General features: G+C 52.2%; 57 protein-coding genes and 2 tRNA genes (2 of these 59 cut by a window edge). 29 read left to right on the top strand and 30 right to left on the bottom strand.

The window, feature by feature from the left end:
* The 5 genes from hemW to QET40_RS09160 form a co-directional block, all read left to right on the top strand.
* A protein-coding gene (hemW, locus tag QET40_RS09180) for a radical SAM family heme chaperone HemW (RefSeq protein ID WP_280126873.1) crosses the window boundary here: on the top strand, positions 1–449 show its 3' end. Its footprint begins 679 nt before the window's first position; only the last 449 of its 1128 coding nucleotides appear in the window; its start codon lies beyond the left edge, outside the window; its stop codon occupies positions 447–449.
* A gap of 89 nt (positions 450–538) precedes the next feature.
* Positions 539–2677 carry a hypothetical protein gene (locus tag QET40_RS09175; protein ID WP_280126872.1) on the top strand — a complete coding sequence of 713 codons (2139 nt, stop codon included), beginning with the start codon at positions 539–541 and terminating at the stop codon, positions 2675–2677.
* A 17-nt stretch (positions 2678–2694) separates the two neighbouring features.
* The gene (locus QET40_RS09170) at positions 2695–3255 is read left to right on the top strand and encodes a YqgE/AlgH family protein (protein WP_280126871.1); all 561 of its coding nucleotides are present in this window, start codon (positions 2695–2697) and stop codon (positions 3253–3255) included.
* Between the two features lie 12 nt (positions 3256–3267).
* A complete protein-coding gene (locus QET40_RS09165) occupies positions 3268–3957 on the top strand; it encodes a YggS family pyridoxal phosphate-dependent enzyme (RefSeq protein WP_280126870.1) in 690 nt (229 codons plus the stop codon).
* Positions 3958–4029: 72 nt separating this feature from the next.
* Positions 4030–4105: transfer RNA gene (locus tag QET40_RS09160), tRNA-Glu, on the top strand.
* 126 nt (positions 4106–4231) lie between these two features.
* Here QET40_RS09160 and QET40_RS09155 read toward each other — a convergent pair.
* The 3 genes from QET40_RS09155 to QET40_RS09145 all read right to left on the bottom strand — a co-directional run bounded on the left by QET40_RS09155 (position 4232) and on the right by QET40_RS09145 (position 6241).
* Complete coding sequence (locus tag QET40_RS09155) at positions 4232–5374, bottom strand: homoserine O-acetyltransferase (RefSeq protein ID WP_280126869.1); 1143 nt, start codon at positions 5372–5374, stop codon at positions 4232–4234.
* A 90-nt stretch (positions 5375–5464) separates the two neighbouring features.
* The gene (ykgO, locus tag QET40_RS09150) at positions 5465–5629 is read right to left on the bottom strand and encodes a type B 50S ribosomal protein L36 (RefSeq protein WP_065529996.1); all 165 of its coding nucleotides are present in this window, start codon (positions 5627–5629) and stop codon (positions 5465–5467) included.
* A 135-nt stretch (positions 5630–5764) separates the two neighbouring features.
* Positions 5765–6241 carry a hypothetical protein gene (locus QET40_RS09145; RefSeq protein WP_280126868.1) on the bottom strand — a complete coding sequence of 159 codons (477 nt, stop codon included), beginning with the start codon at positions 6239–6241 and terminating at the stop codon, positions 5765–5767.
* 209 nt (positions 6242–6450) lie between these two features.
* Between QET40_RS09145 and ileS the strand changes: the two genes are divergently transcribed.
* The 7 genes from ileS to QET40_RS09110 all read left to right on the top strand — a co-directional run bounded on the left by ileS (position 6451) and on the right by QET40_RS09110 (position 15743).
* Positions 6451–9177 carry an isoleucine--tRNA ligase gene (gene ileS, locus QET40_RS09140; RefSeq protein ID WP_280126867.1) on the top strand — a complete coding sequence of 909 codons (2727 nt, stop codon included), beginning with the start codon at positions 6451–6453 and terminating at the stop codon, positions 9175–9177.
* Positions 9178–9209: 32 nt separating this feature from the next.
* The gene (locus tag QET40_RS09135) at positions 9210–9848 is read left to right on the top strand and encodes a signal peptidase II (RefSeq protein WP_280126866.1); all 639 of its coding nucleotides are present in this window, start codon (positions 9210–9212) and stop codon (positions 9846–9848) included.
* Between the two features lie 27 nt (positions 9849–9875).
* Positions 9876–10550, top strand: coding sequence for a DUF1573 domain-containing protein (locus QET40_RS09130; RefSeq protein ID WP_280126865.1), 675 nt, complete (start codon positions 9876–9878; stop codon positions 10548–10550).
* Positions 10547–11032: a rhodanese-like domain-containing protein gene (locus tag QET40_RS09125; protein WP_280126864.1), complete on the top strand. Its 486-nt coding sequence runs from the start codon at positions 10547–10549 to the stop codon at positions 11030–11032. Before QET40_RS09130 ends, QET40_RS09125 begins: the two co-directional genes overlap by 4 nt.
* A 2-nt stretch (positions 11033–11034) precedes the next feature.
* Positions 11035–12261, top strand: coding sequence for a cysteine desulfurase (locus QET40_RS09120; RefSeq protein ID WP_280126863.1), 1227 nt, complete (start codon positions 11035–11037; stop codon positions 12259–12261).
* 39 nt (positions 12262–12300) lie between these two features.
* Complete coding sequence (locus QET40_RS09115; RefSeq protein ID WP_280126862.1) at positions 12301–14049, top strand: alpha/beta hydrolase; 1749 nt, start codon at positions 12301–12303, stop codon at positions 14047–14049.
* 74 nt (positions 14050–14123) lie between these two features.
* The gene (locus QET40_RS09110) at positions 14124–15743 is read left to right on the top strand and encodes a discoidin domain-containing protein (protein WP_280126861.1); all 1620 of its coding nucleotides are present in this window, start codon (positions 14124–14126) and stop codon (positions 15741–15743) included.
* Positions 15744–16268: 525 nt separating this feature from the next.
* Here the strand turns inward: QET40_RS09110 and QET40_RS09105 are convergent.
* From QET40_RS09105 to QET40_RS09090, 4 genes are read right to left on the bottom strand one after another with little or no spacing between them, the layout of a single operon-like run.
* Positions 16269–17507 carry a hypothetical protein gene (locus QET40_RS09105; RefSeq protein WP_280126860.1) on the bottom strand — a complete coding sequence of 413 codons (1239 nt, stop codon included), beginning with the start codon at positions 17505–17507 and terminating at the stop codon, positions 16269–16271.
* A 10-nt stretch (positions 17508–17517) separates the two neighbouring features.
* Positions 17518–18651 carry an FtsX-like permease family protein gene (locus QET40_RS09100; RefSeq protein ID WP_280126859.1) on the bottom strand — a complete coding sequence of 378 codons (1134 nt, stop codon included), beginning with the start codon at positions 18649–18651 and terminating at the stop codon, positions 17518–17520.
* Positions 18648–19649 carry a hypothetical protein gene (locus QET40_RS09095; protein ID WP_280126858.1) on the bottom strand — a complete coding sequence of 334 codons (1002 nt, stop codon included), beginning with the start codon at positions 19647–19649 and terminating at the stop codon, positions 18648–18650. The genes QET40_RS09100 and QET40_RS09095 overlap by 4 nt, the downstream gene beginning before the upstream one ends.
* Entirely contained in the window at positions 19642–20187 is a 546-nt protein-coding gene (locus tag QET40_RS09090; RefSeq protein ID WP_280126857.1) for a hypothetical protein, read from the bottom strand. Before QET40_RS09090 ends, QET40_RS09095 begins: the two co-directional genes overlap by 8 nt.
* Positions 20188–20505: 318 nt before the next feature.
* Here QET40_RS09090 and QET40_RS09085 point away from each other — a divergent pair, with 318 nt between their 5' ends.
* Positions 20506–21531 carry a tyrosine-type recombinase/integrase gene (locus QET40_RS09085; protein ID WP_280126856.1) on the top strand — a complete coding sequence of 342 codons (1026 nt, stop codon included), beginning with the start codon at positions 20506–20508 and terminating at the stop codon, positions 21529–21531.
* Positions 21532–22096: 565 nt separating this feature from the next.
* Here QET40_RS09085 and QET40_RS09080 read toward each other — a convergent pair.
* A tRNA-Gln gene (locus QET40_RS09080) sits at positions 22097–22171 on the bottom strand.
* A 150-nt stretch (positions 22172–22321) separates the two neighbouring features.
* On the opposite strand from QET40_RS09080, the gene prfA reads away from it, so the two are divergent.
* The 5 genes from prfA to QET40_RS09055 all read left to right on the top strand — a co-directional run bounded on the left by prfA (position 22322) and on the right by QET40_RS09055 (position 28257).
* The gene (gene prfA, locus QET40_RS09075; RefSeq protein ID WP_280126855.1) at positions 22322–23401 is read left to right on the top strand and encodes a peptide chain release factor 1; all 1080 of its coding nucleotides are present in this window, start codon (positions 22322–22324) and stop codon (positions 23399–23401) included.
* Positions 23402–23409: 8 nt separating this feature from the next.
* The gene (prmC, locus tag QET40_RS09070) at positions 23410–24363 is read left to right on the top strand and encodes a peptide chain release factor N(5)-glutamine methyltransferase (RefSeq protein ID WP_280126854.1); all 954 of its coding nucleotides are present in this window, start codon (positions 23410–23412) and stop codon (positions 24361–24363) included.
* On the top strand, positions 24360–26582 hold the full coding sequence (priA, locus tag QET40_RS09065) for a primosomal protein N' (protein WP_280126853.1): 2223 nt from the start codon (positions 24360–24362) through the stop codon (positions 26580–26582). Before prmC ends, priA begins: the two co-directional genes overlap by 4 nt.
* Positions 26583–26656: 74 nt before the next feature.
* Positions 26657–27478, top strand: a complete 822-nt coding sequence (gene dapF, locus QET40_RS09060; protein ID WP_280126852.1) for a diaminopimelate epimerase — start codon at positions 26657–26659, stop codon at positions 27476–27478.
* A gap of 56 nt (positions 27479–27534) precedes the next feature.
* Complete coding sequence (locus tag QET40_RS09055; protein ID WP_280126851.1) at positions 27535–28257, top strand: DNA mismatch repair protein MutT; 723 nt, start codon at positions 27535–27537, stop codon at positions 28255–28257.
* Positions 28258–28478: 221 nt separating this feature from the next.
* On the opposite strand, the gene rplN is transcribed toward QET40_RS09055, so the two are convergent.
* The 18 genes from rplN to QET40_RS08965 form a co-directional block, all read right to left on the bottom strand.
* Positions 28479–28844 carry a 50S ribosomal protein L14 gene (gene rplN / locus QET40_RS09050; protein WP_280126850.1) on the bottom strand — a complete coding sequence of 122 codons (366 nt, stop codon included), beginning with the start codon at positions 28842–28844 and terminating at the stop codon, positions 28479–28481.
* 46 nt (positions 28845–28890) lie between these two features.
* On the bottom strand, positions 28891–29163 hold the full coding sequence (gene rpsQ / locus QET40_RS09045; RefSeq protein WP_280126849.1) for a 30S ribosomal protein S17: 273 nt from the start codon (positions 29161–29163) through the stop codon (positions 28891–28893).
* A 40-nt stretch (positions 29164–29203) separates the two neighbouring features.
* Positions 29204–29407 (bottom strand): 50S ribosomal protein L29, encoded by a 204-nt coding sequence (gene rpmC / locus QET40_RS09040; protein WP_280126848.1) that lies wholly within the window; start codon positions 29405–29407, stop codon positions 29204–29206.
* A 27-nt stretch (positions 29408–29434) separates the two neighbouring features.
* On the bottom strand, positions 29435–29860 hold the full coding sequence (gene rplP / locus QET40_RS09035; RefSeq protein ID WP_280126847.1) for a 50S ribosomal protein L16: 426 nt from the start codon (positions 29858–29860) through the stop codon (positions 29435–29437).
* Between the two features lie 53 nt (positions 29861–29913).
* The gene (gene rpsC, locus QET40_RS09030) at positions 29914–30612 is read right to left on the bottom strand and encodes a 30S ribosomal protein S3 (protein ID WP_280126846.1); all 699 of its coding nucleotides are present in this window, start codon (positions 30610–30612) and stop codon (positions 29914–29916) included.
* Positions 30613–30655: 43 nt separating this feature from the next.
* A complete protein-coding gene (gene rplV, locus QET40_RS09025) occupies positions 30656–30994 on the bottom strand; it encodes a 50S ribosomal protein L22 (protein ID WP_280126845.1) in 339 nt (112 codons plus the stop codon).
* Between the two features lie 44 nt (positions 30995–31038).
* Positions 31039–31755 carry a hypothetical protein gene (locus QET40_RS09020; RefSeq protein WP_280126844.1) on the bottom strand — a complete coding sequence of 239 codons (717 nt, stop codon included), beginning with the start codon at positions 31753–31755 and terminating at the stop codon, positions 31039–31041.
* Positions 31756–31776: 21 nt separating this feature from the next.
* The gene (rpsS, locus tag QET40_RS09015; protein WP_280126843.1) at positions 31777–32046 is read right to left on the bottom strand and encodes a 30S ribosomal protein S19; all 270 of its coding nucleotides are present in this window, start codon (positions 32044–32046) and stop codon (positions 31777–31779) included.
* A gap of 28 nt (positions 32047–32074) precedes the next feature.
* Positions 32075–32911, bottom strand: coding sequence for a 50S ribosomal protein L2 (rplB, locus tag QET40_RS09010; protein ID WP_280126842.1), 837 nt, complete (start codon positions 32909–32911; stop codon positions 32075–32077).
* A 29-nt stretch (positions 32912–32940) separates the two neighbouring features.
* Positions 32941–33225: a 50S ribosomal protein L23 gene (gene rplW / locus QET40_RS09005; protein ID WP_280126841.1), complete on the bottom strand. Its 285-nt coding sequence runs from the start codon at positions 33223–33225 to the stop codon at positions 32941–32943.
* A gap of 4 nt (positions 33226–33229) precedes the next feature.
* Positions 33230–33838 carry a 50S ribosomal protein L4 gene (gene rplD, locus QET40_RS09000; protein WP_280126840.1) on the bottom strand — a complete coding sequence of 203 codons (609 nt, stop codon included), beginning with the start codon at positions 33836–33838 and terminating at the stop codon, positions 33230–33232.
* 25 nt (positions 33839–33863) lie between these two features.
* Positions 33864–34508, bottom strand: a complete 645-nt coding sequence (gene rplC, locus QET40_RS08995) for a 50S ribosomal protein L3 (protein ID WP_280126839.1) — start codon at positions 34506–34508, stop codon at positions 33864–33866.
* A gap of 53 nt (positions 34509–34561) precedes the next feature.
* Complete coding sequence (rpsJ, locus tag QET40_RS08990; protein WP_280126838.1) at positions 34562–34870, bottom strand: 30S ribosomal protein S10; 309 nt, start codon at positions 34868–34870, stop codon at positions 34562–34564.
* A gap of 38 nt (positions 34871–34908) precedes the next feature.
* Positions 34909–37056, bottom strand: coding sequence for an elongation factor G (fusA, locus tag QET40_RS08985; protein ID WP_280126837.1), 2148 nt, complete (start codon positions 37054–37056; stop codon positions 34909–34911).
* A gap of 54 nt (positions 37057–37110) precedes the next feature.
* A complete protein-coding gene (gene rpsG, locus QET40_RS08980) occupies positions 37111–37584 on the bottom strand; it encodes a 30S ribosomal protein S7 (protein ID WP_280126836.1) in 474 nt (157 codons plus the stop codon).
* 37 nt (positions 37585–37621) lie between these two features.
* Complete coding sequence (rpsL, locus tag QET40_RS08975; RefSeq protein WP_102721861.1) at positions 37622–38005, bottom strand: 30S ribosomal protein S12; 384 nt, start codon at positions 38003–38005, stop codon at positions 37622–37624.
* A 427-nt stretch (positions 38006–38432) separates the two neighbouring features.
* On the bottom strand, positions 38433–39971 hold the full coding sequence (gene gpmI, locus QET40_RS08970; protein ID WP_280126835.1) for a 2,3-bisphosphoglycerate-independent phosphoglycerate mutase: 1539 nt from the start codon (positions 39969–39971) through the stop codon (positions 38433–38435).
* Positions 39972–40595: 624 nt separating this feature from the next.
* Complete coding sequence (locus QET40_RS08965) at positions 40596–41006, bottom strand: thioesterase family protein (protein ID WP_280126834.1); 411 nt, start codon at positions 41004–41006, stop codon at positions 40596–40598.
* Positions 41007–41296: 290 nt separating this feature from the next.
* Here QET40_RS08965 and QET40_RS08960 point away from each other — a divergent pair, with 290 nt between their 5' ends.
* Genes QET40_RS08960 through recO form a run of 5 tightly spaced genes read left to right on the top strand, consistent with a single transcriptional unit; the run spans position 41297 to position 46629 of the window.
* Complete coding sequence (locus QET40_RS08960) at positions 41297–42436, top strand: ATP-binding protein (protein WP_280126833.1); 1140 nt, start codon at positions 41297–41299, stop codon at positions 42434–42436.
* Between the two features lie 28 nt (positions 42437–42464).
* Positions 42465–43904 (top strand): sigma-54 dependent transcriptional regulator, encoded by a 1440-nt coding sequence (locus QET40_RS08955; RefSeq protein WP_280126832.1) that lies wholly within the window; start codon positions 42465–42467, stop codon positions 43902–43904.
* A 23-nt stretch (positions 43905–43927) separates the two neighbouring features.
* Entirely contained in the window at positions 43928–44203 is a 276-nt protein-coding gene (gene xseB, locus QET40_RS08950) for an exodeoxyribonuclease VII small subunit (protein ID WP_280126831.1), read from the top strand.
* Complete coding sequence (gene dxs / locus QET40_RS08945) at positions 44175–46103, top strand: 1-deoxy-D-xylulose-5-phosphate synthase (RefSeq protein ID WP_280126830.1); 1929 nt, start codon at positions 44175–44177, stop codon at positions 46101–46103. Before xseB ends, dxs begins: the two co-directional genes overlap by 29 nt.
* Positions 46051–46629, top strand: a complete 579-nt coding sequence (recO, locus tag QET40_RS08940) for a DNA repair protein RecO (protein ID WP_280126829.1) — start codon at positions 46051–46053, stop codon at positions 46627–46629. Before dxs ends, recO begins: the two co-directional genes overlap by 53 nt.
* A gap of 65 nt (positions 46630–46694) precedes the next feature.
* Here recO and QET40_RS08935 read toward each other — a convergent pair whose 3' ends face one another.
* Positions 46695–47330: a thioredoxin family protein gene (locus QET40_RS08935; protein WP_280126828.1), complete on the bottom strand. Its 636-nt coding sequence runs from the start codon at positions 47328–47330 to the stop codon at positions 46695–46697.
* A gap of 158 nt (positions 47331–47488) precedes the next feature.
* Here QET40_RS08935 and QET40_RS08930 point away from each other — a divergent pair, with 158 nt between their 5' ends.
* The 4 genes from QET40_RS08930 to QET40_RS08915 all read left to right on the top strand — a co-directional run bounded on the left by QET40_RS08930 (position 47489) and on the right by QET40_RS08915 (position 52453).
* Positions 47489–48388: a DUF3472 domain-containing protein gene (locus QET40_RS08930; protein WP_280126827.1), complete on the top strand. Its 900-nt coding sequence runs from the start codon at positions 47489–47491 to the stop codon at positions 48386–48388.
* A 159-nt stretch (positions 48389–48547) separates the two neighbouring features.
* Positions 48548–50290, top strand: a complete 1743-nt coding sequence (locus QET40_RS08925) for a M60 family metallopeptidase (RefSeq protein WP_280126826.1) — start codon at positions 48548–48550, stop codon at positions 50288–50290.
* Between the two features lie 131 nt (positions 50291–50421).
* Entirely contained in the window at positions 50422–52200 is a 1779-nt protein-coding gene (locus QET40_RS08920; RefSeq protein WP_280126825.1) for a M60 family metallopeptidase, read from the top strand.
* A gap of 64 nt (positions 52201–52264) precedes the next feature.
* Complete coding sequence (locus QET40_RS08915; RefSeq protein WP_280126824.1) at positions 52265–52453, top strand: hypothetical protein; 189 nt, start codon at positions 52265–52267, stop codon at positions 52451–52453.
* Between the two features lie 35 nt (positions 52454–52488).
* Here the strand turns inward: QET40_RS08915 and QET40_RS08910 are convergent, their stop codons facing one another.
* Genes QET40_RS08910 through QET40_RS08900 form a run of 3 tightly spaced genes read right to left on the bottom strand, consistent with a single transcriptional unit; the run spans position 52489 to position 55531 of the window.
* The gene (locus QET40_RS08910) at positions 52489–54087 is read right to left on the bottom strand and encodes an FAD-dependent protein (RefSeq protein WP_280126823.1); all 1599 of its coding nucleotides are present in this window, start codon (positions 54085–54087) and stop codon (positions 52489–52491) included.
* Positions 54084–55133, bottom strand: a complete 1050-nt coding sequence (locus tag QET40_RS08905; protein WP_280126822.1) for an agmatine deiminase family protein — start codon at positions 55131–55133, stop codon at positions 54084–54086. The genes QET40_RS08910 and QET40_RS08905 overlap by 4 nt, the downstream gene beginning before the upstream one ends.
* Before the next feature lie 11 nt (positions 55134–55144).
* Positions 55145–55531 (bottom strand): Minf_1886 family protein, encoded by a 387-nt coding sequence (locus tag QET40_RS08900; RefSeq protein ID WP_280126821.1) that lies wholly within the window; start codon positions 55529–55531, stop codon positions 55145–55147.
* 197 nt (positions 55532–55728) lie between these two features.
* Between QET40_RS08900 and QET40_RS08895 the strand changes: the two genes are divergently transcribed.
* Together QET40_RS08895 and QET40_RS08890 are read left to right on the top strand one after the other, a co-directional pair.
* Positions 55729–56979, top strand: a complete 1251-nt coding sequence (locus QET40_RS08895; protein ID WP_280126820.1) for a PDZ domain-containing protein — start codon at positions 55729–55731, stop codon at positions 56977–56979.
* Positions 56945–57671, top strand: the 5' portion of a protein-coding gene (locus QET40_RS08890) for an AI-2E family transporter (protein WP_280126819.1). Its footprint extends 491 nt past the window's final position; only the first 727 of its 1218 coding nucleotides appear in the window; the start codon lies at positions 56945–56947; its stop codon lies beyond the right edge, outside the window. The genes QET40_RS08895 and QET40_RS08890 overlap by 35 nt, the downstream gene beginning before the upstream one ends.

The following is a 57671-nucleotide window of genomic DNA, read 5'->3' as shown; positions in this document are numbered from 1 at the left end:
TCACAGATGCCGGTTTCCGCCATTACGAAACTTCCAACTACGCCCGAAACAACCTCCTCTCCAAACACAACTTCGGCTATTGGCAGGGAGACGACTATATCGGCATTGGCCCCGGAGCCGTCAGTACCATCCGAGGCAGCCGCATCCAAAATACGATGGATACGAACGCCTACATCCGCTCCACACTGGAACATGGTGTGCCCGATTCCGAAACGGAAAGATTGAGAGAAGAGGACATTCTCCTGGAACGGGTAGCCCTGCTCCTCCGCACCGACACAGGGGTTCCCATGAAATGGGTCCCCCCTCGTACAGAAGCATTCATCACCAATCTGATAGATGAAAACATGGCCATCATTCTCCATTCAGCTTCAGAAGACAGCCTCGTTTTAAAAGGCAAAGGCCGACTCCTTGTCGACGAAATCGTCACAGACCTTTTTTCTATCAAATAACTTAATACCCTTCGATTTTTCGTGTGCAAAGTTGCATTCCATGACTAGTTCGTCTATAAAATACCAACAGTATTCAAAACTCCCTCATCATGAAATTAATCCCCGTTTCATTCTTTGCCATGATTTCTCTGGCGACCTTGGCAATGCCGCTCCACGCCTTAGTCCAATTCCCGGGAGAACAACCGGGACAAGCAAAGATCACATCCTCTTCCGGTCAATTCCTCCTCGGCAACAATATTCTCCAGGCCGAATTCTCCTACTCCGGAGGCAAACTCCAATTTAAAGGATTAAAAGCCGGCAAAACACCCATCGCAGCCCCGGGTGGAGAACTTTTCATCATTAAACTCAAGGATGGCACGACACTGTCCGCTTCTCAAATGACCCTGGTTGGTCGCCCGGTTCTCACCGACATCAAAGCCAACCCCAAGGCTCTCAATTTGGCAGGTCAAGAACCCGGAAAGGCACTCGCGGCAACCTTCACCTCGCCCGATAAAAACATCCGTGTCATTTGGAGGGCCATTCTGCGGAACGGTTCCCACTATTTGAGGCAGGAAATGGTCATTTCTTCCGCAAAAGATACGGAAATGGAAGAAATCGTCGGAATGCAATACAACATCCTGCCTGATGCGGAATCGGGAGAAGGCATCTCCATCAGCGGCAATACGCGAGGACCGCTTCTGGTCGGCCCCAAAATCTTTGCTGCATTGGAAACCCCGATGGCCCTCAACACTATTGAACCTGCTGTAAACGCTCCCGACGACGTCAAAGACAAGGCTCAGATGGCCCAGGGTAAATGGATCCGCCAGGCAACCCTGCACAAAGGAAGCGTCTGGGAGGTATCCTCCGTCATCGGACTCCTTGCCCCGGAACAGGAAAGGCGTTCATTCCTCGCCTATCTCGAACGTGAAAAAGCCGTATCGTATCGTCCGTTCATCCATTACAACTCCTGGTATGAACTGAACATCAACAGTAATGACAATCCCGATCCATTAAAGCGCATGACCGAGCAGCAATGTATCGATGTCGTGAACGCATGGAACGAAAAACTCTATAAAAAACGCGGCGTCAACATTGATGCCTTTGTCTGGGACGATGGCTGGGATGATTTCAACAGCTTGTGGGGATTCCACAAGGGCTTCCCAAACGGTTTTAAAAAACTGAACGCCATGGCCGTCTCCCAAAAAGCCGGAGTCGGAGCCTGGCTCGGTCCGGTCGGCGGTTACGGAGCCTCCAAGCAACTCAGGCTTGATCACTGGAACAAAACTCACCCCAGCAACAAAATTAACAATTTTCAGCTAGCCGATCCGGAATATTATAATGCCTTCCTCGGCAGGTGCTCCCAAATGGTGCACGATTACGACATGCGTTACTTCAAGTTTGACGGCATCAGTACTATGGCACATGCCACCGGGCCGAATACCTCGCGTCTAGAAGATGCGGAAGGAATTCTCACCCTCGTCAAGGACCTTCGGAAACAGCGCGGAGATCTTTTCATCAACTGTACTGTCGGCACTTGGGCATCCCCCTTCTGGTTCCGGTTTGCCGACTCCATCTGGAGACAAAAGGGAGACTGGGGGAATACAGGCAAAGGCGATAGCCGTGAAAAATGGATTACCTACCGCGATGCCACCGTCCACGAAGTCTTCGTCGAAGGAGCTCCCTTCTGCCCGATCAATTCCATGATGACCCATGGTCTTATGATCACCAAGAATGGAGCACCGGGCTCCATGCCCAAAGACGTCGAAGGAATCAAACGCGAAATGCGCTGTGCATTTGCATGCGGCTCAGCTATTCAGGAACTCTACATTGATCATGATCTCATGGATTCTCTGGGGGAAAACGAAATCCTTTGGGACGAACTCGTCAAATGCATCAAATGGTTCCGTTCCAATGCCGATGTCCTTGATGACACCCACTGGGTCGGCGGGAATCCATGGAATGAACAAACGAAGCAGGCAGAAATCTACGGTTGGGCTTCATGGTCGCCGCAGAAAGCCGTCTTTGCTCTCCGCAATCCAGACGACAAGGAACAAACAATCAAAACGACGTTGAGAAAAATCCTCGATCTTCCTCCTCATGTGAAAACACAGTTCCAAATCAAAAATGCTTATGATGACCAGAGGGAACTGTCCGGATTCACCAACAAAACCATTGATCCCGACAAAGAAATCGAATTAAAACTCAATCCATTTGAAGTCTTTGTCTTCAATCTGAAGCCAACGCATTAGCCCTCCTCCCCCATCCCATGGGCAAGTCCTCTACACCCCAATCACGACTGACAGGCAGCATACTTCTGGCATCTCCCTCCATGGGAGATGCCATCTTCGAGCACAGCGTCATTCTGCTGGTGGATTATTCCGCTAAACAAGGTGCTTTGGGCTTCATCCTCAATCGCCCGTTCGGAAAAACAGTCGGACAGATCGCAGGCTCCTCCTCTCCCATACCTAGAGAACTTTACCACGTCGATGTCTTCGTCGGCGGACCGGTAATGACGAAAAACCTCACCTTCGCCGCCTTGACCGCCCATGACGGGCAACTCTTCTACCGGATGCAAATTTCTGCGGAAGAAGCCCTTGAACATGCCCAAACGCCGGGGACCCTCATCCGTGCCTTTATCGGAAGCTCCGGCTGGAGTCCCGGCCAACTTGAAAAAGAACTGGAACTCATGGCCTGGATACAAATCCCCTGCCCCCCCGACTTGCTCAGCTATATCCATGACGAAACCCTATGGAATACCATCCTCCGAGGGCTTTCCCCCTACCATGCACTTATTTCAACAGCGCCCAGACTATCCTTCCTCAACTGATTGCTTTCCATTATGAGTATCGGCCATAATCTGAAACATATCGAACAACTCATCCGCCAGGCGGAATCACGTTACGGTCGCCTCCCCGGATCCGTCAAGCTCATCGCCGTCAGTAAAACATTCCCCGTCGAAGACGCCATGGAATGCTACCAATGCGGACAGCGACTCTTCGGTGAAAACAAAGTCCAGGAAGCACTTTCCAAAATTCCCGTCCTTCCCAGCGATGCGCAGTGGCATCTCATCGGTCCGCTTCAGCGCAATAAAGTCCGCAAAATCATCGGCAAGGCCGCCATGATTCATACGGTAGATTCTCTTAAACTCGCAGAATACATGGATTCCGTTGCCCGGGAGCTTTCCATTGTTCAAGATGTACTCCTTGAAGTCCATGTAGGTGGAGAAGAATCCAAATTCGGATTTCACCCCGATGAATTGGAAACATCCTGGCCCGCCCTATGCAACTTGGAACACCTCAACATCCGCGGGCTTATGTGCATCCCACCACCGGTAGACAATGTGGAAGACGCTCGCCCCTACTTCCGCCAGCTCAGAGAACTTAAAGAACGTCTCAACGCCTCGGGCTCCCGACAAATCCAGGAATTATCCATGGGAATGAGCCATGATTTCGAAGCAGCCATCGCAGAAGGAGCTACTTTTGTCCGCGTTGGAACGGCTATTTTCGGAGCCAGAGACTATTCACATTAAAAAATCATTTTCTTTAAAAAAATATCTTGCACTCCGGAAAGACTTCGTGTTTAATCTGCGCACGCACTCAACGACCAGTTCGTCTAGCGGTCTAGGACTCTCGCCTTTCACGCGAGCAACACGGGTTCGATTCCCGTACTGGTTGCCAATTTTCAAGGGGCTGTTCCACATCGGAGCAGCCCTTTTTCATTGTCTGAAATAAATGAATCAACAGGAGGAAACAGACAGATGAAGTCCAATCCGAGTCAACGCAGAACCTTAGAGTCCTTAGAAGTCAAACCTGCAAGAAACGTCGGATCGGCTCTGCGTAGAGTTCCGGTTCCAAAAGAAAGGAATCATGCCCTTTGTCGGAGTGGATCGTGTGAAATTCCGTCGGAACCCCGGCCTCTTTCAATAAACGGACAAACTCTTTCTGCTCATCCGGACGGAAACAGTAATCCGTATCAATAGAAAACACCAGGAAAGGGATTTCTTCCCTGGCACAGGGGGCCAGTGCCTTCGTAAAATCATCCGTCCCCATTTGCTCGCAAATATCGAATTCCCCCCACATATCCGCAATGCGGATATAAGAATTGGCATCAAACCGCAAGGCAAACTTTGTCCCCTGATGCAGCATGTAGCTTTGGGTACTGCGCGTCGGCTTCAGCCAGGAGAGCATGCCACAGTCACTGCCCACCTCACGGCGAGCCCGGGCTTCCAAACCTTCCTGATAGACAAATGCCTTGTGTCCTATGATACGGGCAAAAGCCAGCCCACGCAAAGGTGCTGGACCATCATAATAATCCCCTCCGTTAAAATCGGGGTCCAGTTCAATAGCCAGAATCTGTTCAAATACCGACAACCTCTGTTCAATACTGCACCGATAGCCCGATCCCACTGAAATCAGACACTTCACTCTCTGCGGAAACTGAACGGCAAAGCTCAACGCCACCAGTCCTCCGATCGACGGACCAACCAGGGAGACCCGGTCAATTTCCATCGTATCCAGCAGGTATGCCAGCAAACGGGCCTGATCGCGCACCGTCACATGGGGAAAACGCGAACCCCAAGGCTTGCCGTCCAGCGGATGAGGAGATGCAGGACCGGTCGAACCATAACAACTGCCCAAGTAATTCGCGCAAATGATGTAATACTTGTCCGTATCCAGAGGCTTGCCGGAACCAATGATGGAATTCCACCATCCCTCGTAATTCTCCGGTTGCCACAATGTACCGATATCCGGGACACAATCGTTCCAGCCATACGCATGCTGGCTGCCTGTCAGTGCATGAAATAGCAAAATCACATTGTCTCCATCCGGAGCCAGAGTCCCGTAGGCTTCATAAGCAAGCTGCACCTGGGGAATCACTTCTCCGTTCTCCAACGCAAAGGGAGCGGACAAAGTCATGAAACTTGTTTCGACTCGTTCTTCGGTCATGGTACAAAAGATGGAAACAACAAAAAGAGACCGGGGTCACAGGACACCGGCCTCTTTTGAAAAGAATGTTAATGGGCAGAAGGGTGAATTTTACTTCACGCCCTTCTTGCTCAGACGGGTGCCTGCCGTTGCGCCCTGACGAGCTTTGAATTTCGGATTGCTTTTGCAAATTACGTACAGCGTGCCTTTGCGCTTCACGATTTGGCAGTCAGCGTGTCGGCGCTTCATAGAGGCGAGGGAAGAAAGGACTTTCATCGTATATAACTCCTGTAGTTAGGGTTGACTTCGGGAGGCAGAAGATACCGTCTCACGCCATTTTGTAAAGACCTTTTTTGTTTCTTCCTCAAAATTCTCATCCTCAATCCGGGAAGAAACTCTTCGTAATCGATTCTATTTCCCAATGAAAAGCTGATACAGCCAGTAGAGAAGAAAAACGAGCAGGAGCACAAAAACGGCTCCCTTGATGAGCATATGGGACATGATCACCCCCATCCCTACTTCCTGGGAAGCCTCATCGTATTGGTGAAACGGCCTCTCCACGGAAGACTCGTACTTCCACTCCTTGCGGATAAAGGAAAAATCCTGACCGTCGGCAAACCGCATCATCAAACCTTTGACCTCTTCAAGCCCGGGATCCCCGGGACAGGAATAAATCGCATTCCTTCCGCCACCTTCGTCGATAGCCGCCTCCAAATAGTAACCGCTGTCATCAAATGCAGCCTGGATAAATCCGTATCCAACCTCATGATTGCCAACCGTACATATCAAAAAACCTTCGCGTCCCGTTTCAAGATGGGCAAACGCCTCGGCCGCTCCCGGACAAGGGGTACCCGGTATGTTCCATTCCCAGCAAACTTCAAATCCCATGATTGGTATCCTAAAGCACGAATAAGAGCCTGTCAACCGGGCATTCCGGGCATATCCCATCGTACACCTTGATCTGCAATCATCAACAACACCAAACAGTCACGTATTCTCTGTCAGGAAAAAGAGCGTCAAGTAGATGAAATTCAAGAGGGAAGTATGTTGTACCCGGTGATTGACCTTGATGGACATGACTGGTAGTCTTTTGCGCCATGAGCGCGCCTGAGAAAAACTATAAGGACACCATTCTTCTCCCCAATACGACGTTCCCTATGCGGGGCGATCTGACACTCAACGAACCCAAACGCCTCGAAAAATGGGAAAAGGCCGGACTCTACTCCGACATTATCAAGCGACGCCAGGAACAGAACGCCCCGACGTTCATTCTTCATGACGGCCCTCCCTTCGCCAATGGCGACGTCCATATGGGCACAGCCCTCAACAAAATTCTCAAGGACATGGTCATCAAATCCAAGACCATGGCCGGATACCTTGCCCCCTACATCCCCGGCTGGGACTGCCATGGCCTGCCGATCGAATTTAAAGTCGTCCAAAAAGCCCGGGATCTCGACCCGGCGGAAATCCGCCGCCGTTGTACGGAGTTTGCCAAAGGATTTATCGATATCCAGCGCAACTCCTTCCGCCGTCTGGGGGTCTTTGGCGATTGGGATCATCCCTATCTGACGATGGATCCTGCCTACGAAGCTACCATCCTGCGCGTTTTTGCCAAACTCGTTGACATGGGAGCCGTTTATCAAAGCCGCAAACCAGTTCAATGGTCTTACGGAGCTTACACCGCCCTGGCCGAAGCCGAAGTGGAATACAAGGAAATCACCAGCACATCCATCTTTGTCGCATTCCCTATCCTCGGTGGCAAATTCGGTCTCAAAAATGCTTCCATCGTCATCTGGACAACCACCCCGTGGACACTCCCCTCCAACGTCGCCATCGCCCTGCATCCCCGCTTCACTTACGTCGCCGGTAAATTCATCAAGGAAGACAAGGTACAAACTCTGATCCTCCTGAAGGAAGCCATTGAAACGTTCACCCTCAAAACTGGCTGGGCACTGGCGGAAACCATCTGCGAATTCAAAGGGGCCGAACTGGAGGGAGAAGAGGCTTCCCACCCATTCCTTCCTCGTACGTCCAAAATCGTCATGGCGGAATTCGTCACCACGGACACCGGTACGGGTGCCGTCCACATCGCTCCGGGTCACGGAACCGATGACTATATTGTCGGTCGCCAGAACGGGCTTCCCGTACTTTCCCCCGTAGACGACGACGGGAAATACACTGATGAAGTCGGAATCCCCTCCCTTGTCGGCAAACATGTCTTCTCCGTGGAAGACGATATTATCACCATGCTCAACGGTCACATGCTGGGCAAGGAAAGCTATTCCCACCAGTACCCCCATTGCTGGCGTTCCAAAACGCCTATCATCTTCCGAGCCGTCGAACAATTCTTCATCTCGATGGACAAACTCAAACCGACCGCCCTCGAAGAAATCGACAAAGTCCAGTGGCTTCCGGCCTGGGGGCGCAACCGCATCTACGGCACCGTCGAAGCCCGGCCCGACTGGTGCATCTCCCGCCAGCGTACCTGGGGCATCCCTCTGCCCGTCTTCTTCGATGAAAACGGCCAGGCACATCTCTCAGGCGAAATCGTACGTCGGGTAGCCGACCTCGTAGAAGAAAAAGGCTCCAATATCTGGTTCGAACTCTCCGACGAGGAACTTTGCTCCCGCCTCGGGCTCGGTACCGGCCTTCGCAAAGGCCGCGACACGCTGGACGTCTGGATCGACTCCGGCTGTTCGCACGTCGCCGTTCTCGAAGGACGCCCGGAACTGCATGCTCCGTGCGACCTCTATCTTGAAGCCACTGACCAACATCGTGGCTGGTTCCAAAGCTCGCTCATGCTCTCCGTCGCCTGGCGCGGCACCGCCCCATACAAGACCGTCATGACCCATGCCTTTGTCGTCGACAAGGATACCGGTAAAAAAACATCCAAATCCGATGCCAAGACCTCCGGCAAACCTACTGACGCCAAGTATTTCTACGACAAATACGGTGCTGACATCGTCCGTCTCTGGGCCTCCTCCGTGGACTGGCAAAACGAAGTTCCTTTCGGAGAAGACCTCTTCAAACAGGTCACGGAACCTTACCGCCGCCTCCGTAACACCCTTCGCATCCTCCTGGGCAACATCTCCGACTTCGACCCGGCCACCGACGCTGTCGATCCCGGACAAATGCCCATCCTCGACCGCTGGATCATGGAACGCCTCAACAGCGTCATTGAGGAATCCCGCAAAGCCTATGAAGCGTTTGAATTCCGAAAGGTTTTCAACACGGTCAACCAGTTCTGTACCAGCGACCTCTCCGCCTTGTACGTCGATATCACCAAGGACAGGATGTACTGCGATGCCGCTACCTCCATCCGTCGGAAATCCACTCAGACGGTCATGTTCCATGTCTTCAGCTCCCTTTGCCGCCTGTTAGCCCCTATCCTCGTCTATACGGCAGACGAAGCCTGGGAACACGCCGGGTACGAAAGCAGCGTCCACCTGCAGGACTTCCCGGAAACCTTCTCCGCATTTGCCGCAAGGGAAGCCTCCGGCACCATCGCCCGACTTCAGGACATCAAAGCCGTCATCCAGATCGCCATCGAAGAACAGATCAAAGCCAAGACGTTCACCAAAAACAATGAAGCGGACATCCTGCTCACTGTCCCCGCCAATGAAAGCGAAGATGTCGTCAGCCTTCTAGAAGACCGCATCTTCTCCACGGAATTCTTCATCATCGCCGACCTGAAGGTCAGCACTGGAGAAAACCTGGCGGCTACAGCGTCCAAAACAGTGCATGCCATGTGCCCGCGCTGCCGCCGTTATGAACCCCTCGGCAAATCCGGCCTGTGTGACCGTTGCGCCGAAGTCATGGCATAACCGCAACAGAGCTTCCACCACATTCCGGAACCATGACCAGCTCCAAAACAGCCGCCGGCCACCTCTCCAAGGGTTTGCTTGCCTTGATGATCGGATGCTTCATCCTTGACCAAGTCACCAAGCTCATCATCGTCTACAACTTCGATCTTCCGACTCCGCGCATCACTGACGCCGGATTCATGATCGCTTCGGATACAGTACCCATCATCGACGGCATATTCAACATCGTCCGCGTTCACAACACGGGGGTAGCATTTGGTCTTGGCAACGGTACGGCATGGTCCTCCTACGTCTTCATGGCAATTCCTATCGCCGCCATAAGCATTCTGGTCTGTGCCTTTCGCAGAGGCTTCTTCAACACTCCTCTCCTCAGGATTGCATGGGCGCTCCTTCTTGCAGGAGTCGCCGGCAACCTGACGGATCGCCTCATTCAAGGCTTCATCCTCAACCAGCAGCACCTGCAAGGGGCCAATTCCTTCTGGGATTGCCTGACAGGAGGCTACGTCGTGGATTTTGTAGACATCACCATCCCATGGATCAACTACACATGGCCGGCCTTCAACGTAGCCGATTCCTGCATCTGTATCGCCGCCGTCCTCTTCATCATCAGCTCCTTCCTCATTGAAAGCGGCAAAAAAAGCCCCAATCGGGGAGAAGCCCCTTCATCCTGAGCAGTCTCACACGCGCCTTTCCTCACAATGAAACTCCTTCCCCTCATTCTCCCGACCCTCTTCCTAGTGACCTCCTCCATGGCCATAGCCGGAGAACTCGCATTTGAACGGACGGAACAAACCATCTCCGCCAAGTCTGACGAAGAAACAGTCTCATTCGCTTTTCCGTTTAAAAACACATCGGATGCTCCGGTTAAGCTGGAATCGATCAAAGCCAATTGCGAATGCACGGAAGCCGGATTCGCCGGCAATAAAAAAGTGCTCGCTCCCGGTGAAAGCTGCGTCGTCTCCGCCACTATGAAGATAGGCATGTTCTCCGGTTCCGATGCAAAAAAATTAACCGTCATTGCCGATGGGAAAACCTACGACTTGACACTCCGTGTCCGCGTTCCGGAAATCGTCCACCTCTCAACGCGCCAGCTGAACTGGCCCCAAGGTTCCCCCGCTGCCCCCCAGACCATCACCGTCACAGTTGACCCGGCCTCCGGCGTCAAACTAACGGAATTCAGCCTCGCCGGCAAAGACTTCAAGTACGAACCGGTAACCGTCCGTAAAGGAGAAGTGTACAAAATCATCATCACGCCTCTCCAAACGGCTACCCCACTCTGCAATACATTCTGGGTCCTTACGGACAGTAAAATTCCCCGCTACTCCCGCTACGTCGGCATGCTTACCATTACGCCTCCCTCCCGGGACAAATGAACAAGTATAAAGAAACCATCTACCAGGCGCTCCGCCTGATCTTCGGTGCCCTCGTCCTGGCGGCCCTCCTCGCTTATGCCGACTACCGCTGGATGGAGCCCAACCGAACCCCTCCCTGCGACCCGAGTAAACTGTCCGAAGGGCATATCTGCCTGACAACCGTCCTCAAACAATGGGGATACTCTAAAATCGTCTGGATCGATGCAAGAAATCAGGATGCCTTTGAACGCGGAACCGTCAAAAACGGTCAGGTTCTTTCCATCCGCAACGATGAAAAAGCAGCGGACCTTCTGGCCAAAGCCCTGCCAGTCCTCCACCAGGCGGGCATTGATGACAAATGCATCGTTGTCTTCTGCGACCGCAGTTGCAATGCTGCATCGGAAATCGCCGAAATGTTAAAAGGCTTCCAGCTTCAAGCCCCCATCTACATCCTCGAAGGAGGATGGGATGAAATCCGCAAAAACCCTTCCCTCGCCTCCTAGCCATGCTTGACCTATCCCATATCAGATCCCAGTTCCCGATTCTGGACACCATCGTCCATGGCAAGCAGCTGATCTATCTGGACAACGCCGCCACAACTCAAAAACCCTTGGCCGTCCTCGATGCTTCCCGAAAATACTACGAGCTTTACAACTCCAACATCCATCGTGGAGCCCACCACCTTAGCCAAATCGCTACGGAAGCCCACGAACAGGCCCGCATCGTCACGGCAAACTTCATCGGAGCCAGCCGCCCTGAAGAAGTCCTCTTCACTTCGGGTTGTACCATGGGCATCAACCTCGCCGCATCCGTCATCGGCTTCTCCGGTAGAATCGGCAAGGGGGATGAAATCATCCTATCCGCCTCGGAGCACCACTCCAACATCGTCCCATGGCAAATGATGGCCGAACGCACGGGAGCCATCATCAAAGTCATCCCCATCACCGACTCCCAAACATGGGATCTTCAGGCCTATGAACGCCTCCTGACACCGAAGACGAAAATCGTTTCAGTCGCCCATATTTCCAATGCCATCGGCATAATCAACCCCATTCGCCAAGTCATCGCCATGGCCAAGGCCAACAATCCGGACACCATCGTGCTCATTGATGCCGCCCAGTCCGTCAGCCACCACGCCATCGACGTTCAAGAACTCGGATGCGACCTACTCGCCTTCTCCGGTCACAAACTCTATGCCCCCACTGGTATTGGCGCACTTTGGGGCAAATACGACCTCCTTGACAGTCTCCCCCCCTGGATGGGCGGCGGTGAAATGATCCGCGAAGTCACTTTCGGCGGTACTACCTACAACACTCTCCCCTTCAAATACGAGGCAGGCACTCCCAATATCGAAGGCGCCATTGCCATGGCCGAAGCCATCCGCTTCGTCCAAAACATCGGACTGGACGCCATCGCCGAACACGAGCAACACCTCGTCAATACCATGCTGAGCGGCCTTCGGACCATCCCCGGCATCCGCATTCTGGGTGAAAACGGCAAGCACGGAGCCGTCATCTCCATCATCGCCGACAACATCCATCACTACGATATCGGCACCCTTCTGGATCAGATGGGGATTGCCGTCCGTACCGGCCACCACTGCTGCCAGCCCCTGATGGCATGCATCGGAGCCACCGGCACCACGCGATTCTCATTCTCCGTTTACAACACCGAGACTGAAATTTGCACCGCTCTGACGGCAGTTGAGAAAGCAGTATCCATGCTATCCTGAGCCCAGCCAAGCCCGTACAACTGCAACACCGCCGGAGTCATGAAACACCTCTTATCCATCGTCCTTCTTGCCTCCACCCTTCTGCCCCTTTCATGTTCTCCTCCGTATGCACCGGATACAAGAGAAATCTACAACTCCAGAGAACCCTCCGACATTGACCAGGTAGCCCTTGCCAAAAAGGCATGGGACATCCTCGGAAATCCCTCCAGGAAGAAGGAATGGCCCGGTGCCCTCAATCAATACAACCATGCGGTATTCACCCTTCTGGAACGCGGGCGTAAACTCAATGAGCACTCCGGAGACCGAATCCAAGCCCCTTCCGGAGCTTTCGCCGTCGAAACCTCCGCCCTTGGCAACGACCGCGACTACCGCACCTACGAAGACGTCATTCCCTGTTCTAAAATCCAGACCAGCTTCCACTTGGAAGAACGCGTTACCGTTGAAGGTCTGGGCATCCCACTGGCCGGCATCGTCAAAAGAAATAAAAATGCCGTCAAAAGACAAAACGAGTCTCTAAAAGACAGCGGCAACATCCACACCCTGACGGCAATCCTGGACTTCGACCACCCTGTCAACGGCAAACCCGCCATGCGGTTCATCCCCCGTCTTCTTGAAGACTCCGTCAACGTCGGATCAACTCAACAAGCCCTGGCAGCCGACTTCTCCGCCCCTATCTCCCTGTTCTGGGATCGTGAAGACATTTCCAACGCCGGTATCCTCGGTGCCTTCCGCCCTAAAAAAGCGGTCAACTACATGGGCCTTTATTTCTCCGAGCCTTATTCTCCGAAAAAAATCCCCGTCCTCTTCACCCACGGACTCATGTCCTCCCCGGCTACATTCGCCAACATCACCAATCGCCTCCTGGCCGATCCCGTTATCCGCCACAACTACCAATTCTGGTTCTTCGGCTACCCATCCGGCATTCCCTGGGCCAAATCCGCACAAGCCCAGCGCGACGCCCTTCAATACATTTTTGACGAATACGGTACTCCTGATCGTAACAGCCCCATCAACAAAATGGTCATGATCGGTCACTCCATGGGCGGCCTTATCACCAGAATGAACAACTCGGAACACCCCTGGGGAATGCTGGAAAAACTCATCAAAGGCATGAATAATGCCAGATCCCTGACGTACGACCAGGTTACAGCACGGCTTGAAGAACTGCTGCCTTCGTCCCAAGCCGACCTCGAACACGACAAAAAACTCCGGGAATCCTTCATCTTCAATCCTCCCCAACAGACATCCCGCATCGTCTTCATGGCAACTCCTCACCGGGGTTCCCGCTTTGCCGACTCATGGGTAGGACGGATTGGACAAAAACTTATCACTCTCCCGGAAGCCATCCTGTTGGAAGTAGTCCGTACAGGAACGCTCAGTAACAATATGCTCCTCCTCAATCCCATGAAAATTGAAGAGGAACTTACCAGCATCCGCCAGCTCTCCCCTTCCTCGCCATTTATCACGGGCATCCAGGAAATACGCCCCTCCGATAGAATCCCCGTCCACTCCATCATCGGAGACCGGGGACGAAACAACACCCCCAACTCTTCCGATGGCATCGTAGCCTACTACTCATCCCACCTCGACTGGGCCCAATCGGAAAAAATCGTTCCTGCCGGCCACAGCGTCCAGGAGTGTATCCCGGCCGCCCTGGAACTTCGCCGCATCCTCAGACTGCATCTTCAAGACAACAACATCCCGTTCACACGTCAGGACTTCACCGCCAAACCTGTTCTCTGGCAGTCAAATCCTCCTATGAAACTCCCCCGGACAGTCACCCACTAAACTGTCCGTGTACATTTGTTTTGCCTGTACAACCAAATCTGTTATCTTTAATAAGCATCGTCCCATTATTCTCCATGGAAACAACCGTACCTTCTGCAGAAATCCTGCAACAGTCCTTTCCGCAGTTCATCGTCACGGGGCTTATCTCCTCAGCCTCCCTGCCGGCCACCTATCAGGTCACCACTGCAAGCGGACAGAGGCAGCTCATCCTTTACATCGTCCCCACATCTCTGGCCGCCACCGTCGGATGGAGCGAATCCTTCATGATGGATGTTGCGGAAACAGTCAAATTCCAACATCCCAATCTCGTCGGGATCTCAGAAACAGGTACCTCAGCAGACGGACAATACCTCTACATTGCTGCTGAAGAAGAGCCTGCCCCCAGCCTGATTCAAATCCGCCTGGGAGAAGGCATCAAACCTAAAGATGCTCTGATCTACACCCGCGGCCTCGCCCTCGGCCTCTCCCTGGCCCACAACAAAGGCATCTACCATGGACGCATCACTCCGGCTCTCATTTCCATGGTTGGAGGCAAAATTCCCAAAATCATCCCCTTCAACATCTCCCCCCTGCTGACGGATAAAACCCAACTCGAATTCTTCGCGCCGGAATCATTGACCGCCGGGGCCCGTAAAACGTCCAAATCCGACATCTACTCTCTCGGCCTCCTCCTCTACTTCATGCTCACCGGCAAAACTCCCTCCGGAACCGGCTTTGAAATGCCCTCCAACCACTGCAAATGCAGCGAAGAAGTAGACCTCCTGACAGCCAAAGCAATCAACCCCAATCCGGACGCACGTTTTGCTTCCTGCCTGGAACTCGTCTCCGAACTGGAAAACATCCTGCCCGGATGCGACACCAAAACCGTCAGGAAACCCCGCAAATCCGCCCTTCCCAACGTAACCGCCCTCAGCAAAGAAGCCGCCAAGCGTAAGGGAGCCCCCATCCTGTACTTCTACCTCATCCCCGCTCTCATCATCGGCATAGCCTTGGCTGCCATCTCTGTTTCTTACAGGCTGGACATGCTGGATACCAGCAAGGAAATCAAAGCCCTCCAAGCTGAAAAAGCCAAAGTAGAACGCCAGAATGGCTGGATCCGCGAAGCGCAAACACGAGAAGCCAGGAAGCAGGCAGCCACCCCGGCAGCCTCTCCCGCCCCTGTTACAGCACCTACGCCAACTCCTTCTCCAGCCCCCGTTACTCCGGCCGCCGTCCAACCCGCTCCGGTTGACGTTTCCCCCACCGATACAAAAGGACTCACCAACTGGTGCCGCGAAAGCAACGTCAAAGTACGCTCCAACGAACCCTTCAAACACCTCTCCGCTTACGAAGCGGAAAAACTCATTGACGGAGATAAGGAAAGTATCGCCGCCACCAACCCGGATCCAGACAAACCCTCATGGTTCGCCGTCGACTTCGGCAAAGACAACGAACGTCCCGTCAGCCGCATCGTCATCCACGCCCCCGTTGATAACGCCCAGCTTGGTTCCATGACCAAATTCTCCATCAAATTGGCCAACGCCAACAAAGAAATCGTCGCTGAAAAAGAATTTCACTCTGACGGAACTCCCGTTCCCGGTACTGAAATATGGGAACTCCCCGAACCCGTCCAGGCACGAGGACTCCGGATCGAATCCCTGGGTACCGACCAGCCCCTCATTATCGGAGAACTGGAAGTATTCGGCAAACCGTAATAATATTCTATACAACAATTGGATTCATCATTCCCCATGGGCCTTCGGCTCATGGGGTCTTATTTTATATATAAACATAGGAAAACATTATTTTATCTAAAAATGAATAAAGTCCAACCATCATGATAAGCTTCCAAAAATATTTCATCTTAACAACTACATCAATACTATTCCTCCTGTTGTTCGAACATCAACAAAAAGAAGCAAACCATCAATTGTTGCAGTTCTCCGACAAGAGCCACTGTCCAAATAGACGGGCTCAATGCAGGAACTACACTCCTGTATCATTGAAGTTGAACGAACCACATGACCGACAAAGAAGGTTACAAGCCCTTCACCCCAAGAGACATCCGGGTGGGATTGAGGAAACCCGGTGTTTGAAATATTCTGCCTGCCGGGATAGAGAATTAATTACGGAAACTCTTCCGGGTATATCCTGAAACCAGAATTTCTCAATGCAGTACTTTTCCAATCTTCCAAAGGAGGAAGACAGGCAAAATAAAAGAGTCCGTTCTACCTTTCGCTTCATCGTCCTTGCCCAATCCCATATTCCTGAATCAGAGCGCATTCACGTTCCAGGTTCTCCCGTTCGCGCGCGATGGTTTCCTTCTTTAATTCCAGAGATGCATCGTACAGGCTTTTGACGCTTTCAGGGTCCAATGCCCCATGCTTCCGTCGGAAAGCATCATATTCTTCCATCGCAGACTTCCACTCCCGATACATATCCCAGCTCTTAACCAGCAAAGCCGTCTTTTCCTTAAATTCAAACATTTTTTGTCGAAGCAACCGGACCAGCAATTCATGTGAAGCCTTCGCCTCCTTCAGATCCCTCCACACATCAAGGCGAGTATCCAATTGTAAATAAAAATTCATATTAATCCGCACGTCATTGCCTCCTCCCATAAATCCCGTATCATTACCGCCGCTCATACTAAACAATCTGGGACTATAAAAATCCACCTGAACCGTTGGCCAATACCGCAACTGAACCCCGATTTTTTTTAGTCTTGAAGCCTCCAACTCCATTGCCATCATTATTTGCGTTAAATCTCCGGGAGCTGTAACCAGTTTCCTGTACTGATTCCACGACACCGCCGGTACCGTCGCACCAACAGGATGCCATCTTGCCGAATAATCATTGATCAGCATACATAACTGTCCCCATTTTTTGCGCATTTCAAGTTCATGTTGTCTCTGTTGCTCCTTCCTTAGAATCTCATCGTACACGTATACATCTCCGGCTAACGCATTCTCTCTCGCATCAAGATCATATTCCCGAAATATCTGGTAAAGTTTCGCCACCAGTTCCCTCTTCTTCAATTCACAATTCTTGAGCGCTTTGAATGCAATCAAAGAACTCGTGTAATGATCAATCGGGATTTGAGTCAGCGCCGGAATATTGAATATAATATTCATATTATAATTTTTTTCATCCCCGTATCCCATTCCTCCCTGATTCAATAAAGCAGTATTGTAATAATAACCGAGATTGACCAATGGGATCAGATCACGATAAACCTTGTTCTCCTTACTTTTCGCATCACGCCATTCCTTAAGTGCCTGATTATATTCAAGATTGTTCTTCTCCAGCATCGCCAAAGCATCGTTCCAGCTCAATCGGCGCTCCAGCAAAAAATCATAATTAGGAATACTGGCGTATTGTTCCATCAATTCTGTACGAGCGCGCTCGAGACGTTGTTCAGGAGAACACCCCGCCTCTATCAAAACACACAAAACAACAAGAACTCTGATAAAAGAAATCATTGCAGAAACACTATTTTAAAACCCTCCCGATCGGCCTATAAATTGAACACGCAATGGGAATACAAGAGACAAGAATACAGATGCCAAACGACAGACAAAATGTCCGTATATCGTCCGACAATTCCCACCATTCAATTGTCAAACCAGGTGATTTATACAGATCCGATGAAATAAACCTCCTCACTCCCCACAAGCACCCCAGAGACGCAGCAAAACCACCAGAAACCAAAAGTGTATTCTCCACTAAAAACGAACCAAACAACATCATCCGGCTCACCCCAAAACTCCCCATCAACGCATATACATATTCATTCTGTCGAAATTCAAGAGAAGAAATCGACGTAAGCAACAGACAAATGATTGCTGAAATACCAATGGAAACCCACACGCGAAACAAATATTGCGACGAACGCAACTGCGCCAGCTCTCCCAGAAGAGAACGGCTGCTGACAAGACCCATGCTTTTTTTATCCAGCCGAATAAGCTGATTGATCGTATCCTCCAAAATCCCTACATGCACTTCGTCCGCACATTTTACCCTCAAAACATACTTCCTTGTGAATCCAGTATTCCAAATTCCATGAAGTGTCCCATATGGGAAAAAAACTGCTCCCCCCTGATAAATCCTTCGAAGCATAGGATAGGAGGAATCAGGTAAAGTAACAGCGTGGACTAAATGATCGTCCACAGTACAATCCATGGGAGAAATAGTCTCACAAGGCTCCTTGGGAAGGATACAAATTCCATTCCCGCATCCAAGTACATTTTCAAACAATCTAGTAGAAATAGGCATATACTCAACAAGAGGATAAAACTGTTCTCCAATCATAGCAGATAGAAACGGCTCATGAAATAAATGGAGTTCATATTCGTCAGACTGAGACGGAATAATTGTATAACCGGAAGCGTGGACACAAGATGTCCCCGACACAAATTCCGTAACAACAATCAAATCCGCTCCGCTGCTCTGGATACGTTCCTCCAATGCCTTAATGGAAATAATGTAGCTACTTAGGAAAACAAATGCACAAAAACAGAGAAAGAGAACCACGAGAAAACGCGATAAAGGACAGGAAATTCTCATTAACCATCGGTAAAACATGTCCTTGATCAAATAGAGGACAATGAGAAGAGTCGATTTCATGGAACCTGTTTTTTGCGGAGGCACAAATGAGTTTCCCCTACAAAAACAATACAGTAACCGGGCCTCAGTATTTCAACTAGTTTTTCCCATGTTTCGAAAGGAACGTTTTTAGCTTCGCGAGCCAATGTAAATTTCGCCTCGTAGAGGCAAGTATCGTCACCACGGTAGCATAACCGAACCACGGTATTAGAACCGAGAAGTCCCCAAGCTTTGTCTGAATCATTGTTTCCCACCTTGAAGAAATACACTAAAACTTCCTCTTGCCCGGATTTTTCTATCTTCTTGTGATCCCAGATAGCATGTAAGTTTTCACCACCACCCAATTCCAGATGGACAGATAGAAGGGTTGGATCAAGCTTGGCCAATCCTGGATCCGTTATACCAACAACAATGAAAAACGCAGAATCATCGACTGCCGTTACAATGGGAGTCGACGCCTGGACAAAAACCTTCTCTTCTTTGTGTTCCGGTAAAGAAACTTGATATTGCACACGACCATCAAAAGGCATGCATATCGTCTTCAATGCTTTTTTCTTGTGAAAAATAGTCAGAATTTTTTCATTAGCCAACTTCGTTCTATCCTGGAGAAGTCTGATTTTTTCGTTAAGTAATTTGATAGCTCGCTGGTCAATAGGAGTGTCGATCTTTTTCCCGATAAAAATTCTTTTCTCAGACGGCAATCCAGCTATGAATTCTAGTTCCTCCTTCTGACGTTTTAATTGTAAAAGGGTAGTTTCAGAATCAAGATTGTTTTGCCGAACCTGTTGCCGAATTTCTTCTTCCTCCAAGGCCAATGCATCGGCATTGACCTTGGCAAGAAGAGTTCCTCTCCTGACCCGGTTCTCTTTCGGAGGAAATAGTTCCACCTCTCCCGCCTCATCGGCAATGCCGATCTCAATGCGGTTAGGTACTATTTTAGCCTGCTGTCGGGAGATGTAATACTCATGAGCCGAGGCAACTTCTAAAAGTAAAAAAATTAAAATAAAAACATTAATCATGTTTTACCGTAAAAGAAAACGACACATTAGCAGTTTGTTTTTTTACTCCTGTCGAAGATTTTGTTTCAGTTGTATGTGACGCAGTATAAATAGCACGATCTTCTGCTGTAAATACAATAGTTCCATCAAATGAATGTTTAATGTACGTATAAGTAGGATATTGGGTCATTACAAAAGTAAGATCACTAAATTTAAGTCTTGCCTTGTTTTTTGTTGATGTATCCTTTACATAAAGACCATTACCATTATAAGATTGTCCAGCAACAGACCATCTCGCAGAATTACCAAAGAAATAAAAAATATCTCCAGCTACATTTTTTAATTCTGCATTAATTAAATTTTCTGGGGCATAATCAATCTCGACAATAGGATTTTTCTGATCTTCTTTAGTTTCATCCTTAGAAGTATCCTTCTCCTCTGTTTTTTCAGTATTGTTAGATTTGTTCCCACCTCCACCTTTGCTTTTATGGCAAGAAGTATCAAACATAACAACGGATAAGCTACAAATAGCTATTAATGCGATTTTTGTTATTTTCATGGTTGTTTTTAGATTAATTTGTTGGGAAAGAAAGAGAAAAGAGGCCGTTCAGACAACCATACGATTATGCTGAGGATGGAGCCTTTTCCGACACACTTCCTCCTTCCTGCCCCTATTATACGAATTCAGAATTCGCACTATTATTTCATTATATGTTCACTATGAATAAGAAACACCATTCCAATCTGCAATATGGCATCATAATTACGTTTCTCCTGTAAAATTTTCAATCATCAACAAGCTAACAGAAAATAAAATCAATTCCCACATTTTAGACTTGATGCCGAATTCTGAATTCGTAGGCACAATGTAAGGCTGATGAGCACTTCCATTACCAACGACATAACATTCCGTGAAATTACCCGGGAATTGAACATTTCCATCGCAGAAGCAATCATGCTCCTGACCGAATTAATCACTGCCTCCAAAGGACGGGGCAAATCGGTTTCACGAGCAATGGAGTGTATCCGGTTGGGAAGCGAAGCGCTCAAAAATAAAGAGAAAAGTGTCCGATTCATTGACTGCGTTCATGCTTCGCTGGAAGAACGCATCCATTTAAGAACAAGGACACAATCCGACATCCGGTACATTGCCAATCGATTCATCAAATATTGCCCGGGGCTATCGAATCGTCAAATACGTAGCATTTCCTCGGAAGATTGTCGTAAATACATTGATCAAACTTTTTCTACACCCAGGCAACGTCAGAAAGGAAGGCTCATTCTCAGTGGAATCTTTTCGACTGGAATCCGCAAGGGATGGTGTTCAAGCAATCCTATTTCCCAGGTCAGAAGTCCCCTTATCAAGGAAACCCGCATTCGCACCCTGACTACGGGAGAAAGTAAGATACTTTTGCAAACGGCAGCCCGATTATTTAACGGGGAATGTCTTCCTGCTATTGCCATAATGCTGTACGCCGGCATTCGTCCACATGAAATCCAAAGACTGACTTGGCAAGAAGTCGATCTGCAAAACAATGCTATCTATATCCCACCTCAGCACAGTAAAACAGGAGGAGCCCGTCAAGTAACCATCCAACCTGTTCTCAAAAAACTATTGAAGCCAAAAGACAATGCACAACCGAATAATCACAAAATCTGCCCCAGGAACTGGTCGCTCAAATGGAAAAGAATCCGCCAAAATGCCGGTTGGGGAACAGAGCAACCCTGGATCCAAGATATTCTAAGACATACGTTCGCCAGTTACTACAGCGCTTATTACAAGAATTGGAATACTCTCCAATTGGAAATGGGGCATTCCGATACACACTTGCTCCGAACTCGCTATCTCAACCTGGACGGTATCACCCACACACAAGCAAAGAGATTCTGGAAAGGAGTCTAATTATCTTCTCCGTTCTTCGTCAAAATGAGCGGAGATGAAACCAACTCGCCGTTCTTGCAAACAATCCACCTCCGATCAAAAAAAGAGCTCTTGTCCCCACAATGAGTTGGTATGCAAGACTAGAAACAGGTCTTTTTTTCCACGCCACGGTATTGCCGTGCCCCCTCCGACAAAAGCCCGTGAAATCAGAACTCTCAGCTCAGTCATGGCAGAAATGGGCGAACGTCATGGCAGGATTCTCACGGACAGCTATCAGGAAGATATCGAGGTCCCTTTCGGAACAATTCATTGCATTCCCACCCCGTATTTTCTGATGGAACGGGAATTACCTTCATCCTGATACTCAACACTGTATCGTTCAAAAGAAAAACAGGTATGGTCGTTTGCCAAGCTTTCGTGCTGTTTCCTTTTTCCCTCATTCCGGGCTTCATTTAAGTCATGTTTTATACAATTCCTGAATTGATCGAAGTCGGGAATTGAAAATTCTTTTTCGTCAACCTGAATATCAGCACACACCCCAAACACAAAAAAGGCACCCTAAGAAAGGATGCCTTTTTGAAACTGATGGCAGCCCCACCAGGACTCGAACCTAGAAATACTGAACCAAAATCAGGTGTGTTACCAATTACACTATGGGGCTTTTGACTGGGCTTGAGGTACAAGCGCGGGGAGAACAAATCATATTTACATGTGAATGGCAAGAAAATTCCGTTCTCTTTTGACGTTTTGTCTTCACGTTAGTTTCAAAGTACCTTAGTATGGGGGACGCTCCAATGTGGCGGTTCCCGATATGGATTATTCTTCTCTCATCGAAAAGCGGCAGCAGAGGCTGGAGGAATTGGAAACGATTATTTCCCAGCCGGACTTTTTCAACGACCAGAAGCAGGCGTCGGAAACGATGCGCGAACACGCCCATCTGAAAAAGATGATGGAAACGTGGAACGATCTCAAGAATTCCGAACGGGAATTGGCGGACAATCGTGAACTAGCCAAAGAAGAAGACCCGGAAATCGCCGAACTTGCCGAATTGGAAATTCCCGCTCTCGAGAAGAAAATCGACCACCTGACTACGGAGATTCAATATAGCCTCCTCCCTCGTGATACCACGGAAGACCGCGATGCGATCGTGGAAATACGCGCCGGAACCGGAGGAGACGAAGCATCCCTGTTCGCAGGAGATCTCCTGCGCCTGTACGAACGCTATGCCGAGCAACGCGGCTGGAAGTTCGAGCATATGGAAAGTAGCCCGTCTGATGTCGGCGGCTTCAAGGAAGTCGTTTGCCGCATTGCCGGCAGCGAAGTGTTCCGTTTCATGAAGTACGAGAGTGGCGTCCACCGCGTCCAGCGCGTGCCCGAGACGGAAACCCAAGGACGCATTCACACATCGACGGCGACGGTGGCCGTCCTGCCGGAAGCAGAAGAAGTGGATATCGAAATCCGTCCGGAGGATCTGCGCATTGAAACCTGCCGTTCCGGCGGAGCTGGCGGACAGCATGTGAACCGGACGGAATCCGCCGTACAAATTTTTCACCTTCCTTCGGGCTTGATGGTACGTTGCGAAGAAGAACGCAGCCAAATGAAAAACCGGGATAAGGGGATGAAAATCCTACGCGCCAAATTGTTTGAAATGAAGCAAAGAGCGGAACACGAAAAATACTCCGCCCAGCGCAGAAGCCTGATCGGTTCCGGCGGACGCGAAGAAAAAATACGTACCTATAACTTCCCTCAAAACCGCATGACCGACCATCGCATCGGCTACACGTCGTACAATCTGGAAGGCATCATGATGGGAGAACTCCAGGAAGTCATCGAACGCCTCCAGCACGCAGAAATGCAGGAACGCTTGGTCGAAGCCGGACTGGAACAGTAAAGAATGCCATGAAAACTCTCCTCGAAGTCCTCAATAGCGGTACCGAGTATCTGACAAAACAGGGCTGTCCGGAGGCCCGTTCCGTCATGCAGCATTTGATGGCACATGTCTTGCAATGCAACAGAACGTACCTCTATTCCCATTTTGACCGCCCTCTCAGCGAAGGCGAGCTCCTCCCCCTGCGGGAACTTTTAAAGAAAAAAGCCCAAGGCATCCCTCTCCAGCATCTGCTCGGGACGACGGAATTCTACAGACGGGAGTTCCTGACGGATTCTCGTGCTCTGATTCCACGGCCCGAAACCGAGGAACTTGTCGAATTTGTGCTGAAATACGCCACAGGTTCCGGCCTCCGTGTATTGGACATGGGAACGGGCTCCGGCATCATCGGCATCACCCTCGCCTTAGAGCTTGGCTCCCGGTTGCAAGACGTCACACTAGCGGACATATCCCGCCAAGCTCTCGACCTAGCCCTGGAAAATGCCATGAGACTAGGCGTCAAGGCAGCGACGGTTCAGACCGATCTTTTTGAAGCATTTGATCAGGAAGATCCTTCGGCGGCAAACACGGTCAAAATCGGAGAGCAAGAATCGGAAACATCCGGCATCAGGGAAGAGCACTCATTCTCTCCTCCGCAGAAGTTCGATATCATTGTGGCCAATCTTCCCTACATCGCCGATCATGAACCCCTGGACCGCGAAGTAACCTTCGACCCCGCCAGCGCCCTTTACGGAGGCCCCCAGGGATGGGAAATCATCGAGAGATTCCTGTCCGAAGCCCCTGCCTACCTCACTCCGGACGGCATGGTGGCTCTGGAAATAGGCTACGACCAGGACCGGAAGGTGGAAGAAATCATGCTCTCCCTTGGCTACCGCAGTATCGCAATTCTAAGGGATCTCAACGGTATTCCCCGCTTTCCCATGGGCAAAAGACCGACAGAATCAGACCTAAACGTCCGCACATGACACAAGCCGTACGAGTCCTGGTAGACGGGGCGTCCGACCTCGTTCTCGACTACGCCATCCCGGAAGGAATCACTACCCTCCAGCCCGGATGCCGTGTCCAGGTACCTTTGCGCAACCGCCCGGCTAACGGTACTGTCCTGCTTGTTCATGAATCTCCGGAGGAATGGAGGGACCGCCTGAAGCCCTTGCTCCGCCTGATCGACCCGGAGCCCCTCATTTCCTCCCCTCTGATGGAACTGGCCCGCTGGGCTGCCGACTACTACGTCGTCCCCCTGGAACAAATGATCCGCTGCCTCCTCCCGGAAACCGTCCGGCAGGAACGAACCGCCGAAAAGACGCGGAAAGTCCTCCGCCTTCTCAAACATCCGTCTGACGACGACATCTCCACCCTGTTTGCCAAAGCTCCCAAACAGGGATCCATCCTCGATGCCCTTGCCGGAGCTGGAGAAGAAGGTCTCCCCCTGCAGGAAATCGGCGGCACTTCCTTTCTGGAACCAGCCCGGGCTCTTGTCCGTAAAGGCTGGATCAGTCTCGAAGAAGAGTCTGTCCACCGGGATCCCTGTGCGGACGAACAGTTCGTCGAAAGCAGCCCTCTTCCACTTAATCCCTGCCAACAAGCCGCTCTAAGAGGCATTCTGGATAACCACAGCTCCCCCGGACAAAAACCTATCCTCCTGCAAGGTGTCACCGGATCCGGCAAAACGGAGGTCTATCTTCAAGCCGTCGAGCACATCGTCAATCAGGGACAATCCGCACTCATTCTCGTGCCGGAAATTTCACTGACACCCCAAACTCTCCAGAGATTCAAATCGCGGTTCGCCTCCCTCCCCGGTTCCGTCGCCGTTCTTCACAGCCTTTTGTCCGCCGGGGAACGCTTCGACGAATGGCATGCCATTCGCCAAGGTAAAGCCCGGATCGTCATCGGGCCGCGTTCCGCCGTGTTCGCCCCGGTACAAAACCTCGGCATTATCATCGTCGATGAAGAACACGACGGTTCCTATAAACAGGAAAACTCCCCTCGCTACCATGGCAGGGATCTCGCCGTCCTCCGTGCCCATCTGGAACACGCGTCCATCATTCTCGGTTCCGCAACTCCATCCATGGAAAGCACGCAAAACGCCATCTCCGGCAAATATGCCATGCTCCGCCTGGATGAACGCGCCGACGGGCAGAAACTACCTCTTATCCGCGTTCTGGACATGAAAACGGAAGGCCGCAACAAGCAAGGGCCGTCCATCATTTCGGAACGTCTCCGCATGGCGGTTGATTCCCGCCTTTCCAAAGGAGAGCAAGTCATCCTGCTTCTCAACAGAAGAGGATTTGCCCGCTCCCTGCAATGCCCGGAGTGCGGCTTGGTCATGACCTGCCCCCACTGTGCTCTTCCCCTTACCTACCACAAAACCGAAAACCGCCTCGTCTGCCATATGTGCGGATTCCAGGCTATCACTCCGAGAGTCTGTCCGGATTGCAAGTCAGGCAACATCCTGCTGCAGGGATACGGTACGGAAAAAGTCGAGGAAGTCCTTAGGAAAACCTTCCCATCCGCACGAATCGCACGCATCGATGCCGATATATCCAAACGGAAAAACGCCGTTCGCGACATCTTGAACCGTTTCCGGGCCAACAAAATCGATATCCTGCTCGGTACCCAGATGATCGCCAAGGGGCTGGATTTCCCAAACGTCACTCTCGTCGGAGTCCTCAATGCCGACATTAGCCTCTATATCCCCGATCTCCGAGCTGGAGAACGCACCTTCCAACTGATGACCCAGGTCGCGGGACGAGCCGGGCGCGGAGATCTGGACGGAGAAGTCATCATCCAGACATTCACGCCCCAATCTCCGGCCATCCAATATGCACGGCACCATGATTGCGACGGCTTTGCCGAGCAGGAACTTGAATTGCGCCAAGCCTTCGATCTCCCACCTTTCTCCCACATCGCCCTGCTCACGGTCCGGTCGGCCCACGACAATCTGGCTTCATTCGCGACAAAAACACTCTACCGGAAAATCAACGAAGCCGCTCCTCCCGGCATGTCTGTCACAGAACCGATGCCGGCTCCCATCCCCAAAGCCCACGGTCAATTCCGGTACCAGATCACGATGAAAGCTCCCCGTGCCCGTCTCATCTCGAAGACCGTCAGAACTGTTTTAGACAATCTCCCTCTGGGCGAAGATGTCACTGCTGTTCTCGATATTGACGCACACACATTCATGTAACGTCTCTAGCTTGACGTCAGGATGTTCCGAGAGCATGATGACATTCGCAGCGCATCCATTTCCTTTACACCGATATGCTTCTACACTTCTATAAAATGACCGGAGCCGGCAATGATTTCATCATGGTCGACAACCGGGATCTTTCTCTGACTTCCGCCCTTGATCAAGAAACCATCGAAGCACTTTGCGATCGCCGTTTCGGCATCGGCGCCGATGGACTCATCGCCGTAGAATCTCCGCTGAGCCAGGAAGCATCCTGCCGGATGCGCTACTACAATGCCGATGGAGGAGAAGCCGAAATGTGCGGTAACGGGGCACGTTGCTTCGCTGCCTTTGCCTCTGCCCTGACAGACGATGAAGCCGATACCCTTTGCTTCGATACACAGGCCGGCCTCATCCGGGCACGTTTTGAGAAAGAAGGCAACATCACAATCAGCCTTCCCACGCCCCACTCGTTGGAACTGGACAAAATCGGAGCAGACAAAGTAATTCCTGCTCCCGTCCATTCCCTGAATACGGGCGTTCCCCATGCAGTCGTCTTTCTGGATGACATCTTAAACATCGACATCGCTTCCATGGGGCCATACCTTCGTTACCACGAAGCCTTTGCCCCTGCAGGAACCAATGTTAATTTTGTCCAAGTTCTTGCACCCGACCACATCGCCATCCGTACCTACGAACGCGGCGTCGAGGACGAAACCCTTGCCTGCGGCACCGGCATGACTGCATCAGCCCTCATCCATGCGGCCAAAACAGGAGCTCCTTCTCCTATCTCCGTAGACGTTGCCGGGGGAGATACCCTCCAGGTCAGCTTCCAGCGGAACGGAGATTCATTTACCAAGGTGCACTTGACCGGGCCGGCCGACTTTGTCTTCGAAGGAGACGTAGAAATCTAAGTCTCATTTTTTCTCCTCCGTTATTTTATTCAAAAGTCACATTCATATCCTTCCGTATGACCCAATCCCCACCACACAACCCTCACGTCTCCACAGACTGCGTTCTATTTGGTTTCGATGGATCGCGCCTCCATGTCATCCTGATTGAAAAAACCAATCTACCGACCGGAATCACCGTCACCAGAAAGCATAAACTTCCAGGTCGATTGATTTTCACAGGCGAGGACCCGGACAATGCTGCCAGTGATATCCTTGAATCCTACACGGGCATTACCCGCCAAAAGCTCAAACAATTCCATACTTTCGGTTCTCCGTCCCGCATGGCCAACGAAGAAGATCTCAAATGGATCCGCTATGATTCGGGTATGGATATAGACATGGTCATCACCGTTGCCTACATGGCAACGATCCGCATTTCCACCAAATTGCGCCAGCTTTCATCGACCTATCTTGCCAAATGGTATCCCATCGACGAACTGCCCGAACTGGCATTCGACAACGGCCTGATCATCACCACGGCCCTGGGGACTTTGAGGGAACAGCTCACAAGCGCTCCGGACAACCTCTTCAAACTCCTGTCTCCCAAATTCACCATTCAGGAACTGCGTTGCCTCCACGAAACTATCCTTGGGAAAAAGCTCGATATCCGCAACTTCCACAAAAAAGTCATGAGTACGCCCTACATCGTCCCTCTGGACGAATGGGAAACCAATGTCACCCACAGGGCTGCGCGCTACTACCACTTCGACAAGCGGAAATATAACTCCTGTTTCAGATAAAAGAACGAATAGGATTGCGCTCAAACGCACCCTCTGAAATCTTGCTCCTCCCCTCAAATCCCCTTGGCGCCATAAAATCGCCAGGGGGATTTTCATTGCCTTGTCGCAGCATTCCCAAGAAGTAAGAGTACCCCAGGGTTCCTATTCGTCTCCCGTCACTATAAAAAAACCTGTCCCGACTGTGGCCGGGACAGGTTTTACAAAACGCGTATCGAGGTTCTTTAGAGAACTTCGGGGGCAAGGGATACGATCTTCATGAACTGCTTTTCGCGGAGTTCACGAGCGACCGGTCCAAAAATACGGGTACCGCGCGGGTTGTTGTCCTTATCAATGATAACGATCGCGTTACCATCAAAGCGAAGCACGGAACCGTCGTCACGACGGATCGGGGCTGCAGTGCGGACGACGACGGCACGTACAACGGAACCCTTCTTCACGGCAGCCGTGGGAATGGATTCGCGGATGTGAGCCGTAATAATGTCTCCGATGCGGGCCTGGCGGGTACGCTTGCCGAGAACGCCAATCATTTTGGCGGAACGGGCGCCCGTGTTATCGGCCACCTGAAGAACTGTTTCCATCTGGATCATTGTATCAAGTCTCCTTCTAGTTAATGGTTATTCGTCCAATCAGGGCTTAGTGCGTGATGATGTCCACGAGCTGCCAGCGCTTCAGCTTGGAAAGCGGGCGAGTCTCAATGATACGCACCTTATCGCCAACCTTGGCTTTACTATCTTCGTCGTGAGCATAGAACTTCTTGCTCTTCTTGACGATCTTCTTGAACTTGGGATGGGGAACGCGGGCGACGTATTCCACAACGATGGTCTTGTCCATCTTGGTGGAAATGACAACACCGACGCGCGTCTTGCGAAGTCCGGGCTTTTTAGCCGTTTCAGTTTGTTCGCTCATATTGCTATCTCAAATGTTTATGTGTTAAACGACCGTGACCTTACTGAGCGGCGGATTCACCCTGAATGGTGAGGGCACGAGCAAGTTCCTTGCGGACGGCGCGGATTCTCTGGTTGTTTTCCAGCTGACCAGTGGAGAGCTGGATGCGGAGATTGAAGGATTCTTCACGAAGGCTGCGGATGTGAGCGGAAAGCTCCTGGGCAGACATGGCGCGAAGGTCTTTGGCAGAATTCTTGTCAGACATTGTATTAGATATGTTCCGTGTTGAATTTTAGCCGATGTGGGTACCCGGACGAGTGACGAAGCGGGTTCTGACTCCAAGCTTGTTGGAAGCCAAACGAATAGCTTCACGGGCCTGGGACTCGGAAACGCCACCTACTTCAAACAGGATGTTGCCGGGGCGGACAACGGCCACCCAGCCTTCAACGGCACCCTTACCTTTACCCATACGGGTATCCGGGGGACGGGACGTAAAGGACTTCTGCGGAAAAATGCGGATGAAAACTTTACCTTTACGCTTGAGATAACGGTTGATGGCAATACGGCAGGCTTCAATCTGGTTGTTGGTGATCCAGCCACGGTCAAGTGTTTGAAGACCGAAATCACCGAAAGCAACCGTCGTACCGCTCGTGGCGTTACCGGAACGGCTACCGCGATGCATTTTGCGGTGCTTCACTCTTTTGGGCATTAAGGGCATGTCTTATTCCTCCTAGTATATATTGTTTAAGCTTGTTGTGGGGGACGGACTCCTCAGGAGCGGGGGGCGCGACGCGGACCACGGGGGCCTTGCGGGCGATTGCTCTGCGACTGTTGTCCCTGTTCTTCCGGGCGCTTGTTGACCCAGCATTTCACACCGATCTTACCGTACACCGTATTGGCTTCGGCGAAACCATAGTCGATCGGCACACGAAGCGTCTGAAGCGGCACTTTGCCTTCGCGGTACCATTCGGCACGGGCGATATCGGCGCCACCGAGACGACCTGCGCAACGGATACGGATACCATCGGCTCCGCGTTCCATAGCGATCTGAACGGCACGCTTCATGGCGCGGCGGAAAGAGACGCGGCGTTCAAGTTGAACGGCAACGTTTTCTGCGACGAGCTGAGCGTCTGTTTCAGGCGTACGGATTTCGACGATGTCGATGTTGACCTGGGTGGTCGTACCACAGATGGTCTGGAGATCCTGACGCATCTTTTCGATTTCTTCACCCTTGCGGCCAATGACAAGACCGGGGCGTGCGGTGTGGACGGTGATGCGGACGCTGTTCCATGCACGTTCGATCACGATGCTGGAAACGGCGGCGGTCATGAGGCGATTCTTGATGTAATCGCGCATCTTAAGGTCTTCGTGGAGCTTCTTGGCAAAGTCCTGCCCGGTAGCATACCACTTGGAGCGCCAGTCCTTATTCACGGCGAGACGGAACCCGATCGGATTTACTTTCTGTCCCATGATATTAGTTGAGCTGAATAGTGTGTAATGAGTTGAGAATGTCTTAGTCCTTTGTGCTGGCAAGGACGACGGTGATGTGGGACATGCGCTTCTGGATCATATTGGCGGATCCTCGGGCGCGGGGCATGGTGCGACGCATCATGGGGCCTTCATCGACAGTGACGGACTTGATAACGAGTTCGTCAGCGGAGAGTTCGTTGTTGTTTTCCGCGTTGGCAACGGCGGACTTCAACGTCTTGTTCAGGAGATAAGCTCCCTTCTTGGGGGTGTAGGTAAGAATGTCAGTAGCCTGAGAAACGCTCAAGCCCTGGATTTCGCGAGCCACATCACGCATTTTTTTTGCGGAGATGCGTGCGTATTTATAAACAGCTTTCACTTCCATGGGTTTTTCCTCGTGGTCGGGGGTTGGTTGAGAGAAGGTATGATTTAGTTGATAGTCTTTACTGAGGCAGAATCTCCCACGCGCACGGTTTCCGCGGGCGTCTGGAGTTTCTGGATTAGCGCGCCGCAGACTTCCTTGCGGACGTCGGTAACGACGGCTTCTCCGATGATTTGAGCTCCACGCGATACCACCAACGGCATCCCGATTCGCATTCCGGCGGCTCGGCCCGCATTGAGTACCAGCAAACCGGAGTCGCTGTCAATGCTCAAAACCTGGGCTTCCGCCAAATTACCCGCGCCATCCCGCACGGGCGCCTGCCTGAATCCAAGGACGGAATCCAGTTCGCGGAGGGAACTTTCCACCGCAAGCCTGGTAGCCGATTCCTCGGAAATGGCTTGTTTCATATAAGCGATAACAGCACCGGAGAGCTTGACGGCAACCTGTTCCAAATCCTGCACTTTTTTGTTGAGGATTTCCAGGTCCGAGACAGCTTGCACCAGTCGTTCTTCGCTGTTACCGAGCGCTGCGCCTCCCAGGGCTTCCAAGCGGGAGCGTATTTCCACCAGCTTGGCAGTCGCATCGTCAGCGTCCTTGCGAGCCTGGGCATATGATACCCGGAGCGTTGCATTCTGCTTTTCGAGGCGCTCGATTCTGCGCGTCAGTTCTGCCGTTGTCTCATCCTCTGCATGGGCAAGGCACCCCGTTGCCGCCACGGAGACGGCAAGGAATGTCTTGTATATGCTGGAGGATGAAATCGACATTGTGAATGATTAACTTAATGATTACTTCTTGCCGATACCGCCGTGCGCCTTGAAGATACGCGTGGGGGCAAATTCACCAAGCTTGTGGCCGACCATGTTTTCCGTGACGTACACGGTGGCAAATGATTTGCCGGCGTGGACGAGGAAGGTGAGGCCGACGAAGTCAGGCGTAATCATGGATGCGCGGCTCCACGTCTTGATGGGCTTGCGGTCGCCGCTTTCGATCTGAGCGTCAATCTTGGCAAGAAGCTTCTGACTGACGAAGGGGCCTTTTTTAAGAGAACGTCCCATTGTAGTTGATCCTTTATATTAGTTGAAATTACTTGGCATTGCGGCGCTGAACGATGGAAACATCGCTTGGCTTGCGCAGGCGGCGGGTTTTCTGGCCCTTGACATGTCCCCACGGGGACTTGAGGTGCTGACGGCCACCACCGGACTTGGACTTACCTTCACCACCACCGTTCGGGTGGTCGACAGGGTTCATACACATGCCGCGGACGGTCGGACGAACGCCGAGCCAGCGGGTACGGCCGGCTTTACCGGACATTTCATTCATGTGCTGGGTATTGCCGACCTGGCCGATCGTGCAGTAGCAGTCATCGTTGAAACGACGGATTTCTCCGGAGGGCATCTTGACCAGGGCATAACCGGCTTCACGGTTGGAGACGATAGCCTGCTGACCGGCAGCACGAGCCACCTTGCCGCCCGTTCCCGGACGAACTTCGATGTTGTGCACCGCGGTACCCAGGGGTACGTTTTTCAGGGGCATGGCGTTGCCGACCTTGGGGGCGACAGTCTTACCGCTCTGAACCGTAGCGCCAACTTGCAGACCGACCGGAGCCAGAATGTAGGACTTGACACCGTCGGTGTACTGAATGAGGGCGATTCGGCAGGAACGATTCGGATCATATTCGATCGCGAGCACCGTTGCAGGAACGTCGCACTTGCTGCGCTTGAAGTCGACAAGGCGATACTTGCGCTTGTGGCCGCCACCAATGTGACGGGTTGTGATACGGCCATTGTTGTTACGACCGCCGGACTTTTTCAGGGGCGTGCAAAGGCTCTTTTCAGGAGTGGTCTTCGTAATCTCATCGAAGGAGGACCAAACCTTGTATCGGTTGGAGGGGGTGACAGGCTTGAATGACTTGAGGGACATGATAACTCTTTCCTTCCTGGATTCAGGGGTTACACGAGATCAAGGGTTTCACCATCGGCAAGGCTCACATAGGCCTTTTTCCAATTGGCGGTCTTACCGGCATCGGAGCGGCGCTTGCGCTTCAACTTGCCATCGTAGTTGGCGGTGCGAACGGAAGCAACTTTCTTGCCGAAAGCCTTTTCCACAGCCTGCTTGATTTCGATCTTGGTGGCGTCGCACTGGACTTCAAGGACGATTTCGCCGGCAGCTTCGTGCAGCATGGTCGCCTTTTCGCTGATGCGGACCTTCTTAATGATTTGATAAATGTCTTTCATGGCCTTAGGCGGTGCGGCTTGCGAGGGTTTCCAAAGCGCTTTCAACAAAGATGACAGCCTTGGCGTTCATGAGTTGTTCGATATTGACTTCGGCGGCCGTCATGAGGAGGACTTCCTGCACGTTACGACCGGCAAGGTAGGTTTTTTCATCGAATGAAGCGGCGACGATAAGAACCTTGTCGGAATCCGTCAAAGCCTTGACGGCGGAAACAAAGCTCTTGGTTTTGCCATCTTCAATGGAGAAGGAGGGCACCACGCTCACAGCGCCGGCGGAGATAATGTCGCCGAGGACGCGGCGAAGAGCCAGACGACGGGTCGTCTTGTTGACCTTCTTGGTGTAGTCGCAGGGGCGGGGGCCGAAGACCACACCACCACCAACCATGATGGGGGCGCGCTTGTCGCCGTGACGGGCATTACCTGTGCCCTTCTGGCGGAAGATCTTCTTGTTGCTGCCGCTCACTTCACCGCGGGTTTTGGTGTTGGCGGAACCCGTACGGCGGTTGGCCTGGTAGGCAACGATCAGATCGTGCACGGCCTGGGAGCCTTTGTCGCTACCGACAACTTGAATGTTGGCGGCGGCGGCGGCTTCGAGTGTAAAAGTATTGGCTGACATGGAATCTATTTCCTCTGGTTAAGCTTTACTTAGCCTGCTTTTTCTTGGCCGGACGGATGACGAGGTAGGAACCGCGTGCACCGGGTACGGCACCGGAAACGAGAATGACGTTGTCTTCCGGACGAATCTGGACGACTTTCAAATTCTGAACGGTACGACGGAAATTGCCGTGCTGTCCGGGCATCTTCTGTCCCTTCCAAACGCGGCCGGGAGTGGAGCAACCACCCACGCCACCTGTACGACGGTGCATCATGGAACCGTGCGTCATCGGGGAACCGTGGAAGTTGTGACGGCGCATAACGCCCTGGAAGCCTTTACCCTTGGAGGTACCAACCACGTCGACCCACTGGCCGTCCGTGAAGAGATTCACTCCGGGGTGTTCAGCGCCTTCTTCCGGAAGTTCGGAAGTTTCAACGCGGAATTCCTTGAGAAGCTTCGAAGGCTGGATGCCGAGCTTCTTGTAATGTCCGGCAACGGGGCGGGAAAGGCGGCTTTCTTTTTGGGCGGAGAAGGCAACCTGAATGGCGGTGTAGCCATCGTTGTCTTCCGTCTTGCGCTGGGCAAAGGTATTGCCGGCCACATCGATCACGGTCACGGGAACCATGGCGCCCGTTTCCTGGTCGAAGAGGCGGGTCATACCGACCTTTTTACCGATAAGTCCTAGAGCCATTGTATTGTGTCTTTCTTTTTCTTGAATTAACCTATCCTGGAGCTCACACCTGATCAGATGCGGATCGTGATGTCGACACCGGCCGGGAGATTGAGCTTCTTGAGCTCATCCACCGTACGTGCCGTAGGATCGACGATGTCGAGGAGGCGCTTGTGGGTACGGATTTCGAACTGTTCGGCCGACTTCTTGTTGACGTGAACGGAACGGTTCACGGAGAACTTCTCGATGCGGGTCGGAAGCGGAATCGGGCCGGCTACCTTGGCTCCCGTGCGCTTGGCGGTTTCGACGATTTCCTGGGCGGAACGGTCGATAGCGCGGGAATCAAAAGCGCGGAGTCTAATGCGGATTTTAGGACTTTGCATGACGTGCAGTGCTTTAAATTACTTTGTAAACTTGATGATTACTTGCCGCGTTCGTTGACGATCTGGTCAACAAGGTTCTGCGGCACTTGCTCGAAATGGGACGGTTCCATGGAGTAGGAAGCACGGCCACTGGAGAGCGTACGGACAACGGTGGAATAACCGAACATTTCGGCGAGGGGAACCATGGCCTTAAGGATGCAAACCGTACCCTTGGTTTCCATGGAGCTGATCTGGCCGCGGCGACGGTTAAGGTCACCCATGACGTCTCCCTGGTAATCGGTGGGAGTCGTCACTTCAACGGACATGATCGGTTCGAGCATGAAGGGCTTAGCCTTCTTGAAGGCATCCTTCATGGCGAAGATGGCAGCCATCTTGAACGCGTTTTCGTTGGAGTCGACTTCATGGTAGGAGCCGTCGACCACATCGACATGAACGTCAACGACGGGATAGCCGGCAACGACACCAGTCGTCATGGCTTCGTTCAGCCCGGCATAAACGGCGTTCATGTATTCCTTCGGAATAGCGCCGCCGACAATCTTGTTGGCGATGGTAAGGCCTTTACCGCGTTCGTTGGGGGCGACATCGATCACAACGTGACCGTACTGGCCGCGGCCACCCGACTGCTTGACGAGCTTGCCGTCACCGTGAGCGGGATTGGCGATACTTTCGCGATAGGCGATCTGGGGCTTGCCGACATTGGCTTCCACCTTGAATTCGCGCATCAGGCGGTCAATGATGATTTCGAGGTGAAGTTCACCCATACCGGCAATGATGGTCTGTCCGGTTTCTTCGTCCGTCTTGACCTGGAAGGTCGGGTCTTCTTCAGACAGGCGGGCAAGAGCATTGGACATCTTTTCCTGGTCGGCCTTGGTCTTGGGTTCCACGGCCATGGCGATAACCGGTTCCGGGAAGGTCGGAGGCTCGAGAACGTAGTCGTTATCGTCGCAGGTGACAGTGTCACCCGTGGTCACATTACGGAGGCCGACGATAGCGGCGATGTCACCGGAATAAACGGCATCGATGTCGTTGTGGGTATCGGCCTGCATCTGGATGAGGCGACCCACGCGTTCCGTTTTACGGGTACGGGGATTGTAGACGGTATCACCCTTCTTGATCACGCCGGAGTACACGCGAATGAAGATCAGCTTACCGACAAACTTGTCAGCCCAAAGTTTGAATGCAAGAGCAACGGGCTTTTCATTATCGCTAACGCAGAGATTTTTCTTCTCTTCGGGATCAATAGTGCTTTCAACTTCGATGGCTTTCGTTTCAAGCGGCGAGGGCAAATAGTCGATCACGGCGTCCATAAGGTACTGTACGCCCTTGTTCTTGAAAGCGGAACCACCGGCAACGGCAATAAACTCGTTGGCGATCGTGGCACGACGGATAGCCTTCTTGAGGTCTTCCGTCGAGATCGGTTCTTCCATGAGGAACTTTTCACCAAGTTCTTCATCAACATCGGCCACGCGGGAAACAAGATCTTCATAGGCTTCTTCGGCCTCGCTCTTGAGTTCTTCGGGGATATCGACAACAGTGTAGGTGGAACCGAGACGATCGTCATCACTGTACATAATGGCTTTCTGGTTGACGACGTCGATCTGACCGCGAAGCGTGTCTTCGGAACCGATCGGAATCAGAATGGCAGCGGCATTGGCGCCGAGCTTGTTCTGAATGTCGGCAAGGACATTGGCAAAGTTGGCGCCGACGCGGTCCATCTTGTTGACGAAGCAAATACGGGGAACGCTGTACTTGGAAGCCTGACGCCAGACGGTTTCAGTCTGAGGCTGCACACCGGCAACACCGCAGAACACGACGATAGCACCGTCGAGCACGCGCAGGGAACGTTCCACTTCAGCTGTGAAGTCAACGTGTCCGGGCGTGTCAATGATGTTGATCTGGAACTGCTCGTTTTCGAAAACCTTGTAAACTCCATCATCATGGAGCTGCTTCCAGTTGGCACTCACAGCGGCGGACGTAATGGTGATGCCGCGTTCGCGTTCCTGCTCCATCCAGTCAGTCGTGGTGGAACCGTCGTGCGTTTCACCAATCTTGTGAATCATACCCGTGTAAAACAGGATACGTTCGGAAAGGGTCGTCTTGCCGGCGTCAATGTGTGCGGAGATACCGATGTTGCGGTAACGCTGCAACGGGCACTTGCGGTTGGGGCTGTTGATATTGTCGGACATTTCTAAGCTAAAGTGGAATGTTCTTGTTAAGGTGGTGTGTTACACACCGGTCATTTACCAGCGGAAGTGGGCGAAAGCACGGTTGGCCTGGGCCATCTTGTGCACATCGTCACGCTTGCGAACGGAGGAACCCTGGTTGTTGGCGGCTTCCTTGATTTCATTGGCAAGAGCCTTATGCATCGGCACACCACGACGGCTGCGGGCATAATTGACAACCCAGCGCATAGCCAGTGATTCGGAACGGGCAGGATCCACTTCCAGAGGCACCTGGTACGTGGCACCACCTACACGACGACTCTTCACTTCAACGCGCGGCTTGGCATTTTCAATGGCACGGGTGAGAACTTCCAGAGGATCAACCGTATCCGTACCTTCATTGGCAAGATCGATTGCAGAATAAACAATACGTTCCGCAAGTGAGCGCTTGCCGCTCAACATTACCTTGCTGATCAGTTTACCAACAAGGACACTGTCGTAACGGGGGTCACGACGTTCGATTTTCTTATAGACGCGCTTACGACGGGCCATGATATCAGATTTTGAGGATTAATTGGTTGTTAAGGCTTTACTTGGCAGCAACCTTCGGGCGTTTGGCACCGTACTTGGAGCGACCCTGACGACGCTTGTCAACACCGAGGCAGTCAAGAGCACCACGAACGATGTGATAACGGACACCGGGAAGGTCCTTGACACGACCACCGCGGACAAGAACGATGGAGTGTTCCTGAAGGTTATGTCCTTCACCGCCGATGTAGGCGATCACTTCTTCACCATTGGTCAAACGGACCTTGGCGACCTTACGAAGAGCGGAGTTAGGCTTCTTCGGCGTACGAGTCATCACCTGGAGACAAACACCACGACGCTGCGGGCAGCTGTGGAGGGCACGAGACTTGGACTTCTCTTCCGGAGTAATGCGTCCTTTGCGGACGAGCTGATTGATTGTCGGCATGTTTCCTGCTTGGTTTTAGTTCGTCGGAGTGCTTTTTCCGGTATCAAAACGAACGATCCTTGCTGAGCAGGAACCGGCCTTTTTTCCGGAGGCACCCCCGATAGAAAACTTATTTTCCTGCACCCTGCGGTGCCGTGTGGGGCAACAAATATACCGATTAATCATTCTATGACAAGACTTTTATTAGGAATTTTCAATCATTCTTTAACACAAACACAACATACTATTAATCAGCAACTTAATGGTTATTTTATGTTTGTTTCCGCCCTTTTCCTCCGCTTTTTACCCTGCCCTTTCGTCATCGGGGACGATCCCATGGGGCATTTGCCACCAAGTATCGCCTTCCACACCATGGCACAAAAAATCAACCGCTTCATCTCCGAGACAGAGATGAAGCGGTTGAAAACGGACAGAGGACAACGGAAAATTACTTCCGTTCCACCAGACTCTTTCCGGACATTTCAGCCGGTTGGGCAATGCCGAGCAACCCGAGAATAGTCGGTGCGATATCGGCCAGGATGCCATCCTTAAGAACCACATCATCCTTGTCGGCGCCTACATAGATCAGATCCACCAGATTAGTCGTATGAGCCGTATTCGGAGAACCGTCTTCATTGCGCATGTGTTCGCAATTGCCGTGGTCGGCAGTGATCAGAACCTTTCCACCCAGTTCCAGAACCTTGGAGACAACCTGTTTCAATCCCTTGTCCACAGCTTCGCAGGCCTTGATGCCGGCTTCCACGAAACCCGTGTGCCCCACCATGTCCGGATTGGCAAAATTGAGGATCGCCACATCGTAATTACCGATGGCTTCCACAAACTTGTCAGCCACGCCCTCGGCGCTCATCTGCGGTTTCAAATCGTATGTAGCCACTTCGCGAGGGGAGGGGACAAGAATACGGTCTTCCCCTTCGAACTGGGTTTCCACCCCGCCGTTGAAGAAGAAGGTAACATGCGCGTACTTTTCCGTTTCGGCGATACGAAGCTGCTTGAGTCCGGCGGAAGAAATCACCTCACCCAGAATATTGTCGAGTTCTTCCGCAGCAAATACGATCGGAGAAGGATATTTCGCATCATACTCGGTCATCGTCACGAAATGCACTTTCGGCATCACTTCACGGTCAAAGCCGTCAAACTCGGGGTAGAGGAACGCGTCCGACATCTGACGGGCACGGTCGGCTCGGAAGTTGAAGAAGAAAACAACATCGTTGTCCCGGATGCGCTGTTCGTCGCCATAGGCAAAGATGCCGGGCTTGAGGAACTCGTCCGTTTCCTTCTCGTCATAACGCTGTTCGATATACTCATGGGGAGTGCAGGAACACTGTTCACCACGGCCAAGGACAATGGCATCCCAGGCCAGCTTGTTGCGGTCCCAGCGCTTGTCGCGGTCCATGGCATAGAAGCGGCCGATCACCGTAGCGATTTTGGCACCGTACGGAGCCACGGCTTCTTCCAATTGCTTCAGGTAGCCGGCACCGCTCGTCGGGGAACAGTCTCGGCCATCTGTGATAGCATGGATGCAAATGTCGCGCACACCCGCTTCATAAGCCAGGCGCACCAAGCCAATCAAATGGTCGATATGGCTGTGGACACCGCCATCGCTCACCAGCCCCATCAAGTGCAGGCGAGACGTCTTGGCTTTTTCATAGGCTTCCACCAAAACGGGGTTCGCCGCAAGAGATCCATCCTGAATAGCATTCGCAATGCGGCAGAGATCTTGGAAAACCACTCGCCCGGCCCCCAGATTCAAGTGCCCCACTTCCGAGTTACCCATCTGCCCGTCAGGAAGTCCTACATCACTACCGGAAGCCCCGATCATGCAATGAGGGCAGGTTTCCAGCAGAGAATCGGTAAAGGGAGTTTCAGCAAGAACGGTGGCGTCACCATATTGTTCGGCAACGGAGGGGCCTAGGGGATTGCGACCCCAACCATCCCGGATAATCAGTACGACTGGCTTTTTTGACATGCCCCTCTTTATCCCTGACTCCTCCGTTTGAAAAGCCGGAATTGCGACTATTCGCATTTTATCGTGTTGACTCATGAATCAACACGGTCCTAAAACGAAAGCCTCCTAGCTTGCATGATATCAAGATCTACAAGATATAGAAGGGAAAATGCCGATCGCCATGCTTCGTCCCTCTTCCCTCCCTCCACCTGCCAATCGCTTCCTGGTATGGAGCATTGCCATTCCGCATATCCTTGCCTATATCTATAAAGGAATATCAGACAGCATCCGAGCCCATAAAGACCCAGCCTCTCCAGAATCCACCGCCCCCTATGAACATCATCCAACTCATCATTGCAGGCATTACAGTAGCAGCATGCAGTTCATGCGCCATTCAAAAAGGCTTCGAATTTCGCGCCTTCCTCCCGTCGGATTCTCGGCAGGAATTTCAACCGGAATCCGCCAGAATATCGCACATATCCCCCTTATTCTCTCGCGGTATGCCTCCTGATTCCAAGCCTCGTCATCCTGTATATCCCCCGGCCCTTTTTCCATTCATAGCTGATGACGAACCGGCCTTACCAGAACCTTCTTCTCTCCGGCTATAAACTCATCCCTGCAAACCTCACCGTATCGGCATGCGGTTCACAGACTTTCCAAGAGCTGACGCTCGCCATCCGTAAACGGATTTTTGCGGTCGTTCAGCATGCGCACTACCGTATACGAGGCATTCATGATTACCACATCACCCTTCGTCACGGTGAACGACCAAGTCAAAGCCGACTCACCGATGTGAGACGGAACGGCCTGTACATCCACCAAGTCCCCCGCATACGCCGGGGACTTGTAATCCACCTCCACATGCACGCGCGGCCAAGAGTGCCCCGGAGCATACATCGGAAACCCCAACCCGCGCATGCAGACATGCTCTGCCTCTTCCAAAATGCACAACAACCGTGCAAAATGGCCTACTCCGCCTGCATCCGTATCGGCAAAACTCACCTCGCGACGGTAGTGAAACCCCGCCCCGTTTCCAAGACTTTCCTCCTGATTCATAGTTCCACACTAGGATACCTCGCCAGCTCTCGTCCAGAAACATCTGCGCCTCCGCAACATTTCTTTCCAGACTCTGATCCACCGATTTGAGCATCTAGGAATTTCTATCTATTGATCAAACAAAAACGCTACGGATTCATGTTCCAGGACGATACAAAAGAAGCCTCAGCTTTGTAATCTATCCCGTTGATACTATCATCACGGATAAATAGTGACAATTTGTCACAGCTCTTCTTGATTTACCGGAGGGATTTATGCTATAAACACGTATCTTCCCACCTCCTCCGTCCATGAAAAAGGAAACCGTTGAAAAGCTCATTGACCGTATTGGTCACTTGGAGAACAAGGAATTGCAAGCATTCCTGCTGAAGCTTTCCGAACAAAAAGGATTCTTCCAGCAGGTATTCGAAGTATTGCAGGAAGGCATCATCCTGCTGGATACGGGGGGCCATGTCGTGTACGTCAACAAGGCTGCCGCCAAAATTCTCAATAAGGAAGTGCGCGACGTCACGACGGACGACCTCGGCATCCTCTTCGGGCGCAATAACGCCTGGGGAGAAGTTGCCAAGGAAGGAGGGGCTGTCTCCCACGACACGGAAATCCACTACCCGGAACACCGCTACCTCAATCTTTACATCGCCCCCATCGGCGAGGAAACCACAACCGGCTATCTCATCCTCATCCGCGACGAAACAGCCCGTTATCTGCACACGGAAGAGATTCTCGAAGCAGAGCAACTCAACTCCCTGACTCTGCTCTCCGCCGGAGTCGCCCACGAAATCGGAAATCCTCTTAATTCCATCGGTCTTCATCTCCAGTTGCTGGACCGTAAAACGCGACAACTCCAATCTCCGGAAGCCGAACAACTGAGAGAACTCGTCCAAACTTCCCGCTCGGAAGTCAAACGCCTCGATGCCATCCTCCGTCAATTCCTCCAAGCCGTCCGCCCGACCAAGCCCAACCGGGAAAGATTGGAAATCAATGCTCTCATCGAAGAAATCATCCAATTCCTCCGTCCGGAAATCGAAGAACGCAACATCCACATCGTCCTTGATCTCTGTTCTCCCATGCCTGTCATGGACATGGATCCCGTCCAGATTAAACAAGTCTTCTACAATCTCGTCAAAAACGCCTATCAGGCCATTCCTTCCGGGGGTGGTTCCATCCTCATCAAAACGGAGTGCAATGCTTACGAAGTCCGCGTTACCGTTTCCGACACCGGCAGCGGCATTTCCCACGAAGTCATGGGCAGCATCTACGAACCCTTCCTGACGACCAAATCGGAAGGGACAGGACTGGGGCTCCTCATTGTCCGCCGCATCGTCAAAGATCACGGAGGCAACCTCACCATCGCCAGCCATGCCGGAGAAGGTACCACGATCACCATGTTCTTCCCCCGGACGGATTCCGCAGCCAGACTCCTTCAATAGTAAATGACCTTCCCTTCGCCAACAATCCATGAGCCAGCCGATCCTGTTAATTGTCGATGACGAAAAGCCCACGCGCGATGCCCTCCGCATGGCGCTGGAAGACATCTACGACGTATACACGGCTTCCAACCTGACACAAGCCGCCAACATTCTGGACGCCGAACCCGTCGACTTGATTCTTACCGACCTCCGCCTCGGTGGAGAAAACGGCATGGACCTCCTCGACTCCGCCTCCGCCCGAGAACACCCGCCCGTCTGCATCGTCATGACAGCTTACGGCTCCGTTGATACCGCCGTGGAAGCCATGAAGCGAGGGGCCTACCATTTCGTCACCAAACCCCTGAACCTTGACGAAGTAGAACTCCTCCTCAAACGTGCCCAGCGCACGCGTTCCCTGGAATCTGCCAACCGCGAACTGGAGGCTACCCTCCATCCCCACAAGGGACTCGACAGGCTTCTCGGCAAATCCGAAGCCATGGAAAAAGTCTTTCGCATCATTCGTCAGGTGGCACCAGGCAAAACCACTGTCCTGATTGAGGGAGAAAGCGGTACCGGCAAAGAACTTGTCGCCCATGCCATCCACGCCCTCTCCCCCCGTGCTTCCAAGCCATTCGTCGTCGTCAACTGCGCCGCTCTTTCCCCACAACTGTTGGAAAGCGAACTTTTCGGTCATGAGAAAGGCGCCTTCACCGGAGCCGTCCAGAAAAGAATCGGCCGTTTTGAAGAAGCTAACGGAGGTTCCATTTTCCTTGATGAAATCGGAGAAATCGATCCTGCCACCCAGGTTCGTCTCTTACGCGTCCTCTCGGAACGTACCATTGAACGCGTCGGTTCCAACACCCCGGTCCCCATCGATGTACGCGTTATTGCCGCCACCAACAAATCTCTCAAAAAACTCGTCGAAGAAGGCACCTTCCGGGAAGACCTCTTCTTCCGCCTCAATGTCGTCAAAATCGATATGCCTCCTTTGCGCGAGCGCCAAGAGGATATCATTCTCCTTTCCAACGCCTTCCTCAAAGAATTTGCCGGAGAAAACGGAAAAACCGTCAAACCGCTCTCCGATCAGGCAACCCGGGCTCTACTCTCCTATCCATGGCCCGGCAATGTCCGGGAACTGCGTACAGCCATCGAACACGGTGTCGTCATGAGTAATGGAAGCACCGTAGATCTCACCCATCTCCCCGCCCAGCTGCGGACAACACAACAGGAACAACCGGAAAGTCCTCCCCCGGATCAGCCTTCTCAGCCCATAACGCATATTCAGCTTGTCCATCCAGGCAGTTTGAACCTATTATCCCTTGAAAAGGAAGCCATCCGCCAGGCTCTCCGGATCACCGGAGACAATCGGACGGCGGCAGCCAAACTCCTGGGTATCAGCCGGAGAACACTCCAAAGGAAAATCGCCGAAGACTTCGACCCAACCAAGACCTCGGAATCGGATACCCGCGGGATCCAGGCAAACCAATAGCCTCCTACCTTTTCATCACATCCATGGCATCAAAATCATCCAAGGAAACACCCACCTTCGAGCAATCCATCGCCCGGCTGGAGGAAATCGTCCAATTGACGGACGCTCCCGTCACCGAATTGGAATCCATGATCTCACTCGTCGAAGAAGGTACCAAAATCATCCGCCACTGCCGTTCCATCCTGAAAAAGGCGGAGCTCCGCATAGAAGCCCTGGAAAATCCCGAATCCCCGACAACCACTTTGGACGCTCCCCAGGAACAGACGCCCGATGAACCAGACACCTTCTCCCTCTCCTGAGCTTCCGGAACTTTTGGCCTCCATCTTTTCTCCGGAGGATGTCAAAAGCATGCCGCCGGACAAACTGCCCATTCTCGCTCAAGAGATTCGGGACCTGCTCATCAATACCCTCTCTGTCACCGGAGGCCATCTCGGCCCCAACCTGGGTGTCGTCGAGCTCACTATTGCGCTGCATTATGTCTTCAATACGCCGAAGGACAAAATCCTCTTCGATGTTTCCCATCAGGGTTACATCCACAAAATCCTGACGGGCCGGGCCAACCGCATGTCCACCATCCGCCAGTTCGGAGGCCTTTCCGGTTTTCTCAAACGTTCCGAATCGGATCACGACGCTTTCGGAGCGGGCCATGCCGGTACAGCGCTCTCAGCAGCTTTAGGCATTTGTGCCGCACGCGACCGCAAGCACGACGACTTCAATGTCGTCGCCGTCGCCGGTGATGCCGCCTTTACCTGCGGTACCACGCTGGAAGCCCTCAACAACATCGCCCAGACGACCAAGCGTTTCATCGCCATCCTTAATGACAACGAGTGGGCCATCGATAAAAACGTCGGTTCCCTGGCCAACTACTTCAACTCCCTTCAAACGTCGGATACCTATGCATGGGTCCGCAAAAAAACAGCCGAATTTGTAGAACGCCTGGGCGGTCAGCAGGCCAAATCCTTCGCCAATAAAATAGAATCATCCGCAAAAGGCCTCATCCTCCCCTCCGTTCTGTTTGACAAATTCGGGCTCCGCTACTTCGGTCCGATCGATGGTCACGATATTCCCTTGCTCATCAAGACACTTGAGCACATCAAAAACCTCAACGAACCCGTCATTCTCCACATCGTCACGGAAAAAGGCCGCGGATACCAGCCCGCCCTCGACAACCCGACTAAATTCCACGGACTCGGTTCCTACTGTATTGACAACGGCAACACGGACTCTCCACCCTCTCCAACATACTCGGAAATCTTCGGACGCACCATTGCCGACCTGGCGGACCATGATGAATCCGTCGTAGCCGTCACAGCAGCCATGCCCAGTGGAACCAAGCTTGATCTCTTCAAAGAACGCCACCCTTCCCGGTTCTTCGACGTCGGGATCGCAGAAGAACACGCCGCCCTTTTTGCCTGCGGCATGGCTGCCGAAGGCCTCAAGCCCTATGTCGCTATCTATTCCACCTTCATGCAACGCTGTGTCGACATGATCCAGCACGATGCAGCTCTTCAAAAACTGCCTGTTAAATTCTGCATGGATCGGGCCGGGCTGTCTCCCGACGACGGTCCCACTCATCACGGCCTCTTTGATATTGCCATGCTCCGCTGCCTTCCCGACCTCGTCATGATGCAGCCAAAGGACGAAACCGAATTCGTCAATATGCTGTACACAATGAATGAAATCGACGACCGGGCATCTTCCATCCGCTACCCCCGGGGATGCGGCATCGGCGCCCCCATCCCGGAGATTCCTCAGCTCCTCCCCATTGGCAAGGCGGAAATCGAACGCGACGGCACGGACATCGTCTTTGTCACTCTGGGAGACATGATCGTCCTTGCACGCAATATCGCTGACCAACTGGAACGGGAAGGCTACTCCGTCGCCATCATCAATGCCCGCTTCATCAAGCCACTGGATGAAGAATGCATCCTGAAATACGCCCGCCGGGCAAAACTCGTCTGTACGATCGAAGATCACTCGATCAAAGGCGGTTTCGGCTCAACCGTCCTCGAATGTCTCAGTTCCGGAAACGTTACAACGCCCGTGGAAATTGTCGGCTGGCCCGACCGTTTCATCGAACACGGCTGTCTGAAATCGCTCCGGGAAAAATACGGTCTGACGGAACCCGACATCCTGGACAGGCTTCATGCTCGCCTGGGTGCTGCCACCTCCCATCCCGACAACGGTTGCGGTGAATGAAAGCCTTGCCACTCTCCTGAAAACCTACCCTCTGGGAGAAACCGGTCTGATCGTCGTCTGGTTCACGGAAAGCCACGGCATCATCCGCACTGCTGCCAAGGGAGCTCTTCGCCCGCAAAGCCGCTACATCGGGCAGCTTGATCTCTTCTTTCACAGCCTCATCCAGTGGAAAGAAGCCCGAACCGGAGATCTGCATACACTTTCGTCCGCCACGCTTGCCCATCCACGTTTCAACATCCGCCGGGAATACCCCAAGCTCTCGCTGGCTTCCTACTTTGCCCGCCTTATCCTGCTCGTTGTTGAAGCAGGAACCCCCGCACCGGAATTCTACGATCTTTTGGACCGCGCCCTCAATTATCTGGAGCAGGAACAGCCCTCACGCAAAGCCTTACTCCACTTCGAAAGGGAAATTATCCGGCTCCATGGCCTTCAGGGAAGCAATCTGCCCGCCCATGTCGCTATCAGACACCACTTCGGCAAAATCCCCATCCGCCAAAGGGAATCTCTTCTGGAAATACTGGGATAAATCTACCACCGAAACACCCACTTCGAGTGGGTAACCACGGAATCACGACTATCCATAAAGCGGCATTATTTGCCGGCAGCCTGGGAAATCTTCTCCACCAATTCCTTAGGAGTAATGCCCTTATGATAGCCGCCATCGCCAATCACCTTGCCATCCTTATTCAAAATCACATAGTGGGGAACCCCTTTGATTTTGAATTGCTGAGCTTTCTTCTTCCCTTCAGGCGTATAGCCTCCGGGAGTCGGACATTCATATTTGACAGCCAGCATTTTTCCGCCTGCCAATCTCTTGAATTCCGATTTGGAAAGCACTTCATTTTCAAGTTTAACGCAATACGGACACCAGCTTGTTCCTGTAAACAACACCATCACAGGAAGATCGTATTCCTTGGCATCTTTCAGTGCCGCATCAAGCTTCTTGGACCATTTGAACGACAACTTGGCTCTCTCTTCAGCCACAGCTTCAGATTTGGCCGTCTCCTGCTCCTGTTTGACAAAGTCCTGATCCTCCTGGCTCAACGAAGCCAGAGGAAGTTTGACAATTTTACCGGAAGTCAACTTCACAGAAACATCCTTATCCGTTGCACGCAAATATTCTCCCTCAATCGTTTTACCGGCACTATTCGTCCATGTCCGGGATTCGGCAAATGAATTGCAGCAGAAGCATGCCAGGCATGTAAGTAAAAGAAAGGCAATTCTCATAATCGAAAATAAACCACATCCTGCAATCAAAAGGCAACAAAAAAGTATCCTAATATCTTCTTTCGCGAACGGTAAACACAGGATCCGGAAAGATTCACATGACAGAATCCCGTATATTTGGGCAAGACTTTGCCAGGTAGTCAGTGTAATAGACACACATGTTTAAAAGACTTGTTTCATCCATTTTGCTGGCAACAGTCCTTACCACCTATGCCACAGCGGATACTTCTCCAGAAGAACTCACGAAACGCCAGTGCAGTTCCGTCCATCTGAGACACGCCCCCATCCAGCGTAATTCGCAGGCCATCTATCTCCAGGCGGAAGCCCTGCAATCCGCACCGGGCACCTACTTCTGCGCGGCCAACATGGATAATTGCTACATTGGCTTCCAGGAAATCTCACCGGACAGAAAAGTCCTCATCTTTTCCATTTGGGATCCCATCCCCCATGGAGACAACCCCAATGACGTTCCCGAAAATGAAAAAGTCCAATGTATCGGACAACATCAAAATGCGGAAATCTCCCGCTTCGGAGGCGAAGGTACAGGCGGTAAAAGCTTCCTTGCCTACCCCTGGAAAATCGGAGAAAAGATGCAATTCCTCATTGTCAACAAACCCCTCGGCGACAATCTCAAGGAAATCTACGGCTACTTTTTCAACAACCACACGAAAAAATGGGAATTGATTTCCGCATGGAAAACCCACAGCAAAGAAGGCGAGCTCTCCTATGCCGTCTCCTTCGTCGAAGACTTCCGGCGCAACTACGACTCCACCAAACACATTCGGTCTGCCAAATACGGTCCCAACTTTAGCTGGACAAAAGACAAGGGGTGGGTTCCTGCCACCACCGGTACCTTCACCAAAGATCCGACACCCTCGGAACATATTGCCGCACAGGTTATCCCCGCTGAACAGAGATTCCTCATCCAAACAGGCGGAGACACCAAAATGGGTAAATTCAAAGTCTGGGAAAAGCGAGAACTTCCTGCCGACTCAATCAAAATGACTGCCCCTTCCAAGGAAGTGCAGGACATCGTTGAAAAAACGTTGAAGAAATAATACGCGAAACATCTCTTCAAAAAACAGATGCGCCCCGCCCAATACAGGGAGGGGCGCATCTTATTTGTACTATATGAAGATGACATACATCAATGATTCTCATGATAGGATAAAGTTCCCTTTTCCGTATCTTATGTATTATCCTTCCTTCTGACCCCCATGAAAAAATACACATCCCACATACTGACAGCCCTGGCAGTATCTTCCTTCTGCCTCACTCTGGCAGCACATACTGTTTCCATCGCTTCAGCCGAACCGCCCTCTACCGTCGCGAACGCTCCCGAAGCCGCCTTCCATAAACAGTTCAGAAAGCAAATCTACGAAGCTTATCCTCCGGTATCGGCAACGGCAAAAGAACTGAAAACCAGCGGATACAACCAGTTTGAAAATCCCACCGGCATCGTTTTTGAAGAAGGAGATACCATCATTGTCAAGGCAAGCGGTATCCCCTCCAATGTCACACCGGAACTGCGCATTACCAACTTCGGTTCCGAAGATTGGAAAGACTCACGCTATCCCCTCAAAAACGGAGTCAACAAGATTAAGGCTCTCAACAAAGGCCACGGTTACATCAGCTACTATACCGACCATTACAAAACGGCGCCCAAACTTAAAATTTCTATCGAAGGCGGTAAGGCCAACGGTTATTTCGATTCCGCCATCCACAATAATGACACATGGAAGCGCCTCCTGGCAGGAGCCGTCTCCAACATCATGGACATCAAAGGCAAACGTGTCCAACTTGCCTATCCCGTCCAGGCCCTCAAGGAACAATGTCCGGAAAACGGATTCGGCCTCATCGGACTCTACGACAGAATCATCACGTTCGAACATGAAATCATGGGATTGGACAAATACAACCGGGTTCCGAAAAACCGCATGTTCGGTCGTGTCATCTGGAAGGGTTTCATGCATGCCGACGGTATCGGAGCCGCCTTCCACAATGATACCATGAAGGAATTGGCCAACATCGAAAAACTCATGAAAGGCCCCTGGGGCGTCGCTCACGAATTCGGTCATGTCAACCAGGTTCGTCCCGGCATGAAATGGGTTTCTACCACGGAAGTCACCAACAACATCTATTCCATCTGGATCCAGTTCAAACTGAATCCATCCTACATCAATCTGGAACAAGAACACCACAACGACGGCGACGGAAACCACGTCACTGGCGGCAGATTCAACAGTTTCCTCCAGGCGGCCCTCATCAACGGAGAACAATGGCTTTGCCAAAAGGGGCCGGACAAACTCACCGACTACCAGAACGGTGGCGACCATTTCGTCAAACTCTGTCCCCTCTGGCAACTCCAGCTTTACTGCAATGTTGCAGGCAAGGGTAATCCGGACACCTATCCGGACATCTTCGAAATTGTCCGCAAGCAAAACGATGCCGGTATTTCCAACGGACAGCATCAACTCAATTTCATGAAGAACGTCTGCGACGTCAACAAGCAGGACTTCACCGATTTCTTCAAAGCAGTCGGCATGCTCAAACCCATTGACAAAGACATGGACGATTACTCCCGCGCCCAGTTGACCATTACCCAGGAACAATGCGACGCTCTGGTAGACTATGCTAAAAAGTATCCCAAGCCAGAGTCTCCCGTCGTTTACTACATTACCTCCGGTTCGGTCGATGCCTATCGCGACAAGCTGCCTGTCACCGGCACATATAATCAAGGCGTCACGGAAGAAGGAAAGACGCGCAAAATCGACCACAATGTCTGGAAAAACGTCACTGTTTTCGAAACCTACGCAGGCGATAAGATGACCAACATCGCCATCTGGGGAACAGGAGCTCCCGACAAGTCCAGCACTCTCGTCCAATATCCCGAAGGTTCCACCCGCATCGAAGCCGTCGCTTGGGACGGACAAAGGACTCTCGTTACAGGCAAGAGATAACCGAAGTAAACCCTACACAACTTCCTCAGAGCCATTCTGTTTTCGACGGAATGGCTCTTTTTTGTTCATCTCTCCACATAACATGATAGATTTTAACCACACTTAACGTACATTGTACGTAATAAATCATCATGAATGCTCTGTCTCTTTCTCTTATCGCATTCTCCTTCTGCACCTTATGTTTTGCAGAACCGGGAGTTTCCACCAATCTATCCGGCAGATCTCCGGCAATGGCATCCGCAACGCCGGAAGACGCTTTCCATAAAAACTTCAGGACTCAAGTCTATGAAGCATACCAGCCTTTGAAATCCCTGGCTTCGCAACTCAAAACAGGAACCTACAACCAGTACGAAAATCCCACCGGCATCTACTTCCAGGCAGGCGATACAATTATCGTCAATGTTGCCACAGACATAGGGGAAGAATCTCCCAGGCTCCTCATCATGGATTTCGGGCCGGACGGAAAAGGAAAAAAAGACTATCCTCTCAAAACAGGCGAAAATAAAATCACGGCCGAGGTGCCGGGGCTCGGTTATATCTCGTACTATTCTGACCATTACAAAACGGCGCCCAAACTCAAAATAACCATTCAGGGAGGCAAAGCCAACGGATATTTCGACCCGGTCAAACACTCGAATCGGGAATGGAAAAAACTCCTTGCCGAAGCCGTATCCCCCATCCTCGACATCAAGGGGCGGAAAATCCAACTTGCCTTCCCTGTCCAGGCCCTCAAGAAACAATGTCCGGACAACGGTCTGGAGCTTATTGGACTCTATGATCGCATCGTCGCACTCGAACACAACTTCATGGGACTCGGCAAATACAAGCGCACCCCGAAGAACCGCATGTTCGCCCGCGTCATTTGGAAGGGCTACATGTATGCCGACGGCATCGGAGCCGCTTTCAACAACAACACCATGCGGAAAGTAGCCAATGTAGACAACATAAAAGCCAATTCATGGGGAATCGCCCATGAATTGGGTCATGTCAACCAGGTTCGCCCCGGATTCAAATGGGTATGTACCACGGAAACCACCAATAATCTCTACTCCCTTTGGATTTCCTACAACTTCGCCAAAGGCAAGATCAACCAGGAAGCACGGAAAGCTAAAGACTGGGACGGAAACAAACTCATCGGCGGCGGTATCAATTGCTACCTCCATGCGGCCCTAATTGCCGGTGAACAATGGCTCTGTCAACGCGGACCGGACCGCCAGGCCAATTACGAATTCGATGGTGACCATGGTTCCAAACTTCTTCCCCTCTGGCAGCTCCATCAATACTTCAACATCGCAGCCATGGGTAACAGAGACTTCTATGGAGACATCCTCGAACGTATCCGTACATCTAATGACAAAGGCCTCTCCGACGGGGACCACCAACTCAATTTCATGAAGTACGCCTGCGACGTTTCCAAGAAAAATCTCACGCCATTCTTCAAAGCAGTCGGCATGCTCAAACCCATTGACAAACGCCTGATCGACTATCGCAAAGCCCAGTTGACCATCACTCAGGAGCAGTGCGATGCCATCGAAGCATACGCCAAACGCTATCCCCTTCCGGCATCCCCCGTTATCTATTACATCTCTTCCGGCACCACGGATTTCTATAAAAAACGCCTCGCTGTCAAAGGTCTCTTCAATCAGGGAATCACGGAACAGGGTCGTACCAGAACCATCAACCACGACATTTGGAAAAACGCCGTTGCATTTGAAACATACGCCGGAGAAGAACTGACCCATATTGCTGTCTGGGGAACAAACTCCGAAGACAAATCCAGCACCCTCGTCCAGTATCCCGAAGGCTCCACACGCATCGAAGCCGTCTCATGGGACGGGAAGCGCACGCTTGTCACCGGAACCAGGCCGACCCAAAGCAAGAGAGCTCCTGCCGCCACGGCCTCCCTTTAAACATCCTTCATGGTAAACTCGCCTCTTGCAATCATTCCTCGTACAAGGCATTCTTGCCATTGATATGACGACTGAAGGCTGGATCACCATGATCTTCTCCATAGGCGGGGTGCTCACCCTGGCTACGTGGTGCTTTTCCAAAGTCCTTTCCCAGCCCAAGCCGGAAGACGACCTAAGCCGTATCGAACTCCAAACTCCCGATATGGACAACGACTCCGATTCCCGCAACAACGCAGGAAACTACGAAATCTAACCGGCACATGGAAGGGAGAGCAATCCTCCCGCCTTCTATGGAGACAAGAGCTTCCCGACGGCAGCCTCAGCGGATCTGAGGCCGTCCATCGCAGCAGACACGATTCCTCCCGCATATCCGGCTCCTTCCCCGCAAGGGAAAAGTCCAGAAAGATACGGATGTTCCAGCGAGCCAGCAAGCCTCGGTACCCTCACCGGGGAACTCGTCCTCGTCTCGCATCCGATCAATTGCGCAACCTCGCCGGCATAGCCGCGCATCTTGTGGTCGAACAGGAGCAAACCGTCTCGCATACGCCACATTACCTCGCCGGGAAGCAATTCATGCAGAGGCCATGCCGTAAGACCGGGAAAATAACTCGTCTCCAAAAGAGACTTCGAGACCTTCCCTTTCAAAAAATCCTTCACACGCTGTGCCGGAGCCTTTTGAAGCCCGCCTCCTGCCGCCGAAGTAGCTTGTTCCAGGCGTTTCTGATAGGCAATGCCGGACAGCACACCGTGTTCCTTCTCGAATTCGTTCGTATCCTCCGGCTCCACCGTCACCACGAATCCGGAATTGGCAAAAGGAGAATCCCGGCGCGACAACGACATTCCATTGACCACCACCTCGTCATTCTCCGTTGCAGCCGGGACAATGAAACCTCCCGGGCACATGCAAAATGAATGGACGCCCCTCCCCGCGATTTTCGTCGAAAGATTATACCTCGCCGCAGGAAGGAGGGGGGATCTTTCTTCACCAGCTCTCAAATGGTACTGGTGTCCGTCGATAAACGACTGAGGATGCTCGATGCGTACACCGACAGCAAATGGCTTCCGCTCCATAAGTATCCCTTCCCTCTGCAGCAGGCGATACACATCGCGGGCGCTGTGCCCCGTTGCTAGAATCACGGCTCCGGACTCGAAGACTCTTCCGTCGGCACATACCACGCCACGCAGAGATCTCCCGTCCTTTCCCCGGATCAATCCCGATACCTTCGCCTGGAAATGAATTTCTCCACCGGCTGCCAACACCGAACACCGAATCGCCTTCACAACGTTCGGCAACAAATTGGAACCGATATGCGGATGGGCATCCGTCAAAATCTCCGCCGGAGCACCATGGGCGACAAAAGTCTCGTAAATTTCACGAACAGGCCCCCGTTTCGTCGCACGGGTAAACAACTTGCCGTCGGAAAACGTTCCCGCCCCCCCTTCGCCGAAACAATAGTTCGACTCTTCATTCACCACCCCCTGCCTCATGATCGGAGCCAGATCGAACCGTCTGGAAGATACATCCTTCCCGCGTTCCAACACCACAGGTCTCGCCCCCAGTTCCAGACAGCGCAACGCGGCAAACATCCCCGCCGGACCAAAGCCTACAATAAGCACTACAGGCGCACCCTCCTTCACATGCGGATAGGAACGCACCGGAAGAGACTCCTCCGGCAGTTCAACATCCACCCCAACCTCCAGCCTTAACTGGACGCGAACCGGCCGATGCCGGGCATCCAGGGATTCCTTGCGGAGGCGTACTCCCATAATCCTCCCCGGCTCCACACCGAGCTTTTCGGCGGCAGCTCTCCTGCGGGCAAGATCGTCCCCCGCCTGTTCCAAGGGCAGGACGACATCGACATACAATGGTTCCCGGTCATCATTCATCGGCTTATGGAAACTGCAGGTTGCTGCTGGGTTATACAATGGATAGCTCCCCCCTCCACAACAAGCAGGCGGGCATCTACACCGCATACCTTCTTGCCGGGAAACGCCTCCCGCAGAATCCCCAGGGCACGGTCGTCATTACGTTCCTGCATGAAGATAGGCACAATCACGGCATCGTTTACAATCAGGAAATTGGCATAACTGGCAGGCAACTGTTCCAATCTCCAGTCCTGCACGAGGATCGGATCCGGCATTGGCAGGGGAATAACCTCCACCCGGCTTCCTGCAACAGTGCGCATGTCACCCAGCCGTTCATTGTTCTCAGCCAAAACGCGGTAATGCGGCGACCTCAGGTTCTCTTCCACAATAGATACCACGGCATCTTCCTTCACGAAACGCACCATATCGTCGATATGTCCATCCGTATCGTCCCCCTCAATCCCGGAACCCAGCCAGAATACGGACTCGATGCCCAGCTTCGATTTCAATTCATTCTCAATCTCTTCCCGGTTCCATTCCTTATTCCTGTTGGGATTCAGCAAAACCGCCTCCGTCGTCAACAAAAGCCCGGCGCCATTACCTTCGATCGCGCCGCCTTCCAAAATCATCGGAGATTCGACACGAGGCACTCCCAGGGCCTCCGCCATCCGACGCGGAATCCCGTTATCCAAATCCCAGGGTGGAAACTTGCCCCCCCATGCATTAAACTGCCAATCTACCGCTACCAGGCCATCCGCAGCCTCATCCTTCACAAAAATCGCGCCATGGTCACGGCACCATACATCATTGGTCGGGTGATCGTACAGGGAGAACGATTCTTCCCCCACCCCGAGGCCAGCCAACACGGAACGGATCCCGTCATGCAAATCGCAAGAGGCATTCACGCACACCCGGGCATGCGGTACAATTGCCGCAGCAACACGACCAAACGTCTGCTGCAAGCGGTCAAGGCCGCCCTGCCACAAATCCCTGCGATGCGGCCAGGAAAGCCATACCGCATCCTGCTGTTCCCATTCGGCGGGCCATCTGAAATTCTTTTCACTCATGATCCAGAAAATTACGGTGTAGGTCGATACGGTTGCTCCAAGGCATTCTTCAAGTTCATCACGCCATCGAAATCATCAATGGAATCGGAATCCTCCTTGCTGAATATCTCGGCGTCTATCAAATTAAAAACAATGCGACCAATATCAATTCCCGCCTTGATATTCCACTGTTCCAGCACCGTGTACGCCATCGGGCCATACTCCTGCAACGCATAATCGCGGATGCCTTCCAGCAATTCCCTTCCCTTCACATGGCGGCCCAGCCCTCCCTCTGCGCGGATCACACGTTCCAGCGTGAAATCCAATGCTTCGCGTAGAAAATGGTAAGCCTCCGGCGCATACCGGGGATCCCGATGGACAATCTGCATAATGGCTTGGTCAAACGGAGAGGAATTCATACTCAACAAACAAGAACGACCATAATGGCAAATCCGCCCCTCCGCAAGAGCATACCTCCGCCCCGCTCCATCCGGCCGCGTCATCCCCGGATGCACATAAAAACAAAAAGCCCCATCCAGATCCTTGCATAGCCGTGAGCCATTTGCTAATGTCCGTTGATTCCATGATTCGGCTTTTCCCAGCAGTTTTGGGTGCAATGCTCTGCATCTCATGTTCTCAGCATGTTCCGGTCCCTCCGGGAGCCCCTCCCATTGATGCCATCAACCCTGTTGACGGTACTCCGATGGCCATCGCCTGGTATGAAGACACCCCTCTGAAAATGGGCGTCGATACAGGGGCAACGCAAGAAGCCATCCTCTTCTCACCAGCCGTCACCGAACTCGGAAAAAGAATCCGCGGGAAGGGAACCATGCAATCTGCCAATGTCTCCGTTTCCCTCACCGAACGTGGTCCCCACCTCGCGGAAACCGTTGATGTTTCCATCGTCAAAACAGCGCCCTACGACGGCCTCCTCGGCTGGGCGACAATCAACAAATACGTCTGGAACCTCGATATTCCGAAAGGACACCATCAATTCAGCGAGACTCTTCCCGCCCGCGTCAAACGCTGGGACCATCTCAAGCTCGTTCCCAAGTCCGACTATGCACAAATCAGGGATCCCAAAGGGCGGACCATCATCATCGACACTGGAGCTCCCTACGCCATTTACATCGCCCGCAAAGACTGGAAAGCCTTCAAACTGGACTATCCCGATGCCCCCGTCTCCGTGTACAGCGGCTTCTCCCCCGCAGCCGGAGGTTACTATGCCTATGAATCGACCTTGATCTCCTCGTACAAAATCGGAGATCTGGAACTACGTAATGTCGTCGCCTGCGAAAGCTTCGCCGACAAAGGTGTCATGAACACCGACAAGGACATCGACATCATGCTCGGGATCGAAGCCTTTTACCGCCGGGAAGCCTGGCTTGACGGCCCGGGCAACACTCTTTATTTCAGTTCCCCGAGAACATCCCAGTACATCCGGTCCTCGTTCAACCTCGTCGGAGCCACCTTCATCCCCGATAAAAATGGCAATCCGCCCTGCAAGGCATTCGTCGCGGAATGGTCTCCGGCCTGGAATGCCGGACTCCGCACCGGAGACATACTCGTCTCCATGAACGGACGCAAACATCTTGACTACTCCGTCCTCGACTACATCACCATGCAGGAAGGAGCCGAAGCCACCGTCACCGTCCAACGCAAAAACAAGCTCATCACCGTCGAATGGACTGTCCCCCCTCGCCCCGAACCGGGAGACTACCATCCCACCCCCGAAGCTGTCACCCCCGAAGACTACGAACGCCTCCAGGCCATTCACGAATTCATTGATTCCGTCAACAAAACAGTTCCCGATCAACAGCCTCCTTCCGACAATGACTCCTCCCCCCACCCCGAACGACTTCCGTAAGCAAACATGCTGGAACGCTCTCACCGGCGTCTCCCTTGCCGTTATTCTGGCACTTGCCGTCGGAGCCATCCTGCTCATCTCCCATATCCTCGGCTTCCTTGAACCCGTACTCCTGCCCGTCATCGTTGCGGCAGTCATCGCCTATCTTCTTGAGCCCCTTGTCAACTGGCTGGTCCGACGAAAAATTTCCCGTCCCCTTGCCGTTTCCGGAGTAATGGGCGCCTGTGCACTCGCTATCGTCATCTTCCTCCTGGGGATCGTTCCCCCGCTCGTCCACCAAACGAATGAACTCGTCGACAACCGGGCTCAAATCTGGCAATCCGCCTCCAATGCCGTCTTCACTGCCATGGAAAAACCCATGGTCGCCGGCGCCATCGACAAATTCTACCGCAAAAGCCTGCGGGATATGGACTCCGACGCCTACTCCCCGGAAGAACTTCAGCAAATGCGTTCTGCCACCACGCCTCAGCAGCAACTTACCATTTGCATGGATCTCAACGCTTCCCGATTCTTCACCAAGATAACCTCCTGGCTCACCTCCGGTAGCGAAGCTGTCTTCGGCTGGATCGGCATCGCGATCGGACTCGTCATGACTCCCATCTTCCTCTTCTACTTCCTCACGGAAAGCAGTTCCATCAAGGAACACTGGCACGATGTTCTCCCCATCAAAGAGTCCCGATTCAAGGAAGAAG

This window comes from Akkermansia sp. N21169 (genome assembly GCF_029854675.1).
Classification (GTDB): domain Bacteria; phylum Verrucomicrobiota; class Verrucomicrobiia; order Verrucomicrobiales; family Akkermansiaceae; genus Akkermansia.
The sequence above is the reverse complement of the archived record's forward strand: the minus strand, read 5'-3'. Positions and strand labels throughout refer to the sequence as shown.

Coding starts and splice junctions, on each gene's coding strand:
- QET40_RS09175 (WP_280126872.1), top strand. CDS start 539: ATGAAATTAATCCCCGTTTCATTCTTTGCCATGATTTCTCTGGCGACC.
- QET40_RS09170 (WP_280126871.1), top strand. CDS start 2,695: ATGGGCAAGTCCTCTACACCCCAATCACGACTGACAGGCAGCATACTT.
- QET40_RS09165 (WP_280126870.1), top strand. CDS start 3,268: ATGAGTATCGGCCATAATCTGAAACATATCGAACAACTCATCCGCCAG.
- QET40_RS09155 (WP_280126869.1), bottom strand. CDS start 5,374: ATGACCGAAGAACGAGTCGAAACAAGTTTCATGACTTTGTCCGCTCCC.
- ykgO (WP_065529996.1), bottom strand. CDS start 5,629: ATGAAAGTCCTTTCTTCCCTCGCCTCTATGAAGCGCCGACACGCTGAC.
- QET40_RS09145 (WP_280126868.1), bottom strand. CDS start 6,241: ATGGGATTTGAAGTTTGCTGGGAATGGAACATACCGGGTACCCCTTGT.
- ileS (WP_280126867.1), top strand. CDS start 6,451: ATGAGCGCGCCTGAGAAAAACTATAAGGACACCATTCTTCTCCCCAAT.
- QET40_RS09135 (WP_280126866.1), top strand. CDS start 9,210: ATGACCAGCTCCAAAACAGCCGCCGGCCACCTCTCCAAGGGTTTGCTT.
- QET40_RS09130 (WP_280126865.1), top strand. CDS start 9,876: ATGAAACTCCTTCCCCTCATTCTCCCGACCCTCTTCCTAGTGACCTCC.
- QET40_RS09125 (WP_280126864.1), top strand. CDS start 10,547: ATGAACAAGTATAAAGAAACCATCTACCAGGCGCTCCGCCTGATCTTC.
- QET40_RS09120 (WP_280126863.1), top strand. CDS start 11,035: ATGCTTGACCTATCCCATATCAGATCCCAGTTCCCGATTCTGGACACC.
- QET40_RS09115 (WP_280126862.1), top strand. CDS start 12,301: ATGAAACACCTCTTATCCATCGTCCTTCTTGCCTCCACCCTTCTGCCC.
- QET40_RS09110 (WP_280126861.1), top strand. CDS start 14,124: ATGGAAACAACCGTACCTTCTGCAGAAATCCTGCAACAGTCCTTTCCG.
- QET40_RS09105 (WP_280126860.1), bottom strand. CDS start 17,507: ATGATTTCTTTTATCAGAGTTCTTGTTGTTTTGTGTGTTTTGATAGAG.
- QET40_RS09100 (WP_280126859.1), bottom strand. CDS start 18,651: ATGAAATCGACTCTTCTCATTGTCCTCTATTTGATCAAGGACATGTTT.
- QET40_RS09095 (WP_280126858.1), bottom strand. CDS start 19,649: ATGATTAATGTTTTTATTTTAATTTTTTTACTTTTAGAAGTTGCCTCG.
- QET40_RS09090 (WP_280126857.1), bottom strand. CDS start 20,187: ATGAAAATAACAAAAATCGCATTAATAGCTATTTGTAGCTTATCCGTT.
- QET40_RS09085 (WP_280126856.1), top strand. CDS start 20,506: ATGAGCACTTCCATTACCAACGACATAACATTCCGTGAAATTACCCGG.
- prfA (WP_280126855.1), top strand. CDS start 22,322: ATGGATTATTCTTCTCTCATCGAAAAGCGGCAGCAGAGGCTGGAGGAA.
- prmC (WP_280126854.1), top strand. CDS start 23,410: ATGAAAACTCTCCTCGAAGTCCTCAATAGCGGTACCGAGTATCTGACA.
- priA (WP_280126853.1), top strand. CDS start 24,360: ATGACACAAGCCGTACGAGTCCTGGTAGACGGGGCGTCCGACCTCGTT.
- dapF (WP_280126852.1), top strand. CDS start 26,657: ATGCTTCTACACTTCTATAAAATGACCGGAGCCGGCAATGATTTCATC.
- QET40_RS09055 (WP_280126851.1), top strand. CDS start 27,535: ATGACCCAATCCCCACCACACAACCCTCACGTCTCCACAGACTGCGTT.
- rplN (WP_280126850.1), bottom strand. CDS start 28,844: ATGATCCAGATGGAAACAGTTCTTCAGGTGGCCGATAACACGGGCGCC.
- rpsQ (WP_280126849.1), bottom strand. CDS start 29,163: ATGAGCGAACAAACTGAAACGGCTAAAAAGCCCGGACTTCGCAAGACG.
- rpmC (WP_280126848.1), bottom strand. CDS start 29,407: ATGTCTGACAAGAATTCTGCCAAAGACCTTCGCGCCATGTCTGCCCAG.
- rplP (WP_280126847.1), bottom strand. CDS start 29,860: ATGCCCTTAATGCCCAAAAGAGTGAAGCACCGCAAAATGCATCGCGGT.
- rpsC (WP_280126846.1), bottom strand. CDS start 30,612: ATGGGACAGAAAGTAAATCCGATCGGGTTCCGTCTCGCCGTGAATAAG.
- rplV (WP_280126845.1), bottom strand. CDS start 30,994: ATGGAAGTGAAAGCTGTTTATAAATACGCACGCATCTCCGCAAAAAAA.
- QET40_RS09020 (WP_280126844.1), bottom strand. CDS start 31,755: ATGTCGATTTCATCCTCCAGCATATACAAGACATTCCTTGCCGTCTCC.
- rpsS (WP_280126843.1), bottom strand. CDS start 32,046: ATGGGACGTTCTCTTAAAAAAGGCCCCTTCGTCAGTCAGAAGCTTCTT.
- rplB (WP_280126842.1), bottom strand. CDS start 32,911: ATGTCCCTCAAGTCATTCAAGCCTGTCACCCCCTCCAACCGATACAAG.
- rplW (WP_280126841.1), bottom strand. CDS start 33,225: ATGAAAGACATTTATCAAATCATTAAGAAGGTCCGCATCAGCGAAAAG.
- rplD (WP_280126840.1), bottom strand. CDS start 33,838: ATGTCAGCCAATACTTTTACACTCGAAGCCGCCGCCGCCGCCAACATT.
- rplC (WP_280126839.1), bottom strand. CDS start 34,508: ATGGCTCTAGGACTTATCGGTAAAAAGGTCGGTATGACCCGCCTCTTC.
- rpsJ (WP_280126838.1), bottom strand. CDS start 34,870: ATGCAAAGTCCTAAAATCCGCATTAGACTCCGCGCTTTTGATTCCCGC.
- fusA (WP_280126837.1), bottom strand. CDS start 37,056: ATGTCCGACAATATCAACAGCCCCAACCGCAAGTGCCCGTTGCAGCGT.
- rpsG (WP_280126836.1), bottom strand. CDS start 37,584: ATGGCCCGTCGTAAGCGCGTCTATAAGAAAATCGAACGTCGTGACCCC.
- rpsL (WP_102721861.1), bottom strand. CDS start 38,005: ATGCCGACAATCAATCAGCTCGTCCGCAAAGGACGCATTACTCCGGAA.
- gpmI (WP_280126835.1), bottom strand. CDS start 39,971: ATGTCAAAAAAGCCAGTCGTACTGATTATCCGGGATGGTTGGGGTCGC.
- QET40_RS08965 (WP_280126834.1), bottom strand. CDS start 41,006: ATGAATCAGGAGGAAAGTCTTGGAAACGGGGCGGGGTTTCACTACCGT.
- QET40_RS08960 (WP_280126833.1), top strand. CDS start 41,297: ATGAAAAAGGAAACCGTTGAAAAGCTCATTGACCGTATTGGTCACTTG.
- QET40_RS08955 (WP_280126832.1), top strand. CDS start 42,465: ATGAGCCAGCCGATCCTGTTAATTGTCGATGACGAAAAGCCCACGCGC.
- xseB (WP_280126831.1), top strand. CDS start 43,928: ATGGCATCAAAATCATCCAAGGAAACACCCACCTTCGAGCAATCCATC.
- dxs (WP_280126830.1), top strand. CDS start 44,175: ATGAACCAGACACCTTCTCCCTCTCCTGAGCTTCCGGAACTTTTGGCC.
- recO (WP_280126829.1), top strand. CDS start 46,051: ATGCTCGCCTGGGTGCTGCCACCTCCCATCCCGACAACGGTTGCGGTG.
- QET40_RS08935 (WP_280126828.1), bottom strand. CDS start 47,330: ATGAGAATTGCCTTTCTTTTACTTACATGCCTGGCATGCTTCTGCTGC.
- QET40_RS08930 (WP_280126827.1), top strand. CDS start 47,489: ATGTTTAAAAGACTTGTTTCATCCATTTTGCTGGCAACAGTCCTTACC.
- QET40_RS08925 (WP_280126826.1), top strand. CDS start 48,548: ATGAAAAAATACACATCCCACATACTGACAGCCCTGGCAGTATCTTCC.
- QET40_RS08920 (WP_280126825.1), top strand. CDS start 50,422: ATGAATGCTCTGTCTCTTTCTCTTATCGCATTCTCCTTCTGCACCTTA.
- QET40_RS08915 (WP_280126824.1), top strand. CDS start 52,265: ATGACGACTGAAGGCTGGATCACCATGATCTTCTCCATAGGCGGGGTG.
- QET40_RS08910 (WP_280126823.1), bottom strand. CDS start 54,087: ATGAATGATGACCGGGAACCATTGTATGTCGATGTCGTCCTGCCCTTG.
- QET40_RS08905 (WP_280126822.1), bottom strand. CDS start 55,133: ATGAGTGAAAAGAATTTCAGATGGCCCGCCGAATGGGAACAGCAGGAT.
- QET40_RS08900 (WP_280126821.1), bottom strand. CDS start 55,531: ATGAATTCCTCTCCGTTTGACCAAGCCATTATGCAGATTGTCCATCGG.
- QET40_RS08895 (WP_280126820.1), top strand. CDS start 55,729: ATGCTCTGCATCTCATGTTCTCAGCATGTTCCGGTCCCTCCGGGAGCC.